This is a genomic window from Pseudoalteromonas sp. MMG010, from assembly GCF_018100905.1.
GTDB lineage: Bacteria > Pseudomonadota > Gammaproteobacteria > Enterobacterales > Alteromonadaceae > Pseudoalteromonas.
This window is the reverse complement of the sequence record NZ_JAGJEG010000002.1, coordinates 403,701-451,475: the sequence shown is the minus strand read 5'-3', so window position 1 is coordinate 451,475 and position 47,775 is coordinate 403,701. Positions and strand designations below refer to the sequence as shown.

At 37.8% G+C, this 47,775-nt stretch carries 40 protein-coding genes and 2 tRNA genes (1 of these 42 cut by a window edge); 17 read left to right on the top strand and 25 right to left on the bottom strand.

All coding sequences use genetic code 11. From position 1 onward, the window contains the following. The first annotated feature begins 54 nt into the window (after nt 1–54). The 4 genes from J8L70_RS04975 (at nt 55) to J8L70_RS04960 (ending at nt 2,122) form a co-directional block, all read left to right on the top strand. A tRNA-Lys gene (locus J8L70_RS04975) sits at nt 55–130 on the top strand. A 142-nt stretch (nt 131–272) separates the two neighbouring features. Continuing rightward, complete coding sequence (gene nadA / locus J8L70_RS04970) at nt 273–1,313, top strand: quinolinate synthase NadA (protein ID WP_211054368.1); 1,041 nt, start codon at nt 273–275, stop codon at nt 1,311–1,313. Between the two features lie 140 nt (nt 1,314–1,453). Further along, nucleotides 1,454–1,543 (top strand) — tRNA-Ser (locus J8L70_RS04965). Between the two features lie 219 nt (nt 1,544–1,762). Beyond that, nucleotides 1,763–2,122 (top strand): hypothetical protein, encoded by a 360-nt coding sequence (locus J8L70_RS04960; protein WP_211054367.1) that lies wholly within the window; start codon nt 1,763–1,765, stop codon nt 2,120–2,122. A gap of 371 nt (nt 2,123–2,493) precedes the next feature. Here the strand turns inward: J8L70_RS04960 and J8L70_RS04955 are convergent, their stop codons facing one another. The 4 genes from J8L70_RS04955 to metG form a co-directional block, all read right to left on the bottom strand. Further along, nucleotides 2,494–4,155, bottom strand: a complete 1,662-nt coding sequence (locus J8L70_RS04955; protein ID WP_211054366.1) for a diguanylate cyclase — start codon at nt 4,153–4,155, stop codon at nt 2,494–2,496. A gap of 225 nt (nt 4,156–4,380) precedes the next feature. Beyond that, on the bottom strand, nt 4,381–5,316 hold the full coding sequence (locus J8L70_RS04950) for an alpha/beta hydrolase (protein WP_211054365.1): 936 nt from the start codon (nt 5,314–5,316) through the stop codon (nt 4,381–4,383). Then, nucleotides 5,313–7,694, bottom strand: coding sequence for an EAL domain-containing protein (locus tag J8L70_RS04945; protein WP_211054364.1), 2,382 nt, complete (start codon nt 7,692–7,694; stop codon nt 5,313–5,315). Before J8L70_RS04945 ends, J8L70_RS04950 begins: the two co-directional genes overlap by 4 nt. A 154-nt stretch (nt 7,695–7,848) precedes the next feature. Beyond that, nucleotides 7,849–9,870: a methionine--tRNA ligase gene (gene metG / locus J8L70_RS04940; RefSeq protein ID WP_211054363.1), complete on the bottom strand. Its 2,022-nt coding sequence runs from the start codon at nt 9,868–9,870 to the stop codon at nt 7,849–7,851. A gap of 190 nt (nt 9,871–10,060) precedes the next feature. Between metG and apbC the strand changes: the two genes are divergently transcribed. Continuing rightward, the gene (gene apbC / locus J8L70_RS04935; protein ID WP_211054362.1) at nt 10,061–11,137 is read left to right on the top strand and encodes an iron-sulfur cluster carrier protein ApbC; all 1,077 of its coding nucleotides are present in this window, start codon (nt 10,061–10,063) and stop codon (nt 11,135–11,137) included. 5 nt (nt 11,138–11,142) lie between these two features. After that, the gene (dcd, locus tag J8L70_RS04930) at nt 11,143–11,727 is read left to right on the top strand and encodes a dCTP deaminase (protein ID WP_211054361.1); all 585 of its coding nucleotides are present in this window, start codon (nt 11,143–11,145) and stop codon (nt 11,725–11,727) included. 10 nt (nt 11,728–11,737) lie between these two features. Here dcd and J8L70_RS04925 read toward each other — a convergent pair whose 3' ends face one another. Together J8L70_RS04925 and J8L70_RS04920 are read right to left on the bottom strand one after the other, a co-directional pair. Then, nucleotides 11,738–12,514 carry a CLCA_X family protein gene (locus J8L70_RS04925; RefSeq protein ID WP_211054360.1) on the bottom strand — a complete coding sequence of 259 codons (777 nt, stop codon included), beginning with the start codon at nt 12,512–12,514 and terminating at the stop codon, nt 11,738–11,740. After that, nucleotides 12,514–13,113, bottom strand: coding sequence for a tRNA-uridine aminocarboxypropyltransferase (locus J8L70_RS04920; protein ID WP_211054359.1), 600 nt, complete (start codon nt 13,111–13,113; stop codon nt 12,514–12,516). Before J8L70_RS04920 ends, J8L70_RS04925 begins: the two co-directional genes overlap by 1 nt. A gap of 130 nt (nt 13,114–13,243) precedes the next feature. Between J8L70_RS04920 and J8L70_RS04915 the strand changes: the two genes are divergently transcribed. Next, on the top strand, nt 13,244–13,588 hold the full coding sequence (locus J8L70_RS04915) for an Hpt domain-containing protein (RefSeq protein WP_211054358.1): 345 nt from the start codon (nt 13,244–13,246) through the stop codon (nt 13,586–13,588). A 106-nt stretch (nt 13,589–13,694) separates the two neighbouring features. Then, nucleotides 13,695–14,912 carry a pyridoxal phosphate-dependent aminotransferase gene (locus tag J8L70_RS04910; RefSeq protein WP_211054357.1) on the top strand — a complete coding sequence of 406 codons (1,218 nt, stop codon included), beginning with the start codon at nt 13,695–13,697 and terminating at the stop codon, nt 14,910–14,912. Nucleotides 14,913–14,969: 57 nt separating this feature from the next. Here J8L70_RS04910 and J8L70_RS04905 read toward each other — a convergent pair whose 3' ends face one another. The 4 genes from J8L70_RS04905 to J8L70_RS04890 are packed head-to-tail and all read right to left on the bottom strand — an operon-like array spanning nt 14,970 to nt 17,917. Continuing rightward, nucleotides 14,970–15,440: a glycine zipper 2TM domain-containing protein gene (locus J8L70_RS04905; RefSeq protein ID WP_211054356.1), complete on the bottom strand. Its 471-nt coding sequence runs from the start codon at nt 15,438–15,440 to the stop codon at nt 14,970–14,972. A 45-nt stretch (nt 15,441–15,485) separates the two neighbouring features. Further along, on the bottom strand, nt 15,486–16,100 hold the full coding sequence (gene lpoB / locus J8L70_RS04900; RefSeq protein WP_282098165.1) for a penicillin-binding protein activator LpoB: 615 nt from the start codon (nt 16,098–16,100) through the stop codon (nt 15,486–15,488). 18 nt (nt 16,101–16,118) lie between these two features. Then, nucleotides 16,119–16,544: a YcfL family protein gene (locus tag J8L70_RS04895; protein WP_211054354.1), complete on the bottom strand. Its 426-nt coding sequence runs from the start codon at nt 16,542–16,544 to the stop codon at nt 16,119–16,121. Nucleotides 16,545–16,552: 8 nt separating this feature from the next. Beyond that, a complete protein-coding gene (locus J8L70_RS04890; protein ID WP_211054353.1) occupies nt 16,553–17,917 on the bottom strand; it encodes an adenine DNA methylase in 1,365 nt (454 codons plus the stop codon). 170 nt (nt 17,918–18,087) lie between these two features. Here J8L70_RS04890 and J8L70_RS04885 point away from each other — a divergent pair, with 170 nt between their 5' ends. After that, a complete protein-coding gene (locus J8L70_RS04885; protein WP_211054352.1) occupies nt 18,088–18,960 on the top strand; it encodes a DMT family transporter in 873 nt (290 codons plus the stop codon). 23 nt (nt 18,961–18,983) lie between these two features. Here J8L70_RS04885 and J8L70_RS04880 read toward each other — a convergent pair whose 3' ends face one another. The 6 genes from J8L70_RS04880 to J8L70_RS04855 form a co-directional block, all read right to left on the bottom strand. Further along, entirely contained in the window at nt 18,984–19,670 is a 687-nt protein-coding gene (locus tag J8L70_RS04880; protein WP_211054351.1) for a M15 family metallopeptidase, read from the bottom strand. Next, a complete protein-coding gene (gene dapE / locus J8L70_RS04875) occupies nt 19,670–20,800 on the bottom strand; it encodes a succinyl-diaminopimelate desuccinylase (RefSeq protein ID WP_211054350.1) in 1,131 nt (376 codons plus the stop codon). Before dapE ends, J8L70_RS04880 begins: the two co-directional genes overlap by 1 nt. Continuing rightward, entirely contained in the window at nt 20,797–21,144 is a 348-nt protein-coding gene (locus J8L70_RS04870; protein ID WP_211054349.1) for an ArsC family reductase, read from the bottom strand. The genes dapE and J8L70_RS04870 overlap by 4 nt, the downstream gene beginning before the upstream one ends. A 3-nt stretch (nt 21,145–21,147) precedes the next feature. Continuing rightward, nucleotides 21,148–21,645 (bottom strand): PTS glucose transporter subunit IIA, encoded by a 498-nt coding sequence (locus tag J8L70_RS04865; protein WP_211054348.1) that lies wholly within the window; start codon nt 21,643–21,645, stop codon nt 21,148–21,150. 315 nt (nt 21,646–21,960) lie between these two features. Then, nucleotides 21,961–24,114: a phosphate acetyltransferase gene (gene pta, locus J8L70_RS04860; protein WP_211054347.1), complete on the bottom strand. Its 2,154-nt coding sequence runs from the start codon at nt 24,112–24,114 to the stop codon at nt 21,961–21,963. Next, nucleotides 24,115–25,329 carry an acetate kinase gene (locus J8L70_RS04855; RefSeq protein ID WP_211054346.1) on the bottom strand — a complete coding sequence of 405 codons (1,215 nt, stop codon included), beginning with the start codon at nt 25,327–25,329 and terminating at the stop codon, nt 24,115–24,117. It lies immediately after the preceding gene. A 223-nt stretch (nt 25,330–25,552) separates the two neighbouring features. On the opposite strand from J8L70_RS04855, the gene yfbV reads away from it, so the two are divergent. Then, on the top strand, nt 25,553–25,999 hold the full coding sequence (gene yfbV / locus J8L70_RS04850) for a terminus macrodomain insulation protein YfbV (RefSeq protein ID WP_211054345.1): 447 nt from the start codon (nt 25,553–25,555) through the stop codon (nt 25,997–25,999). Between the two features lie 42 nt (nt 26,000–26,041). On the opposite strand, the gene rlmA is transcribed toward yfbV, so the two are convergent. From rlmA to xthA, 3 genes are read right to left on the bottom strand one after another with little or no spacing between them, the layout of a single operon-like run. After that, complete coding sequence (gene rlmA, locus J8L70_RS04845; RefSeq protein ID WP_211054344.1) at nt 26,042–26,845, bottom strand: 23S rRNA (guanine(745)-N(1))-methyltransferase; 804 nt, start codon at nt 26,843–26,845, stop codon at nt 26,042–26,044. Beyond that, complete coding sequence (locus tag J8L70_RS04840; protein WP_211054343.1) at nt 26,842–27,489, bottom strand: energy-coupling factor ABC transporter permease; 648 nt, start codon at nt 27,487–27,489, stop codon at nt 26,842–26,844. The genes rlmA and J8L70_RS04840 overlap by 4 nt, the downstream gene beginning before the upstream one ends. A 2-nt stretch (nt 27,490–27,491) precedes the next feature. Next, entirely contained in the window at nt 27,492–28,298 is an 807-nt protein-coding gene (gene xthA / locus J8L70_RS04835; protein WP_211054342.1) for an exodeoxyribonuclease III, read from the bottom strand. A 313-nt stretch (nt 28,299–28,611) separates the two neighbouring features. Here xthA and J8L70_RS04830 point away from each other — a divergent pair, with 313 nt between their 5' ends. The 3 genes from J8L70_RS04830 to rluB all read left to right on the top strand — a co-directional run bounded on the left by J8L70_RS04830 (nt 28,612) and on the right by rluB (nt 30,714). Further along, nucleotides 28,612–29,130 carry an EF-hand domain-containing protein gene (locus tag J8L70_RS04830; protein WP_211054341.1) on the top strand — a complete coding sequence of 173 codons (519 nt, stop codon included), beginning with the start codon at nt 28,612–28,614 and terminating at the stop codon, nt 29,128–29,130. Nucleotides 29,131–29,257: 127 nt separating this feature from the next. After that, nucleotides 29,258–29,848: an SMC-Scp complex subunit ScpB gene (scpB, locus tag J8L70_RS04825; RefSeq protein ID WP_211054340.1), complete on the top strand. Its 591-nt coding sequence runs from the start codon at nt 29,258–29,260 to the stop codon at nt 29,846–29,848. Beyond that, nucleotides 29,845–30,714, top strand: coding sequence for a 23S rRNA pseudouridine(2605) synthase RluB (gene rluB / locus J8L70_RS04820; RefSeq protein WP_211054339.1), 870 nt, complete (start codon nt 29,845–29,847; stop codon nt 30,712–30,714). The genes scpB and rluB overlap by 4 nt, the downstream gene beginning before the upstream one ends. Nucleotides 30,715–30,755: 41 nt before the next feature. On the opposite strand, the gene J8L70_RS04815 is transcribed toward rluB, so the two are convergent. Then, nucleotides 30,756–31,502, bottom strand: a complete 747-nt coding sequence (locus J8L70_RS04815) for a YciK family oxidoreductase (RefSeq protein WP_211054338.1) — start codon at nt 31,500–31,502, stop codon at nt 30,756–30,758. A gap of 203 nt (nt 31,503–31,705) precedes the next feature. Here J8L70_RS04815 and J8L70_RS04810 point away from each other — a divergent pair, with 203 nt between their 5' ends. Together J8L70_RS04810 and sohB are read left to right on the top strand one after the other, a co-directional pair. Continuing rightward, nucleotides 31,706–34,126: a VolA/Pla-1 family phospholipase gene (locus J8L70_RS04810; RefSeq protein ID WP_211054337.1), complete on the top strand. Its 2,421-nt coding sequence runs from the start codon at nt 31,706–31,708 to the stop codon at nt 34,124–34,126. Nucleotides 34,127–34,225: 99 nt separating this feature from the next. Beyond that, nucleotides 34,226–35,242 carry a protease SohB gene (gene sohB, locus J8L70_RS04805; RefSeq protein ID WP_211054384.1) on the top strand — a complete coding sequence of 339 codons (1,017 nt, stop codon included), beginning with the start codon at nt 34,226–34,228 and terminating at the stop codon, nt 35,240–35,242. Between the two features lie 50 nt (nt 35,243–35,292). Here the strand turns inward: sohB and J8L70_RS04800 are convergent, their stop codons facing one another. Next, the gene (locus J8L70_RS04800; RefSeq protein ID WP_211054336.1) at nt 35,293–36,615 is read right to left on the bottom strand and encodes a dicarboxylate/amino acid:cation symporter; all 1,323 of its coding nucleotides are present in this window, start codon (nt 36,613–36,615) and stop codon (nt 35,293–35,295) included. A gap of 188 nt (nt 36,616–36,803) precedes the next feature. On the opposite strand from J8L70_RS04800, the gene J8L70_RS04795 reads away from it, so the two are divergent. Together J8L70_RS04795 and topA are read left to right on the top strand one after the other, a co-directional pair. Further along, entirely contained in the window at nt 36,804–40,457 is a 3,654-nt protein-coding gene (locus tag J8L70_RS04795; protein ID WP_211054335.1) for a hypothetical protein, read from the top strand. A 249-nt stretch (nt 40,458–40,706) separates the two neighbouring features. Further along, a complete protein-coding gene (topA, locus tag J8L70_RS04790) occupies nt 40,707–43,412 on the top strand; it encodes a type I DNA topoisomerase (protein WP_211054334.1) in 2,706 nt (901 codons plus the stop codon). 99 nt (nt 43,413–43,511) lie between these two features. On the opposite strand, the gene J8L70_RS04785 is transcribed toward topA, so the two are convergent. The 4 genes from J8L70_RS04785 to nirB form a co-directional block, all read right to left on the bottom strand. Then, entirely contained in the window at nt 43,512–44,771 is a 1,260-nt protein-coding gene (locus J8L70_RS04785; protein ID WP_211054333.1) for a nitrate- and nitrite sensing domain-containing protein, read from the bottom strand. Between the two features lie 256 nt (nt 44,772–45,027). Beyond that, the gene (gene cobA / locus J8L70_RS04780) at nt 45,028–45,894 is read right to left on the bottom strand and encodes a uroporphyrinogen-III C-methyltransferase (protein WP_211054332.1); all 867 of its coding nucleotides are present in this window, start codon (nt 45,892–45,894) and stop codon (nt 45,028–45,030) included. Between the two features lie 24 nt (nt 45,895–45,918). Then, complete coding sequence (nirD, locus tag J8L70_RS04775) at nt 45,919–46,272, bottom strand: nitrite reductase small subunit NirD (RefSeq protein ID WP_211054331.1); 354 nt, start codon at nt 46,270–46,272, stop codon at nt 45,919–45,921. Next, nucleotides 46,259–47,775, bottom strand: partial view of a nitrite reductase large subunit NirB gene (nirB, locus tag J8L70_RS04770; RefSeq protein WP_211054330.1) — the 3' portion only. Its footprint extends 1,060 nt past the window's final position; the window shows 1,517 of its 2,577 coding nt (coding positions 1,061–2,577); the start codon falls outside the window, past its right edge — the gene reads right to left on this strand; its stop codon occupies nt 46,259–46,261. Before nirB ends, nirD begins: the two co-directional genes overlap by 14 nt.

The window sequence follows — 47,775 nt, the reverse complement described above, 5'->3', positions numbered from 1 at the left end:
CTATAATCGGCGGATTTACGCAGTATTACTTATACTTAAAATCAATATCAGAGCGGGTCATTAGCTCAGTTGGTAGAGCAGTGGACTTTTAATCCATTGGTCGATGGTTCAAGTCCATCATGACCCACCATTCTTGGTATCTCCCCCTTATTATATTTTATTCAATTCTTAATTTTTATTTATATCCAGCTACTTTCAACCGCTATTATTTAACGCCATATTCTCGTATAATTCGCCATAATTAATGCACATCAATAAAATGGTCGAGAACAATGAGTTTAGCTCAAACTATTATGCCTGAAGGTTATATTTTCCCTCCTAAACCAGCCCCTTTAACGGCTGTTGAAAAAGATGAATATAAAGCGCGTATAAAACAATTGCTACAACAAAAAAATGCAGTACTTGTTGCCCATTATTACACTGATCCTGAGATTCAAGCCTTAGCTGAAGAAACGGGAGGGTGTGTTGCCGACTCGCTTGAAATGGCGCGCTTTGGAGCACGTCATGATGCCGATATGATTATTGTTGCGGGCGTTCGCTTTATGGGTGAAACAGCAAAAATTTTAACACCAAACAAAACCGTCGTAATGCCAACACTAGAAGCAACGTGTTCATTAGACATTGGTTGCCCGATTGACGATTTTTCTGCTTTTTGTGATCTACACCCCGATCGTAAAGTTGTCGTTTATGCAAATACTTCAACAGCGGTAAAAGCACGTGCAGATTGGATTGTAACCTCTTCATGTGCGCTTGAAATTGTTGAGCATTTAGACGAGCAAGACGAAAAAATCATATGGGGTCCGGATAAGCATTTAGGTAGTTATATTCAAAAAAATACCGGTGCAGATATGATCATGTGGAATGGTGCATGTATTGTACATGATGAGTTTAAAACCAAAGCGCTTAAAGATATGAAGGCTTTGCACCCTGATGCTGGTGTATTAGTACACCCTGAGTCACCAGAGGAAATAGTCGCGCTTGCAGATGCTGTCGGTTCAACCAGCCAATTAATAAAAGCGGCGCAGACAATGACTAATAAAAAGTTTATTGTGGCTACCGATCGCGGTATTTTTTATAAAATGCAGCAGTTGTGTCCAGATAAAGAGTTTTTTGCAGCGCCAACAGCCGGTGAAGGGGCGAGCTGTAAAAGTTGCGCTAATTGTCCTTGGATGGCTATGAATGGCTTACAAGCGATAGAAGAAGCCTTAATAACGCCACAGGGCAAAGAAGTGTTTGTTGATATGGATTTACGCGAAGGTGCACTTAAATCGCTTAATCGCATGTTAGATTTTACTGAAAATATGGTTAAATAACCGTTAAGTATTACTTTACTGTTTGATTTTTATAATCTTTGTATGAATTCTCAGCAGTTAATACACCTGGGCTAAAAAGGGCTTGCACCTAGTTAGCCTATTTCATACTATTAGCGCCGTTAATTGTATAATTAATTTGTGGAGGGATGGCTGAGTGGCTGAAGGCGCACGCCTGGAAAGTGTGTTTAGGTTAATCCCTAACGAGGGTTCGAATCCCTCTCCCTCCACCATCATTTGATATTAGGACGTCTCAAGACGTCCTTTTTTGTGCCTGTAATAAAATACCAATCAATCATTAAACATCTTATCGCTTAATAAAACGAATTTTTGAGCCAAGCGCCGGTTTTAACTTTAGTAAAACCTTTAGCAATCATTACTCTTATTAGTCTTTAATAGCGCACATAACGATGTTATGTTTTAAACATAATGTTTACTGTTAAGGGATCGCAATGGCTTTATCACAAATGCAAATTATTCAATCACTTGGTGAAGCTATGAGCTGGTTAGAAAGGGAGTTGAGCTGGGGTGTACCTGCAACCGAACTGAGGCATTTAACAGGTACAATAGGTGAGCTTTACACCGCATTAATAACAAACGGGCGTATGGCTACTGAGGTCAATCAGGCGGGGTATGATGTAGTATCGGGTACTGGTGAAAGAATATCAGTTAAAACAACAGGTAGAATGCATACAAGCGGCCATATAAGCTTTAATACCAATACACTTGAATTAGTTGACCGTATTATTATTTTAAGAGTCAATACGGATGAAATGCAGTTTGAAACTTTATTAGATGCGCCTGTTAGTTAATTAACCCACCTACTAAGCCGCGTATATTACTCAATGTAAAAGAAGCAACATGGAATGAATACAGATTAGTAGAGCTTGAAAACGGCACCATTGAAGTATTTTTAAATGATGAGCTTGTAACACCCAGTAAGCCTTACTTACGTGATATTGCCAAAGAGCTAGGAATATCAATTTTAAATGGCAACGGAAATCCATTAAATACACGGCAGTTGGGGGCATTCGTTATCAATGAGATTATTACTTAGCCTAAGCTGGTTGGCTAAAAAGAGCGCTAGAAAGTAAACCTTAATACATTTATTAAAGTAAAGATTAAAAAGTGCGATCAAATGCTAAACGCTAGCTCTACTTTTCTTTATTAATATGCAATGCATTTAATTATTTGGCTTAAGGGTAGTAAACGTTGCGCTGTTATTTTTTTTACGTTGGTATTTAAGTGAATACATTCTTTCATCTGCAAGTGTTAAACACTCTGAATATGTGTTGCATTCGGTACTACTTGCTAAGCCATAACTCACCCCCGAAAGTGGCCATTTTTCTTTTACTTGTTGGTGTATATAGTGAAGTGATTTAAGCATTGAAGCACTTAGTTCGGTTAGCTCATCGGCGGTGGAGGCGCTATAGAGGCATACAAACTCATCACCTCCGGTTCTAAATACGTTATCTTGTTGCGTATTGATTTGTGAAATTAAAGAGCTGACAAATACTAATAATTGATCACCCGTTGCATGACCTAATTGATCGTTAATCGCTTTAATTCCATCGCAATCTATAAAAACAATAAAGTAATACTTGGGAACTAACCTTAGCTTTTCCTGAAGTAATAATCGATTGCCTACTTTTGTTAAAGGGTCAATACGAGATTGTTCTAACACTTTTATGTAATTATTTTGTTTTAATTTGAGCCATTCTGAAAGCGACAATAAAATACAAACACAATCTATAGCCAAGGCAATTAATACCCAAAGTTCAATAGAATCTAATTCGATTAAATCTAAGTGCGATAAAATAAATATAACTAATGAAAAACTGTAGACGAGGTTGCCAGTAAAAAAATACTTTGCTCTAAAATCATTATAGTTGAGCATAATATAACCCAGTAATAAGCTAAGAATGACCCAAATGCCAGCAAGTAAGTGAGCTAAATAAAATGCCACATAAAATGGTAATACCACATTAATAACACCACAAATAAATGCGCTATAAGCAAAGTATGTTAAAAAATGGCTGATACGTGTTTTAGTATCTTGATTGAAGTTAAATAAATAAAATGCAAATAGACTGGCAAAGCCAATCGCAAATGGGAAAGTGTAAATACCACCATAATGACTATTAAAGCTATTTTGTGGGGAAAATGATGCAACAACGCCTGCCGCGAATGCCCAACCAATACCATGCAAACCAACATATCCTGCACAAAATAAAGCTACTTTTTGTTGGGTTTTAAAATATAAAATCAGTGCCATACAGCCCAGTGTTAACATCACAGAAATTGTGATTAAGGTGATAGCGTTAATTTTAAACTGTTCAGTGGTGAATTGGTTTTGTGCAGCGATTTTAATGCTTACAGGCTTCGCAAAATGTTTTGCTTTAATATATATCCATAAAGTCCCGGAGCTTGGCTGGTTAAATTGTAATTGAAACGCCTGGCCATGCATTAAAATAGCAGTTTGAGTGGTGTCAGTTTGTGAGAATTGAGCAATTTTTCTTATCCCTTGTTTATCTTGCCAGTAGGCTTTTGCTTCATCAACATAATTTGCTGTTGGTAATACAAACCAGGTACCAGCAGAGGGGGTACTTATTTCAATTTTTGCTATCGCGGCTCCACGCATCTCAGATAAGGTCACTAAATCGGATGAGTCTTTTGTATACGATGAAATTAATTGCTCTGGGTTAAAAGCAGGTTGTAAATTGACTTGATACCAAAGAGGTTTATTCAAAGTGGTTGATTTATCAAGGCTTAATTCATAAGCATGACTTACATTACTTAATATGATTATAAAGAAATAACACAAAAATAAAATATAGCGTTGCATAACAAACCTAAAATCAATGAATTGGGATAATTATAGTGGTTATTTTAAATAACGCGCTGAAAGTGTATAAATTTCTAATAGTGAACTAATTAATATCAGTTTAGCTTGTCGCACATAAAATATATTAATCTGGATCATGTAATCATTTTATAACCAAACTAATTGTTAACGCTGATGATGATAATGCACCGCGCTTAAAATTTATAAGCTTTATAAATTGCTGTTTTAATCGTTTATAATTTCATGTTTTAAAAAAGACTTTAGGTATTTTGCCATTGTCTGCGGATTTTCTTCTTGCGGGATATGACCTAAACCTTTCATTTTTTTTATATGATGACATTCGCTGTGAATTGCAAACTCATTGCAGAATTCAAAAGGGATGATGTTGTCTTTATCGCCCCATAGAATATAGGTCGGAGTAATCAGTTTTTCTTTGCTAAAGGTGCTTGCGTGAAATTGATATTGTTTTAATAATAATACTAAGGCTTCTCTATTTCCTTTACGGCGTGTCATGTGGTCATAGTTATTTATCATCGCTGAAGTTACTTTATTTTTTTGGGCAAGCCCTTTTTGTAAACTTAACTTGATTATAAATTTAGGTAAAATATTTCTTAATATAACAGTGGGTATTGGTATTGCAGCTATTTGCCACGCTAATAGCCTTTTACTATATGGAGCAGGGCGACAGGTCGCATTTATTAAGATGAGTTTATTAACGTGTAGGGGATTGTGCTTAGCGATCCGCCAAGCTATTTCACCACCAAACGAGTTACCAACTAAGCTATAGCGTTTTAAGCCTAACTTTTTAATAAATAACTCAACAAACTGTTGGTAATGCAGCGTCCTGTAATCTTGGCTATTAGGCCATGGCCCAGTTAGTCCAAAGCCTGGTAAATCAAGACTAATAATTCGATAATCGTTTGCTAAATATTGATTTAAATTTTCCCAGGTATAACTACTCGCACTTAACCCATGCAGCATAATGAGTACGTCTGAATCATCATTACCTTGATCGTGGTAATGCACTTTTAACCCATTTATATCTATAAACTTTGAATCTGAAGTTTGCCATTTTTGTATGAGTTGTTTGCTGTCTATCTCGGGAGCGTAGCTATATAAAAAAAGCACAAATACAATAATGAAAACGATTAGGTAAATCACAAAGGAGGAGTCCAAGAGCTTATAAATGCAAGCGTGTCATTTGCATCAGCGGGCTTGGCATAGTAATACCCTTGTCCATAGGTGCTATCCATTGCTTTAAATACTTCAATATGAGTGGCGTACTCAATCCCTTCAACGGTTGTTTCAAAGTTGAGCGCGTGCGCCAAGGATATAATTGATTTTATGATAGCAATGGCTTGGGTATTGTCAGGTTCATCGAGTTTCATAACAAATGAACGATCTATTTTTAATTTATCTAGTGGGATTTCTTGCAAATACGATAACGAAGAATACCCAGTGCCAAAGTCATCGAGGGCTATTCGTACCCCTAATGCTCTAAGTTGAGATAAAGTGTCGGTGATCTTTTCGTAATTATCGATCATTACAGATTCGGTTAACTCAAGCTCTAAACGTTTTGCTGCAAGTTTATGTCGTAAAAGGGTGTTTTTAACACATTCAATAATATTACTTTGACTAAACTGGAGTGAAGAAATATTAACCGAAACGGTTAAATGTTCGGGCCAGTTAGCTGCATCTTTACAAGATTGATCAAGAATAAACTCTCCTAACTGCGCGATTAACCCACTTTCTTCGGCTAAGGGGATAAAGTCTTGTGGTGAAATAGTACCCTTTGTTGGATGTTCCCAACGAACAAGCGCTTCAAAACCTTCAAGCTTTTCAGTTTTAAAATTAATTTGGGGCTGATAATGCATTGTAAATTCGTTATTAAATAATGCATTTTTCATATCGTTTAACAGTGCAAGTTTCGTTCTATTGCTTTCTTGCATATGTTGTTCAAAAAAGCGTATGTAGCCTTTCCCTGATTCTTTTGCATAATAAAGCGCCATATCAGCAAATTTAAATAAATCTTTCGCAGTGCTAGCATGATCAGGTGCAATGGCAACCCCCATAGAGGCAAGCATTTCAATACGGTGCTCTTCTATATATATAGGCTCTTTTAGTAAAGTTAAAATAAGCTCACACATATGCTTAATTTCACTTTCACTAAAGTTATCTATCAATAATATGGCAAACTCGTCACCGCCAAGCCTTGCTAGGAGTAACGATTTATTATTAAGTGATTGTAGGCGTCTGGCTAATGTTTGTAACAGCTTATCACCTGATACATGGCCTAATGAGTCATTCACCATTTTGAAGTTATCTAAATCTAATAACAGTAATCCGCATGCTTTAGTTCCATCTAAAAAAACAGCGTTTAAACGTTCATTAAATTGATGTCGATTGGCAAGTCCTGTTAGGGTGTCAAAGTTAGCCAGTTGCTCCATATTTTGTTCGCGTAATTTAGCCTGAGTAATATCAGATACAACGCCACGCCATCCTAGAAATTGATTTTCACTGTTTAAAAGTGGCTTTGCACTTAATGCCCACCATTTAGTTTCATGACCTAACTGCACCGGTATTTGTAAATGTTTAAATGGCTCTAGCGCATTTAGTTTTTTATTGAGTTGTTGAAAATGGTTTTTACTTTCTTTGCTAATACATAATGTAGACAGTAAAACTGAAAAATCTTGTCCTTCTAGTTGCTCTTTTGTGGTTTTTAATACATCGGCAATATGTAATGAAGTATGTTGCAACTGACCATTTTTATTGGTTTCCCATAACCAATCTCTTGAGCTTTTTTCAAAATCGTTCAACAGCATACCAACAACTTGGTGTTGGCTATCTACCTCAGCTTCTGATTCTAAACTTTTGAGAAACATTCGCGATGAGACTAATACGGTTGAGGCTAAGGTGGTAACAAATATTAACCCTAAAATAATGAGGTATTCGCCACCTCCCCAAAAGTAATTGGGCAAACCAAGTGTGATACCTCCGGTAAAAATGAACACCCAAAGTAAACCGGCAATTGGTAAAAATGAAAACATCCAACTACCTATGCTGGTAAAGGCAATTAAAATAGACATAAGCAATAAGCGACCTTGCTCATTTGTTTCACCAAACAAATGAGTTGCCATTGCAACATGCAATATTGCTGCACACGATAGATTTAAAATCAGTAAAGCAGGGGCATATTTATGAGGGGGCTTTTGATTATATCGATTATTATGACGCCACCACGTAAATATATTATAAAAACCAATTCCCCATAGGCACACGGCCCAAAGAATAAAAGTGTGGTGACTGATATCTTGCCAAAAAACGCCTATGATAAAAGATGAAGTTAGGATGTTCCCACTACTACTAAAAGGAAGTTGTTGAACGATGGCGTTATATTGTCGAGTTTTGAATGTTTTTTGTTGTTCTTTATTTGAAGAAGGGCCATTAATACAGGTGATGATTATAGCAAAAAGCGAGGAAATTTTTAAAATGACACTTCGAAAAAGTGAAATTGTATAGGAATGATCCTGGTTACTCATAATTATTTATACATCCATGAAATGACTATCCACTGCTTTAAGTGGCAATATTAGCATAAAAGGATGAAAGATATATAAGCAAACTGATATTTTAATGTTATGAGCAAACAACATTAAAAAAGCCGTTGCAGGCAACGGCTTTTTATTATTCTTATTACATTACACGCATACCCGGCTCTGAGCCATCGTCTGGGTTTAAAATGTAAATTTCTTTACCGCCAGGGCCTGCAGCAAGCACCATGCCTTCAGACATACCAAAGCGCATTTTGCGTGGTTTTAAATTAGCAACCATCACAGTTAATTTACCTTCAATATCTTCAGGCGCATAAGCTGATTTAATACCGGCAAACACTTGACGCGTTTCGCCACCTAAATCTAAGGTCAGTTTTAATAGCTTGTCTGCACCTTTTACATGCTCTGCTTTTGCTATTTTAGCAACGCGTAAATCCACTTTTGCAAAATCATCAAATTCAATTTCATCTGCAATAGGTTCTTTCGCAAGAGGGCTATTTGGGTCTATTGTTGTTTGCGGTGCTAGGCTTTCGGTTGATTGTTCTACCATTTTATTTACTTTATCCATTTCTACACGTTGCATTAACGGTTTAAATTTATTAATTGGGTGACTAACTAATGCTGTTTGTACGCCTGTCCAGCTAAGCTCATCATTTAAGAAAGCTTCAACGTTTGCAGCCATACCTGGTAGCACCGGTTTTAAATAGGTAATTAACACGCGGAATAAGTTAAGTCCTAACGAGCAAACTTCGTGCGCTTGTTGTTGTTTGGTTTCGTCTTTAATTAAAACCCATGGCGCAGCTGCATCGATAAATTGGTTTGCTTTATCGGCTAACGCCATTATTTCGCGTATCGCACGACTGTACTCTCGGTTTTCGTAGTGAGTAATAATACTAGGCGCTGCCTGTTGAAACTCTTCAAGTAGTTGTGGTTGCATCACGGTGTCGCTTAATTTTCCATCAAACTTTTTGGTGATAAAACCGGCACAACGACTGGCGATATTTACAACTTTACCAACAAGATCTGAATTTACACGTTGCGCGAAATCTTCAAGGTTTAAGTCTAAATCGATAATGCCGCTATTTAATTTAGCAGCGTAGTAATAGCGTAAGTATTCAGGGTCTAAATTATCTAAATAAGTACGGGCTTTTATAAATGTCCCTTTTGATTTAGACATTTTTTCGCCATTGACGGTAACAAAACCATGGGCAAATACATTCGTAGGTTTTCTAAAGTTTGCTCCTTCGAGCATGGCTGGCCAAAATAAGCTATGGAAATAAATAATGTCTTTACCGATAAAGTGATAAAGCTCTGCCTCAGAACCTTCGGCCCAAAATGCATCAAAATCAATGCCAGTGTTATCACATAGATTTTTAAAACTCGCCATATAACCAATCGGCGCGTCTAACCAAACATAAAAGTATTTGCCCGGAGCATTAGGTATTTCAAAGCCAAAATAAGGTGCATCACGGCTAATATCCCATTGCTGCAATCCATCGGTAAACCACTCATCTAATTTATTAGCCAGCTCTTGTTGAATGGTGCCCGAGTGAAGCCATTTTTTTAGCATGTCTTCAAACGCAGGAAGGTCAAAAAAGTAATGTTCAGAATCTTTTAATACCGGTTCAGCGCCTGACATAACAGAACGCGGGTTAATTAATTCTGTAGGGCTGTATGTTGCACCACATGCATCACAGCTATCGCCATTTTGGTTTTCTGATTTACACGTTGGGCAAGTACCTGTAACAAAACGATCGGGTAAAAATATGCCTTTTTCTGGATCGAATAATTGCGAAATAGTGTGTTTTTTAATGTGCCCGGCATCATTTAAGCGGTTATAAATAAGTTCACTAAACTCTTTGTTTTCTTGGCTGTGAGTGCTGTGGTAGTTATCAAATTTAATATTGAAATCAGCAAAGTCGCGTTGGCGTTCTATGCTCACATTTTTAACCATCTCTTCTGGCGTGATCCCTTGTTTTTGCGCATTAAGCATGATGGGTGTGCCATGAGCATCATCAGCACACACATAATAGGCTTCGTGACCCTGAGACTTTTGAAAACGAGCCCAAATATCAGTTTGAATATATTCCAATAAATGACCTAAATGAGTTGGGCCATTTGCATAAGGTAATGCGCTGGTGATGAGGATCTTTCGCTGTGCCATAATTATTCCGAATTGAGGATAATCACCATTAAAAAAGTAAGTAATAATGATGGTTATCAAAATTTTATCTATAGCAAATACAACCAAACGGGCAAGTTACTACGGATATTTATTAATTGACTGGTTTTAATGCTGTGAATGTTACATAATTCTTAGGCATTTTTCATCAAAGAAACGCTATTTTATTACTATGTTTGGACTGTCTAAACTTTTCTCTGCTAAATCGGTGGAAAAACAACCTGTTATTTCTGCGCTATCGGAATATAGAAGTGCTGCTTTTGCTATAGGCATTGAGCAACACTTTATTGACGCTATCGTGCAAAACGACGATAAATCATTAACAATTTCTCTAAATTTGCCTTTTGCAGCGCAAAGTGAAATGCAACAAGTGAGTGAGTTTTTAATTGAAAAACTCAATGTGCCAGTCAGTATAATTGCGGCTGTTAAGATCACTGAACCTGCAAAATACAAAACCATTAAACATATTATTTTAATTGCTTCGGGCAAAGGTGGGGTGGGTAAGTCTACCACAGCAGTTAATATTGCTGGTGCGTTAAAAAATGAAGGTGCAAAGGTGGGTATTTTAGATGCCGATATCTATGGACCTTCGATACCTATGTTACTTGGCCTTGTAGGCAGCAAACCCACTACAAAAGATAATAAGCTATTACAACCTTTTATGAGTGATGGCTTAAAAGCGCAATCGATTGGATTTTTAGTCCCCAGTGACGACGCCACGGTTTGGCGTGGCCCAATGGCATCGGGGGCATTAACGCAATTGTTAAACGAAACACAGTGGGGTGAGCTTGATTACCTTATTGTTGATATGCCACCGGGTACGGGAGATATTCAATTAACAATGAGTCAAAAAGTGCCCGCTAGCGGGACTGTCATTGTAACCACACCACAAGATTTAGCGCTAGCTGATGCGCAAAAAGGCATTGCTATGTTTAATAAAGTCAATGTGCCTGTTTTAGGGTTAATTGAAAACATGAGCCATTTTTTATGTACTCATTGTGGTGAACCTAATCACGTATTTGGCAAAGATGGCGCAGAAAAACTAGCGCATAAACACGGTGTTCCCGTGTTATCACACATTCCACTTGCTATTGATATTCGTGAATATTCGGAGCAGGGCAAGCTCATTGCAAACGATATTAATGCCCAAGTAAGCCAAACATACAGTGCCGCGGCAAGGTTAATTGCCAGCACTATTTACTACCAACAACATCATAATGCCGTTGAAATTGTGATCACAGAAGATTAGTAATAATGAGACTTTCAGATACCCATATTAAAGAATACTTAAACGATAACCGCATTGTCATTGAGCCGACACCCAGCGAAGATATGATTTCGGGTGTGACTGCGGATTTACGCTTAGGCAATAAATTTAGAACGTTTAACGCACAAAATGCGGCTTTTGTTGATTTAAGTGGTCCTAAAGATCAATTAAACAAAGCCATGGAATCAATAATGAGCGATGAAATTGTTCTTGATGACGGTGAAGCTTTTTATTTACACCCCGGTGAACTTGCTTTGGCTATTACTTACGAAAAAGTAACACTACCAGCCGATATTGTAGGCTGGCTAGATGGTCGCTCTTCGTTAGCACGTTTGGGTTTAATGGTGCATGTGACTGCTCACCGAATTGATCCCGGTTGGAGTGGCAACATTGTATTAGAGTTTTATAACTCGGGTAAATTACCGTTAGCACTAAGGCCGATGATGAAAATTGGCGCAATGAGCTTTGAAATGCTGTCGAGTGTTTGTGAAAAACCATATAACAAACGCGAAGATGCAAAATATAAAGATCAAAGTAGTGCAGTTGCAAGCAGAATAAGTGACGACAAATAACTTATTTTTATTATTTATGTAGCGCAAGGCCTAATAATTCAAAATATTGGTTAAGTGCTACATTTGCTTTATGTAAATGTGAATGAGCTGGATAAATTAGATTACTTGTATTTAATCCACTGACTAAAAAGCTATTTTTAATTTCGGGGTGTTGATCAATACACGCTTCAAAACAACGGGCTGCTAATTCTTCGGGCATGCTCATATAATTTAATTTTTGTGCCTTGTCGTAGTGTATACATTTTACAACATAATCATTGGCATCATTACCCGATTCAGTTAAAAACACCTGTTTAAAATAATGGTTTAATGCACTATTTAATGGGTGTGATAAGTTTGGGTTATGCGATAACCATAACTTAGAAGCAAAATCGTAGGTCTTTGTATTATCGAATAAATGATGACAAATATGATGATCAAAAGCATGAAACCACTCATGGGCAAGTGCGCCTCCACCTGCATTTTTAGCTAACGCTAAAGTGTGGCTTGTCGCGTTATAATGCGCCTGCACACCTTTTTGTCCACCGTGGCCAAAAGCAAAATTTAGTTTCCCACGCAATCCAATTGCATGTGGTGGTAGATGTAAAATTTGCGCTAAATCTGCCAAGGCATCATAAATTAAATTCGCACTAATAAAGCGTTCTTCTTTTGTTACCCATTTACCAACAACCATGGTTTTAAAACCAAATGTCTGTTTTATATCGGTAAAGTCAACTTGATCATCAAATCTGTAATCAGGCCCCTGACGAGTAAATCCTCGCTTTAGTCTGTTTGCATACTGAACCATTAATCTAAATACCGTGCTTTGACATGCTCAGGCATGTGTTTAGTTTGTTGATGATTTAATGCTTGCAGCAATTTATATAATGGCGCTGGGTCTTGATTAGATATTAAAAACAAGCTGTGCGCGACTGCCTCTAAGGTCGATAAACTGTCTATACGAGGGGCTTTTCTTATTCGGTATTGATTTTTAGGAATGGTATTAAAGCTTATACACGTAAACCGTTGGAGCTGAGTGGTTAACTGAAAAATCTTATACGCTTTTTTCCATGTTCCATCAATTACAATTAAATGTGTAATTGTAGGAAGTTTCTCTAATGTAACTGAATTATCTATATTTTTTGAATTTTCATTTGGGTACAATAGTACGGTATTGGCCGTTGGAAGATTATTTAAAACGGCATTAAAGTCGTTGCTATTTTCGCCAATGACTATTTCACAATGAGAGAGACTTAAATTTAATAATTTGGCTGTGTTTTTTGTCACTTTAGTTTCGCTAGGGTGTTGTAAAACAATAACGTGAACTGGGTTTTTTATTGCTGTAATAGCGTGACAAATACAGGTGTTTATTGCAAATTCACAATGCTGACAAAGTGCCCGAGCCATGATTAATATACTTTTATGTTTCTTAACTTAATGAACAAATTATACATTTATAGTGCGTTTAAAGTTGGTTTTTTTTTCTTAGCAATATAAAGTAGTAAAAACAGCACAGATTGTTGCAAAAGGATAAATGATGACAGAAATTACAATTGAACATTCCGCTTTAGAAAGTATGGAAGGGTTATTAGGCGAGCAATTTGGCGATACGCTTGATTTTTGCTGTGCTGAATTTGAGCGCTTAAGTTCTGAAGTGCTTGTTGCGCTTGGGAATGATAAAGAAGCAGCAACCCGCCATGCTCATAGTTTAAAGTCTAATGCGGCTCAGTTTGGTGCTCAAAGCTTAGCTGAAGTTGCTCGTGATATTGAACAAAGTTTAGTGGTAGATAACTTAGCACAAGCGCAAAACGCGGCTAGCTCGCTCGATGAACAAGTAAAAGGCTCCAAAGAACAGCTTTTACAATGGTTGGCTCAACGTTAATAAAGTAAATTGCAAAGTGAATTAATTTCAGTTTTAACATGTTAATTAGGCTGGCATTTTACACAACGACTAGGTTAATCTAAACGCTGGATTAGTTGAGGTGAAAATGTCACAAATAAATAAGAGTCACAAATTAGAAGGTGTATGTTATGACATTCGTGGGCCTGTATTAGCGCAAGCTAAAAAAATGGAAGACGAAGGTCAAAAAGTACTTAAATTAAATATCGGTAATCCCGCAGCGTTTGGTTTTGATATGCCCGAGGATATGCACCGCGATATTATTCGAAATTTATATTCAGCCCAAGGCTACTGTGACTCAAAAGGCCTCTATTCAGCCCGTGTGGCTATCTATCAGCATTACCAGCAACGAGGTTTAAATAACCTCGATGTAGATAATATTTACATTGGTAATGGTGTAAGTGAACTTATTCAAATGATTACCCAAGCATTATTAAATAATAATGACGAGGTACTTATTCCTGCTCCTGATTACCCATTATGGACTGCCTCTGTTAAGTTAGCGGGTGGTAATCCGGTGCATTATTTATGCGATGAAGAACAAGACTGGTTTCCTGATATTGCTGATATAAAAAGCAAAATAACATCTAAAACCAAAGCCTTAGTGTTAATTAATCCCAATAACCCAACCGGTGCTGTGTACAGCGATGATTTATTGCAGCAGTTGATTGAGGTGGCAAGAGAACATCAACTATTGCTGCTCAGTGATGAGATTTACGAAAAGATTTTATACGATGGGACTAAACACACTTCAATCGGTGCGCTGTGTGATGATGTGCCGATTATCACCTTTAATGGATTAGCAAAAACTTATCGTGCTGCTGGTTTAAGAATGGGGTGGATGGTGTTAAGTGGCCGCACGTCTGTGATGGATGATTTACGCCGTGGACTAGATATTCTCGCGTCAATGCGTTTGTGTGCCAATGTACCCGCTCAATATGCGATTCAGCAGGCGCTTGGTGGTGTACAGTCAATTGACAGCTTAATCGATCCCGGTGGGCGCTTGTATGTTCAACGTGATATTGCGTGGCGAGGGCTTAATGCGATTGAAGGGATTAGTTGTAAAAAGCCTAAAGGCGCGCTCTATGCTTTTGCTAAAATAGATACCCATCATTTTAATATTAAAAGTGATGAGCAGGTGATGTATGATTTGCTCAAAGCCGAAAAAATACTATTAGTGCATGGTCGTGCATTTAATTGGCCTGAGCCTGATCATTTTAGGCTCGTATTTTTACCAAATAAAGATGATTTATCAGACGCTATGATGAAAATGCAACGGTTTTTTAAAGATTATAAGCAAACTTAATGTCGTGCATAAATAAAAAACGAGCACAAAAGGCTCGTTTTTTATTTGTATTAATTTTTAATAAGCTTGATCTACTCGTACGGTATTATCTGATAAGTACACTAAACGAACACTATCGCCGTGTTTAAATTGCATATTGTTGTCCTTTTCTTGAATCACCATATATTGTTCATCGTGACCAACATTAATAAATAGTTCAACTAATTGTGTCTGCATATATTGCCTGTCTGTCGGTGAATTATGAGCAATATTGCCGCCAACGATTGCACCTAAAATAGTGGCGACTTTTCTACCTGAGCCACTGCCAAATTGATGACCAATTGCGCCTCCCAATAATGCACCACCAAAAGTTTGCCAATTATTTTTCTTATCTTCTAAAAGTGTACGTTGAGAAATATTTCGAACACTGAGCACTTCTCCAAACAAGACCTTTTGCACCGGGACTGCTTTATTCCTGTTGTAATTTGCATACGTTAATTGGCTAAACATTAACAACAAGGTTACTAAAGTTAGGTTTAATTTTTTCATATTAACCCCCTTAAACTATCACTATTGAAGTAAGAAAATGATGCGCTACCAACCAAATGTAGATTTCTCTTTGGTTTTACGAATTTGGGTTTCGTCACGCCATTCAACAGTCCCAGTTTGTAAATCAAGTAAGCTTATGGTGAATTTATAATATACATCTGACTTATCGGCATTACTTTTAACGATACTTGATAAGTTTCCGTACAACATATATTGGGCGCCAAGTTGTTGTCCAAATTGTACCGCGGTGGCAGGGTTAACTAATGGGTCGTTATTTTGATAATTAAGTTGTTCACGCACGGCCTCAACACGCGTCATGTCAACAAATCTAAACTGGCCACTGCGTAACAATTGTGTAGAAATAGAGTCGGTAATGGATTCGGTGTCTATGTGTTCACTGGTTTTGTTTTTAATACGCTCAACAAACACCAAAGGGCGTGTATTCACCGTTGCGGTTTTAATAAACGCAGAGCTTAGAAGAGAGTCGGTCATTTGACTGGCAACCGTTTGTAAATCAGTGGAGCCGAAGTTAATGTCTGTCGTTTCTACTGCTTGTGCATCGCCATAGCTCACAACGGCTTTATTAGCGCAGCCAGCTAAAATTAAAGTACTGCAACTAAGCAGTGATAATGCAACAAGTGAATGGCGTTTATGTGTCATATTCATCATAAGGCTCCTTTAATTTGTAAATGTTTGTGGCTTAGTCGATACTTTTCGTACCGATAAAGAAAAAGTGGTTGCCTGTGGATTTGGCGCTAATCCGGGTATTTGAGTATTCGAAAAGCCAAAAAGAGTGATTGCTTGCCATGGAGAATGCTCGCCTTTAATTATAAAGCCATCACTATCGTACCAGTTAAACTGATATTGTAATTTTTGCGATTTTTTGTACTGACTACTTAATGTAACAACGACATCGGTTAGTTGATTGGTTTGGCGTGTTTTAACATCTGTAATAACTATTTTTTTAGCTAAATCGGGGTTGTTTACTTTTAGCTGCTGATTAAATTGAGTATTTTGATTGGTTACACTGATTGCTGAAGTATCAGGTTGTGAACTGCATGCACTGAGTAATAACATGCCCACAATAGGGATTAAATATTTCATAACTGCTCCTAAAGCTTAACTACGTGGTAGTTAAAATAGTGATTAATAGAGGTTAAGTAAATTAACGTTAACCCTTGCTTACTAACGCTGAAATTTATTTTGCTCTGGTTGATTATATTAAGGCTATGTATTCCTGGTGTTAATGGGTATCGGGCTACACTAATTTTATTCGGTAATGTGTTCCAACTTCGGGTATCTGCCTGTTCAGATGCTAAATTATAAATATTGGCTATGATATTGCCTACATTTCCAGCACTGCGTGCTATTTCTTCTCTTAATTTTTCTTTGCTATAAAGCCTTAATAATTGACGAGATAGTTTACTAGGCATTTCATCTTTAAGTGTTTTTGCAGCCAGTGATTCAATATTAACTAAAGGGCTAAATTGCAGAGGTTGTTGATCTATCATTAAATTATTTAACGTAGTGCTATATGGCATATCGTTATACGCTGGCAGCGCTAAACTATAAAAACGAGCATCGCCAGAGGAGGTATTAATTGGAAGGCGTATTTTAAATTCAACCTGAGAGGGGACAAGCCCTTGTTCTAGAATAATAATCACTTCACCCTGCTCTGGGGGGAGTTCACTAATTTGTTTAGCGCTTTGTTGATCGACAGGAAAATCAATATCAAAATTTTGTCGTTTTGCCAATCTCTGTAAATCCTGCTGTATAAACTGATTGTTTGGCATAATTTCGAGTGCTTTTTTATAATCAATATAAGCATCATCGTATTGTTTATTTGCTTGATATAACAGTGCAGATAAGTAATAAGTAAATGCATTTTGAAACCCATTTTTAATATTACCAATTAACTCATCCATTGCTGGATAATGCGATTGCGCTAACGTTTGAGTTTCATTTATTTGTGTTTGATTGTCTTGCAGGGCTTTTTTTTGTACTTGATTGGCACGGCGGATTTCGACTAAAGCCGCTTCTAAGTTATTGTCGTAAATATAGTTTAATGCTTTATAACTATGTAACATACTCATCTCATAACGGGGAGGAGTATAGGCAATGCTTGAATCATTCGTTAGTAATGCATTACTTTGTTCAACGGCGGTGCTTAATTGTAGTTTAGCGCTTTGGTTATCTAATTGGACTTGTTGGTAAATACGTTCGTAGAGGGCTTTTGCTTGCTGTGAGTCGTTATTTAAATCAGCTAAACGAGCTTGTTCGAGTAAATTTAATAAGTAATTAGCGTGACCATGGGCGCGCTTTGAGATAAGTTGCTGAGCTTTATTAAGGTTATTGTTTTTAATCGCACTGCGGATGGGCGCAACTTCACTTGCGTAATCGTTAAATAAATTATTAAAACTGATTGTGCTGCAACCAGCTAGCATGAGGCAAACACAAAAAACAAGACTGCGTAGCACATTTAACCCCTATAAAATTATTACAATGAGATTAACATAGGTCATGTAATTATCACTGTGAAACATTGTAAAAAAGCGTAGAGTAGGTGCTCTGAACTTAAAATGAATTTTTATTTTTGTCTATTTTAAATTACTTTATTTTGCTGACTATTATTAATTAAGGAATACTTTTGAAAGCAACTATTTATACCCTTATTGCTTTAATTGCATTTGCTGCAAATTCACTGTTGTGCAGAATGGCCTTAGCACAGGGTTATATTGATGCTTGGAACTTTACTATTGTACGTTTATTAAGTGGTGCACTGTGTTTGTCATTCATTATGGCTATCTATAGTTATAAGTTAAAACAAAAACCGCACTATGATAAAAAAATATTAACAGATACAGGAAGTTGGCGAAGTAGCTTGAGTCTTTTAGTGTATGCATTGTGTTTCTCGGTTGCGTATATTGAGTTAGATACAGGCACTGGCGCACTCATTTTGTTCTCAGCGGTGCAGCTAACTATGATGGGCTGGGGAATTTATAACAAAGAGCAACTTAGTTCGGTGCAGTGGGGAGCATTTTTACTCGCTCTTGCAGGGTTTATTTATTTAATGCTGCCTTCTGCGGCGATACCCTCTATTTTACCTGCAAGTTTAATGGCGCTCAGTGGGGTTGCATGGGGTATTTATAGTATTAGAGGTAAGCGCTGTGTGTCGCCGTTAAGGGCTACCGGGTTTAATTTTATTCGTAGTGTTGTGCTGTTGCCAATTTTAGCTATCGTTGGTTTTAGTTATTTAAATGATTTGAGTATGATTGGTATTTTATTAGCATGTGCCTCAGGGGCGTTAGCCTCAGGGATTGGTTATAGCGTATGGTATGTGGCAATACCACTGTTAAAAAGTACCCATGCTGCGGTGGTTCAATTATGTGTGCCAGTGCTTGCCGCTTTAGCGGGGGTTGTATTTTTATCTGAGCCATTAACCACTCAATTTATTATTGCAAGCAGCGTTATTTTAGCATCAGTATGGGTGTTTATAAGCTATAAAAAAGTAACCCCTTAAAGTGCCTATTATTAATGTCAGCCCTAAGGTGGGCTGACATTGGTTACATAGCGAGAATATATTTGCGTTAAATTAGCTATAATTTCGTGTTTCCCTAACACATGACTTTGCTCTATACAGCGAAGCAGATCTGTTTGCGTTAAGCTTTTTAACATCAATTGAGATTGCTTTATATGACTTATATGCCAAAGCTCTGGAGCTACCCCCCCTAAGTCGAGTTTATAAGGGCGATAAAAACCATATTTAGTTAGATTTTTATCTAACCAATCGCTCAAAGGAGCAAATGGGCCGCCGTGTTGATATTCATCAGGTGTTAGTTGTAACTGGTAATCGTTACTCACTGCTGAGCTATCAAATACATCTAAATCGGTCCCTAAATGATGCCTACTGGCTCCAGGTAATGCAGAGTAGCGCATTATTGCGTTACACTTTTCAAAATCCGATAAGCGGGTTATATCAATAACGCGTTGGTTTATATCAAGTACAGGGCGCAGGCCACTAAACTTATTATCCCAAATAATTTGTTGGCGATTAAAATCACGAAAGCTAGAGGCTATGGTTAATCTAAAACCGGCTTGTTTAGCGGCTGTTTGCAGTGATAAAAAATCATCGATAATAGCGTAATGTAGCCGATGTTGTTGAACATCGACTAAATGTGTATCCGTTTGCCCGGTGATACACTGCAAATTGGCTGATAATAAATCACTCATTATGTTAAAAGTTGCTCTAGTATTTTCTCGTATATGTCACTCAACGCGATTAAATCATCGGTGCTAACACATTCGTCAATTTTATGAATCGTTTCGTTACGTGGTCCAAGCTCTATAACCTTAGCACCTGTTTGTGCAATAAAACGGCCATCAGAGGTCCCACCGGTTGTTTCTAAGTTGCTGGTAAGGCCTGTCACTGTTTTTATTGCAGCAATAGTTGCATCTACTAATGGGCCATGTTCTGTAATAAACGGTAAACCATTAACTATCCAACTTAGCTCATAGTTTAAATCGTGGTGTTGTAAAATAGAATTAACACGTTGTTGTAACTGCTCATGGGTTACTTCGGTGCTAAAACGAAAATTAAACTGTATTGCTAATTCTCCAGGGATCACATTACCAGCCCCGGTGCCGCCATTTATGTTTGATATTTGAAAACTCGTTGCCGGAAAAAACTCGTTCCCTTCATCCCACACTGTATTACTAAGCTCGGTCAAAGCCGGTGAGGCTAAATGAATGGGGTTTTGTGCCAAGTGAGGATAAGCAACGTGACCCTGAATACCTTTAACCGTTAAAAAGCCTGTCAGTGAGCCTCTACGGCCATTTTTAACAACATCACCTAAGGTATCGCGTGAAGACGGTTCGCCAACTAAACACATGTCAATTTTTTCACCGCGTGCTTCAAGGGTGTCTACTACTTTTGTGGTGCCATTTATAAATGGCCCTTCTTCATCTGAGGTGATTAAAAAAGAAATAGACCCTTTGTGATCAGGGTGTTTACCAACAAAACGCTCTGTAGCAACTAACATTGCAGCAAGCGAGCCTTTCATATCTGCAGCGCCTCGGCCATGTAATAAACCGTCTTTCACTAATCCTGAAAAAGGGGGGTGTTGCCAATTTTTTTCAGGGCCAGTAGGGACTACATCAGTATGTCCTGCAAAACAAAAATGCGGAGAAGTATCACCTTTTCGAGCCCAGGTATTTAGCGTATCGGTAAAAAACATCGATTCGATATTAAACCCAATTGAACTTAGGCGTTCGTTCATTAATTCTTGGCATCCAGCATCTTCAGGTGTGACTGATTGTCGCTGAATAAGCTGTTGTGCGAGTGTGATTACATCATGCATCATTTGCTAAAAACCTCATTATATTGTGCGGGTTTAAAACCTAAATGATACTGCTCATTAGTCACTAATACAGGGCGTTTTATCATAGCGGGTTGTTCACATAGTAAAGTAATGGCGCTCTCTTTAGTTAAGCTTTGCTTTTGTTCATCACTGAGTGCGCGATAAGTGGTGCCGCGTTTATTAACCAACAGCTGCCAATCTAGATGTGTCGAAAATTCAGTGATCATCGCCTCATCAACTCCATCTTTACGATAATCATGAAAGGTGAAAGGGATATTGTTTTCGGTTAAATACTTTTTTGCTTTTTTAATTGTGTCGCAATTACTAATACCATATAAGGTTGTCATAATTTATATCTTCTTAATGATTGATAATATAGGGTCTATACCCGCATTAACATGGGTGTGAGAAAAATGAAAACGACCTAAATTGTGCCCGTTTAATAAAACGACACTCGCGAGTATCGGTGATTCAAGTTCTAACAAGTCGAAATATGCGAGCTGTTGGGAATGGGTGATATTTTTGCCATTTAATTGAGTTATTCGAGTATGCGAAAGTGGCTTTTTAGCAATAATATGTAAATTTAATAATAACTTTATTCCGTTATCTGCTTGTAACACAAATTCTGTACCGGCATTTTTAACTTGTAATAATTTTCCGTTAAAAGGAGCTAAAATTTTATGGCTAGAAAGCTCAACTAATACACTTGGACCTAAGGTACTGTAACGAAAAAAAGCAACAGGATGTGTATCGATAGACAACACTTTACCCGTAAAGGGGCTCGCTATGTTTAAACTATTTAAAGGCAGTGTGTTTTGCGCTTTATATGTAACTTGCAAAGCATTCATTTGATTACCTAATAAAAGGAAAGTGGGGGTGCTTTGAAAATAGCAAAGCGATATAAAAATAATAACGTGTGATCAAACTACCCTTTGTGCTTTTTTATTATTGGTTGAAGTGACATTGTTATTTTAAATAACCAGCCATAAAAACATTCTGACAATTATATTATAGAAAAATAACAAGTAATAAAAGGGAAAAGCCTATTTGAAGTTGTCCACATTTCCTGTGGGTAACTCTGCGTATTTTTCGGTATAACTAGCCTAACTATTTAATATAAAATAAAAAAATAGTTAGGCTATAAAAAACACTAAATAAGCTAGTTATTTTAAATCAGCCACTTGTTTTGCCTGAATGGCCGTAAGTGCAATGGTATAAACAATATCGTCAACTAAAGCGCCTCGGCTTAAATCATTGACGGGTTTACGCATCCCTTGCAACATCGGTCCAATACTAATGAGTTCGGCACTTCGTTGTACTGCTTTGTAAGTTGTATTACCGGTGTTTAAATCGGGGAAAATAAAGACGGTGGCTTTACCTGCAACAGGGCTGTTAGGCGCTTTTTTAATTGCTACATTTTCCATGATAGCTGCATCATATTGCAACGGGCCATCAATAATTAAATCAGGACGTTTTTGTTTTGCAATCTGTGTTGCTTCACGTACTTTTTCAACATCGGCGCCAGTCCCTGAGGTACCTGTGCTATAGCTTATCATTGCAACTCTCGGTTCAATGCCAAATGCCGCAGCTGAATCGGCCGATTGAATCGCAATATCAGCTAATTGTTCTGCGTTAGGGTCTGGGTTTATCGCACAATCACCATACACTAAGACTTGATCTGGCAATAACATAAAGAATATTGACGAAACAAGCGATGAACCAGGCGCTGTTTTTATCAGTTGCAGCGGTGGGCGAATTGTATTGGCGGTGGTATTAACGGCACCCGAAACGAGACCATCGACTTGGTTTTGCTCTAACATCATGGTTCCAAGTACAACGTTATCTTGTAATTGTTCTTGTGCAACAACTTCAGTTAAACCTTTGCCTTTTCGTATTTCAACCATGGGCTCAACATAATCATTAATTATATCTTTTGGTTGGACAATACTCACATGCTCGTTAAGTTCAATACCTTGTTGCTCAGCGATACGCATTATTTCTTCACGTTCGCCTAATAAGATTGTTTTGGCAATTCCTCTTTGTCCACAAATAGCCGCCGCTTTTATAGTACGAGGCTCATTGCCCTCAGGTAATACGATTGTTTTACCTGCTTTTCTTGCTTTATCGGTTAATAAATATCTAAACGCTGGTGGTGATAATTTGCGCGTTTTCCCAACGCTTTGGGCAAGGGTATCTAACCAATCAGAGTCAATATGATCTGCATTGTGATCTTTGACTTTTTCTATGCGCTGTTCATCATCACTAGGCACTTCCATATTGAAGTTATGTAATAGTAAAGATGTACGCCAAGTATCAGACGTTGTGGCTAATATTGGTAAGCCGGTTTTCATTGCTTGTTCGCACAGTGCCATAATTCTTGGTTCTGGTTCAAAGCCACCAGTGAGTAAAATAGCGCCAATTTTTGTACCATTCATGGCAGATAAACACGCAGCAACTAAAATATCTGAGCGATCACCTGGGGTGACTAACAATGCACCCGGCGTGAAGTGATTTAAGATATTTGATACGGTACGGGCACAAAAAGTAATGCGGCGGAGTCGGCGGTGCATCATGTCGCCTTCATTAATAATGGTGGCTTTTAAATACGCACTTAAATCTTTTACTCGTGGTGCAACTAAATCAAAATCCCAAGGTATGCTGCCTAACAGCATAAAAGGGTTTTTTCTAAAAATGGGTAGTGACGCTAGTCGATTTAACGCGTTATCGAGTGCATCAGCATTATACGAATCAACTAAATCAGCTCGCGCTCTTCCTTCTTCATCAAGCGGAGCATTCACTTTATTAAAAATACAGCCTAATACGCGAGGATGTTCAACTCCGCCATAGTAACCGGCGGCTATTTCTAAACGATCTTCTAGTTGATTGTTATTATCATTACCTGGAGTGAGTACAAATACAATGTCGGCTCCAAGTGTTTGTGCTATTTCGCGATTAACTCGACCAGCATATGGTTGACGTCGCGTTGGGACCATACCTTCGATAATAGCGACTTCATCGGGATTAATTTTACTTTCGAAACGCTCTACAATTTCTTCTAATAAATCGTCACCTTTACCATCGCCAATCATTTGTTCTGCATAATCAAGTGCAAATGGCGTTGGGGGAGTAATTGGTGAGCCTTGCATAACAATTTGGGTCGATTTTTCTGGCCCAATTTCGCCGGAGCGCGGTTGTGCGATAGGTTTAAAAAAGTTTACTTTAACCGTTTTTTGTTCTAGTGCGCGCACTATGCCAACCGATACAGATGTCAGGCCGACACCAGTAGAAATTGGGATTAACATGATTCTACGTGCCATTTATAGCTCCTTAGCAATACGTGCTGCGTCGTTGGCGATAACCCATTCTTCATTCGTTGGCATAACAACCGCTTTACTGTGAGCCGAGGTTGAACTGATAATACCTTGTGAGCCAAAGCGGGCGGCTAAATTAGCCTCTTTATCGCAATTAACGCCTAAATACAGTAATTGAGAGATAACTTTTTCACGAATAATATCTGAATTTTCGCCAATACCACCAGTAAAAATAATGGCATCTAAACGTTGTAAAGGCACCATAAAAGCGGCGATTTGTTTAGCTAAACGATAGCAGAACATATCTAAAGCAAGGGTTGCTTTTTTATCACCAGCGATGGCCGCTTCTTCAATTGTTCGACAATCATTAGATAACTCACTGATCCCCAACAAGCCACTTTTTTGATTTAATAAATCGTCAATTTGTTGTGCGCTGTAATCGAGTTGGGTGGTTAAAAAATTAAATAAGCCAGGGTCTATATCGCCACTGCGCGTGCCCATCATTAAACCTTCAAGTGGGGTTAGCCCCATACTTGTATCAACACTTTGGCCATTTTTAATGGCACAAACTGAACAGCCGTTACCTAAGTGGGCACTAATAAAGTTGCTTTTATTAATATCAAGATTTAATAATGCTGCTGTTTGTCCAGCAACATAAAAATGGCTTGTACCATGAAAACCGTAACGCCTTACTCCGTAGTCAGTGTAAAGTTTATAAGGAAGTGCATATAAATACGCAACTTCATTCATACTTTGATGAAACGCTGTATCAAAAACCGCAATTTGTGGTAACCCAGCAAACGCGGCTTGCGCTGATGTAATACCTAACAAATTAGCATGGCCATGCAAAGGGGCTAAAGACGAAGCTTGTTTTATTGCTGATATTACATCGTCGTTTATTAATGCTGATTCGGTAAAGTGTTCGCCACCATGCACAACACGATGTCCAACGGCAATTAAATGTTCATCTAAATGATGCTCTTTAATTAAAGAAACTAACGTATTAATAGCTTCTGCATGAGCTTCGTTTTCAGCTAACTCAATAAGTGTTTTTTTATTATTAAATTTGTACTTAATTGAAGGTGTTTTTGCCCCTAAACGCTCAGCTAAACCCGAAATGATTTCATCACCATTTAAGGCATTGATTATGGCAAATTTTAAACTAGAACTACCACAATTTAACACCAAAACATGTTGTGGTTGAGAAGCGGATATCGGCATAGGTATTTTTCCAACTAAGTAAGCGACTGTTAATCATGATTATATATAATTTACTTGCGTTAATACGAAGTATATAAAGTAACGTTTAGTTTACCTTATGTGCGCCTGTATGTTTAGTTTTTTGGTATGATTTAGTCACTAAATTGGTTTTATTTAACACTAAAATGATTGATAAAATATGTGTTACACTCAATCTAAGATTAAATATGTTTGAGGAGTCATAATGAAAAAAAATGTGATGTCACAAATAAGAATAGGGCGGCAATACGCTAAAAAATGGCCAATGCGTAAAGAGCTGGCTCCATTATTTAATGAATTTAGGGTAATTAAAGCCACCGAATTGGCAATAACAGTGATGCCCATTTTAGCTATGATGACGTTATTTTTTCAATTGCAGTATTTAGGCCCTGATTTTTTACCACAAGCTATTGCCAGTGCATTGTTTTTCATTTCGTTACCAGTACAAGGGGTATTATGGCTTGGTAAACGTGCGCAAACCCCGCTAGAACCTGCAATGTATTCTTGGTACAAACAACTTCATGAAAAAATGGTTGCTAATGGTTATCAGACACAGTTAAGTGAAGTTAAGCCAAACTATATGCAACTTGCCGATTTACTCAATGATATGTTTGAAAAAATGGATAAAGCATTTACTAAAGAACAGTTTTAGTCATGCTTTACTTCACTTATTGCTGTGTTTACTAAGGTAACGCTAACTGTTTTTCACTTTAAATTGAGAAATATAAAAAGATAACGTAACACTTTTACTTGCTGTTTGCTCTAACGCATGCCATTGCTCAGGTCTGAATTTCCATGCAAAAGGGGTCATCATAATTAAGTTTTTAAGTTCATTAAACTCTAACTGAACTTGTTGGCTAATTAGTGTGGTTTTTAAATGCTCAAATCCACTCGGTGGCTGAATCTCAGTATGTTCATTAACGTGTTTATAAATTAATTCTTTTAACTCTTTTAAATGCCACGGCCCCGGACTTGCTATAATTAGTTGTGCATTAGGTTTGGCTAATCTGGCTAGTTCATGTTCAAATAATGGCGCAAAAACACTAATTAAAATATCTGCAAATTGTGATTTAAAAGGTGCTTCGCTGATTGAAGCAACACTAAAATGACAATTAGGGTATCGTTTTGCTGCAAACTTAATGGCCGATTTAGAAATATCAACGCCATACACTTGAGCTTGCGTATGTTGTGCTAATGCGTGTGTATAAAAACCTTCACCACAACCAAGATCCAGCAAAGTGTCTGCGTTAATATCGCTTACAATTTCAATGAGCGCCTGTTGCAAAAAACGATAGTAACCCTGTTCTAAAAAAGCTCTGCGAGCTTGTACCATCTCTAGCGAATCACCAGGGTGTTTTGAGTTTTTATTTTGCACAGGCAGTAAATTAACATACCCTTCTTTTGCAAAATCAAAACTGTGCCTGTTTTCGCAGCTAAGTGTATTATCTATTTTTTGTAACGCAAATGTGCAAAGAGGGCACAAGTAATCAAGACTCATGAGTCTAGGTAATCCTTATCGTAAAAGGTTTTTACCCAATATGGGCGGTAAGTAATTAACAATGTGATAGCCATCGCATTAAGCATTGCTTCGGGGAACCAAATAATTGCGCTTATATATACATAATTGTCAGCGAGTTGATTCCAATCATATTGTCCAATACTAAAATAAAATACAGCGGTTAAGGTAATTTTTATACAGGCTATGATCCCTGCTGAAAAAAATGCACAAACAAATATATAAACAAAAAAATGCCGTGCTAAAAATTGATAACTCAGTAAAAATAAAGTGTAGCTTAGCAAAGTAGGTACAATTACTGTTAATACTAAATGCAGCGCTAATTGTGAAACAGACAGTAGATTAAATGCTAATAGGATTAAAGAGCTTAACATAGCGCTTAATAAACATAAGCGCCAACCTAAAATAAGTGTTGCAGCGGTTAACCCTAAAATATGCAGATCTAAACCGGGTAAAATACCGGCTTTAATTTGCCATAAAACAATAAAAACCAGTGAGCACGCAAGTACGCCTACTTGCCTATATGGCGTTATAAATAACGCCATATAGGTTTGTTTATTCATGCTAAAGGCGTAGCTAAAAGCCACGATCAACCAAAGTAATAATTGGCTCGTCAGTGGTATCATTATTAACTAAACGTCGACCATATTGGTGCGTGGTCTGATGGTTTTTCAATGGCACGTAACTCATAGTCAATACCGGCATCAACACAACGTTTTGCTAACTCAGGTGTCGCTAATACAACATCTATACGTAAGCCGCGGTTATCAACAAAACCTTTTGAGCGGTAATCAAACCATGAGTATTTTTCACCGGTGGTCGGGTGTAACTCTCTAAAAGTATCTTTAAATCCCCAATTTAAAAGCTTTGATAGCCATTCTCGTTCGATGGGTTGAAATGAACACTTTCCAGTTTTTAACCAGCGTTTAGCATTAACTTCACCAATACCAATATCTAAATCGGTCGGCGAAATATTAATATCACCCATAACAATCACGTCTTGATCTGGCGTGTGATTTTCATTTAAGTGGGTCATTAGATCTTTATAAAATTGCTCTTTGTATGGAAATTTAATTTCGTGACTAATGTTATCACCTTGAGGGAAGTAACCATTCATAACGGTTAAATCTTTACCATTAGGTTGTTCTACGGTGACACTAATCATTCTCTTTTGTGATTCGTCGGTGTCGGTAGCAAAACCTTTAAATACAGATTTAGGTTTTTGCTTACACAACATGGCTACGCCGTAATGCGCTTTTTGGCCATGAAAATAAACGTGGTAACCCATTTTTTCTACATCGTCTAAAGGGAATGCTTCATTATGAACTTTGATTTCTTGTAAACCAATAATATCTGGTTGATGTTTATCAATAATAGCCTGAAGTTGATGAAGTCGAGCGCGCAGACCATTAATATTGAAAGAAATCACTTTCATTTGAGTACCTTAATTAAGCAAAATAATGATAATTGTATCAGCAATTTTAAAAATAAAACACGTTAGCTTAGCGCCGTATTACGGTATCTATGTGTGAGTGAGTAATGCATTAATGTCGTTGTATTTTTAATTACGGGTTATAACAAAAGTGATAGATATTGAAAATATTACACATTAGGTTGAAAAGCTTGCTGAGGTGGTAAGTCTTAATAAATTAATATGTTAAGTAACTGGTTGTTTTAAATGTATTTATTTTGTTGGCATTGCATTTGTATATATTAGATTAAATTCATTCACGTTAAGGATATTTATTATGAAAACATTAACACTTGCATCTGCTATTTTAGCCTCTTTAAGTTTAGCTGCGTGCGCTTCACATCCTAAACCAGAACAAATAGATAGTACTTTTGGTAGCCTTGATAACGATCACGATGGTTTTATTTCAAAAGTGGAAGCGGATGATGACAACATTTGGCAGCATTTCTCAAAAATTGATACTAACTATGATGAACAGATTAGTAGAACAGAATTTAACCAGTATATGCAAGCATTTACAGGTCAAGTTGCAGAAGATAGCGAAGTAAGTGAATCTGCTTTTAAAGCTGAAATTACCCGCTTTGACAAAATTGAAAGCAGCTTCTCATCACTCGATAACGATAGCGACGGATATGTGTCGGTTGAAGAAGCCGATGACGATGATATTGCAAATCACTTTGGTTATATGGATAAAAACCAAGATAAACGAATTAGTAAAAAAGAATTTGTACGTTACATAAAGAAAAACGGCAGTGCCGTTGCGGAAGACGAAGCATTAAGTAGTGTTAACTCGTAATTTTATTTAATGTTATCAAGCCAGTGTTTAAACACTGGCTTTTTTATGCGCCAAACTAATAATATATTTTCACACTGGGCTTGTGTTCTGTCATAATATGCGGCTGAGTAAGTGAAGTGGGTAGTTTATGGCTAGTCGGCGAATTAGTGATGAGCAATTGATTGAGATTATCGAAGCAGCCATATTTGTTGCTGATAAACCGGTCTCTAAGCGGTTACTTAAAGATACAGTGCTGAGTGAATTGGCGGTATCTATGAGTCAAATTAATCGTGCAATTGAACAAATTGAAAATCATTTTCAAACCCGAGGGATTCGTCTTGTTGAGGTCGCAAGTGGTTATCGCTTCCAAGCATGTAGTAGCTTAAGTCCTTGGCTAAATACTTTATTTAAAGAACGTGCCCCTAAATACTCCCGTGCTTTGTTAGAAACACTTTCGCTAATAGCTTATCGTCAACCGATAACCCGCGGCGAAATAGAGCAAGTACGTGGCGTAACAACTGGCTCAGCAATCATTAAAACACTACTTGAAAGAGAGTGGATTAAATCTGTAGGGCATAAAGAGGTACCGGGCAAACCGGCTTTATATGCAACTACCAAACAATTTTTAGATTATTTTTCGTTAACTGGTTTAGATAAGTTACCCGCGCTGGAGCAATTACAGCAAAGTAAAATAAATCAGTTATTGAGCGATCCTTCTGTGAGAGAACCATCCGAATGAGTTTACAAGGTGAAAAGTTACAAAAAGTCCTAGCCCGTGCTGGCGTAGGTTCACGACGTGAAATGGAAAAATACATCGACGCGAACCGCGTAAGTGTCAATGGTAAAGTGGCTAAGTTAGGTGATCGCGTCGAAGAAACCGATCAAATAAGAGTTGATGGCCATACGGTTAAAATTGAAGAAAAAGCCGACCGTATTTGTCGCGTAATCATGTATAACAAACCTGAAGGTGAGTTAAGTACACGTAAAGACCCTGAAGGTAGAAGAACCGTTTTCGATCGCCTCCCACGTATTGATGGTGAGCGCTGGATTGCTGTTGGGCGTTTAGATATTAATACCGCAGGCTTGATGTTATTTACCAATGATGGCGAATTAGCAAATAGATTAATGCACCCAAGTTACGAAGTAGAGCGTGAATATTCTGCCCGTGTATTTGGTGAAGTAACAAACGAAACAGTTAAAAACTTAACACGTGGTGTTGAGTTAGAAGATGGTCCAGCGAAATTCTTAACCGTTAAACCTATGGGCGGTGAAGGTATTAACCGATGGTTTAATGTCACGTTAAACGAAGGGCGAAACCGTGAGGTACGTCGTTTGTGGCAATCACAAGAGGTTGAAGTATCACGATTAATACGTATTCGTTATGGAAAGTTAGAGTTAGATAAACGTTTACCACAAGGTGGCTGGAGTGAGCTTGACTTAGAAACAGTTAATTATCTACGTAAAACGGTAAAGTTAGGCCGTGAAACTCAAACTAAGTTATCGGTTATGCCTGAAAAGCGAAAAGATAAACGTGCTAAAATTAACCAAATACGTAAAGCGGTTAAAAAGCACAATCAACGTGCTAAGCAAACAAAACGTAAGTAATATTAAATAAGCCGCTAAATTAGCGGCTTTTTATTATTGGGTTATTTTTTTACTTGTGCATCAAGCGACTGGCCATTGATAGTGCTAGAGTCGTCACACATCAAATATAAGTATGTTGGCATTAAATCCTCTGGTGTCGCTAATTTATCTTTATCTTCACCTGGGTACGCGCTGGCGCGCATTGAGGTGCGAGTAGCCCCTGGATTAATACAGTTTACTCTAATATTGGTTTTTCCCACTTCGCATGCCCATGTTTGCATCATGCCTTCTACAGCAAATTTAGAAATAGCATAAGGGCCCCAAAATTCTCTGCCTTTTCTACCTACACCCGATGAAGTAAACACAATTGATGCGTTGTTAGATTTACGCAAAACGGGGAAAAGCGCTTTAGTGATCATGGCCTGAGCAGTGACATTGACCTTCATAATATTTTCAAAGGTTGAAGAACAAAAGTGCTCAAGCGGGCCTAAAGACCCTAAAATACCCGCATTATTTAATAAGCCATCTAAGCGACCAAATTGGTATTCAATTGTGGCAGCTAAATCACGATAGTTTTGCTTCGTGGCTCCTTTTAAATCCATTGGAACAATGGCAGGTTGTGGGTAGCCTGCATTAACGATTTCATCGTAAACACATTCAAGCTTTTGCGTTGTTTTTCCTAATAGAATAACCGTTGCACCATATTTAGCATACGTGATTGCTGCTACGCGACCAATCCCATCACCGGCGCCGGTTATTAAAATAATTTTATCTTGTAATGCGTTATCGCTCGCTTGAAAAGTGTTCATAAAAATACCCATTGAATTTTTGTTTGAGTTTACCATAGCAAAACATCAAGTAATGGTAATTATTATAAATTTAAGTGGCGAAACTAGAAACTTTACGTTAAGTTTATCTGGTCTAATGACCCGTTAATAAGTTGATTACACTTCATTAACCAAACATACTGAAACAACACACGATAAAAAAAGATTTTCGCGGAGCAATTAATATGAAAAAAATGCTACTTTCACTGTCAGTTACAGCCCTGTTAGCAGGGTGTGGTTCTGGAGAAACACTGCAAGATGTAAAAAATGACAGCGGTGAAGTTATTCCCTTTGCTACGGTTGAGTTCGATCCTGCTAACAGCGTGATATCAGTACCGAACGATTTATTATTTAGTGGAACCCAAGATGGTACGCTTAATATTCCTGGTGAACTTGACGATGAAAATGTCTCTATTTCACGTGAATTATATGCCGATCCATCATTAGCACTCGGTGCGCTTGATGGCTGGTCAACACAAGTTCCATATAAAGTTGATATTTCATTTCCTGATGATGTTAGTTTAGATGCGACTTCGGCAGCATCTGCTGGAAGTGTACGTATTTTTGAAGTGATTATGGGAGCCAGTCTGACTGATGCAGAATGCGCTGTTGTATCCGCGGGTACTGCTTGTAAGTTAGTGGGAGAGCTAACGTTTGGAGTTGATTTTATAACTCAAGCATCGGGAGATGCAATTGCAGTTATACCTTTAAAACCTTTCAATGCGGGTAGTTCATACATCAATGTATTTACATCAGGATTAAAAGATTCTTTAGGGCGCTCGATAGAGCCTTCTGCAACTTATGCATTAGTTAAAGAAGAAGCGCCTCTAGTTACAGAAGAGCAATTAACATTACAAGGCGTTGTAAATAGTTATGAGAATGTCGTTGTATCTTCAGGAAGTATTACGAAAGACGATATAATTTTTACATCTGCGATGACCATGCAGTCAGCAGGTGGCGTGCTTAGTAACGTTAAGAGTTTATTAGTAGGTAGTTTATCACAGCCAAGCTTGCCTAAACCTGTTTTAACTATTCCAGAACAAAGTGTGATTACAGTTAAAGATGTGTTCGCTTTACAAAATATAGATGTTTCTGACGCTTTTTCTGGCGTTCAGTATGAAAAAGGCACTATAAACTTACCGATGTATTTAGGTACTCCTACGGGTACAACCACCGATGATCTAGCTGATACTTATTGGCAAGGGCTATGTGATAATGCCGTGGCTGTGATTGGTTACAAAGCGGCAGTCGGTGATAGCTTTCCAGCAGAGCCTATTAGTGTTTCTGATGCGACTTGCTTTGCGCTAAGCGGTGGTCAATTACGTGATTTAGGTATTGATAGCACCCGTCATCTGACTAAATATAATTCAGTGCCTAAATTGCAAAGCATTGAAACAGCAGATGTACAGATCACTAAACCAATATTGCCGGTGATTAATGCGATTAGACTTAGTTTAGGCTATGAAGCACTTTCGATGCCGGAATCAGGTTGGCCGGTTGTGATTATGCAACATGGTATTACAACACAAAAAGAGAGTATGTTAGCGTTAACCGCACAACTATCTATTCAAGGCTTTGCTACCGTTGCTATTGATCATCCTCGCCATGGTGAGCGTGGTTTAGATATAGATAATGATGGGACAGATGATTTTAATGCGACAACAGGCTCAGTATTAAGTTACATGAACCTAAGTTCGTTATTAGTCGCACGCGATAGTTTACGTCAATCATCAGCCGATTTATTGGCACTTCGCTTTGGCATTAATTTTTCAGGTGACGATGAGCTTAATACTCAAGATGTAACTTATATAGGTCATTCATTGGGTTCTATTGTAGCACCGGCTTTTATTGCGCAGGCAAATACACCATTAGCAGAAGCTGTAGATCCATTATTTAATGTAAATACAGTGGCATTAGCCAGTGGTGGTGGTGGTATTGCAAGCTTCTTGCTTGAATCACCTGCCTTTGGACCATTTATTCAAGCATCGGTATTATATTCGGCTGGCACTGATGAATCGACAGAGTTTCTTGCTTATTTACAAAATGAAGCCGTAGCAAACTGTGTTCAATACTTTGAGGATCAAGAAGTGTATTTAACCTGTGGTTATGGTGAATATTTGGCTTCAGTGACTGATACACAAAAACTTTTAAATATCCAAGCGCTATTTACTGAGTTTGCCTTTGCAGCACAAACAGTACTTGATAGCGGTGATCCAACCAACTACGCATCAACGGTTGCAGAGCTTGGTACACCAGTATATTTAAATGTTGTGGTAGGTGATGGTGGTGAAAACAAATCAGATCAAGTGATCCCTCCAAGTGTAACCAGTAACCCGATTGCAGGTACTCTTCCATTAGCCCAATTATTAGGGCTGACAACGGTAAGTTCATCGCAAGCATTAAGTGATACAGCGTCAAGTTACTTAGTTAAATTTACAAAAGGACATCATGGTTCGGTATTAACACCAGAGCAAGATGATGCCAAAGCGGCCACTGAGCAAGGTAGTATAGATGCAAATGCAGAAATGCAAATGCAAATAGCGACTTATTTAGCAACACGTGGACATATGTTGTTAGTCACCAATGAAGATGTAGTGACAGACTAAATATATTTTAAAATTAAGTTTTATACTAAAAAGCCACATTACGTGGCTTTTTTTATTGTAAAGCATGATAAAGTTTATTTTTTTTAATGGAGATCAATGTTGGAATTTTTATATGAATATGGATTGTTTTTTGCTAAAACAATCACATTTGTTGTTGCTATCGCTATTGTATTAATGCTTTTAGTTGGGGCTGCTGTTAAACCTAAAGCCAAGAAAGGTGAAATAGAAATAGAAGATATTTCAGAACATTTAAGAACAATTAAAAATGATTTTTTATTGAATACGCTTAATAAAAAGCAATTAAAAGAACATAACAAAAAAGTGAAAACTGATATTAAGCAAGCCGATAATGCGGAATCAAAACCACGTTTATATGTGGTTGATTTTGTAGGTAGTATGGATGCACATGAGGTTGAATCATTACGTGAAGAAATTACCGCTATCATTAGTATTGCTGATCCTAAACAAGACACTGTATTGGTAAGGTTAGAAAGTGGAGGTGGTGTCGTTCATGGTTATGGGTTAGCAGCGTCACAATTACAACGATTAAAAAATGCCGGAATATACTTTAGTGTCTCGATAGACAAAGTCGCAGCAAGCGGTGGATATATGATGGCGTGTGTGGCTAATCATATTATTGCTGCTCCATTTGCTATTGTTGGTTCTATTGGCGTTATTGCGCAAATACCTAACTTTAATAAGATATTAAAGAAAAATGATATAGACTTTGAGCAAGTAACGGCTGGAGAGTTTAAGCGTACATTGACCATGTTTGGTGAAAATACCGATGTAGCCCGTGAAAAATTTAAGCAAGAAATAGCTCAAACTCATGATTTATTTAAAACGTTTGTATCTCAACAACGCCCAAGTTTAGATATTAGCTCTGTAGCGACCGGTGAGCATTGGTTTGCAACTCAAGCAATAGAGAAAGGGTTAGTGGATGAAATTAAAACCAGTGATGATGCGCTTTTGTCACAGCAAAACGAACGCCAAATATATAAGGTGAAGTATAAAGTTAAAAAGGGTATCAGCGATAAACTAGCATTGGGTATTAGTCACTCAGTAAATAAAATTACCATGACACTCATATCAAAATTTAAAAGTGTAAATCCTTAACAAAATAAAAAAAACCTTGCTCATGCAAGGTTTTTTATTAGTAAAATCAATTAGCCTTTAAGGTTTTCTAAATCTTTAGCAGCATTAGGGTCATTAAATATTGTTTCGTCTAATTGACCTTCGGTTTTAGCAACAACACAGGTAACCATACAGTCACCGGTTACATTGACCGCGGTACGCGTCATATCTAACAAGCGATCTACACCGATAATAATAGCGATGCCCTCAACAGGTAGGCCGACTTGATTAAGAACCATTGCCAGCATTATTAATCCAACACCTGGCACCCCAGCGGTCCCTACAGAAGCCAGTGTCGCAGTAAGAATAACCATAAGGTAATCTGAAAGCGCTAGGTCAACACTAAATACTTGTGCAATAAATACAGTGGCAACACCTTGCATAATCGCTGTGCCATCCATATTTATGGTGGCCCCTAATGGTACGGTAAATGATGCCACCGAGTTGTGTACCCCCAGTTTTTTATTTGCGGTTTCAAGGGTTACTGGCATTGTTGCACTTGAGCTTGAAGTACTAAAAGCAAATAAGCAGGTGTTTTTCATTTTTTTCAAAAAAGTAACCGGGCTTAATCCGGTTAATAGTTTTAAAATAATACTGTAATTGATTAAACCATGGATAAGTAATGCCATCACGACAATACCAAAATAAAGTGCCAAGCTTTTTATTAGTTTTAAATCGATCGTAGTAAAAAGTTTAGCCATTAAGAAAAATACACCATACGGGGCAATATTCATTAATAAGGTGACTAATTTTAAAATAACAGTGTTTAAGTCTTCAAATAAAGCCGCTACACGTTTTCCTGGTTCGCCACTGAGTGCCATCGCAACACCAAATAACAATGCGAATACGATAACCTGTAACATATTTCCTTTTGACATTGCATCGATTGGATTAGTCGGAAACATGCCAATTATTACTTGTGCTAGTGTAGGGGCTTGAGTGGCACTGAATGTCGTTTCTGAAGGAAGGTTTATACCTTCTCCGGGATTAAATATTAACGCTAAAAATATAGCAACAGTGATTGCAAGGGCAGTTGTTAGTAAATATAAACTAATAGATTTACCACCTAAGCGTCCTAATTTTTTAGGATCACTTAAACTACATGTACCACATACCAATGAAACAAAAACTAATGGCACTACTAACATTTTTAAACTGGCAATAAAAATTTGCCCACCAACATTAAAGATTCCATTTACGAATATATCGTTGATTGATAGCGAAAAAATACCCAGTGGGATTAAAAAGTCGTCTTTTCCAGCTAATAATGCCTGGAAAATTAAACCGACAAGAATACCCAAACTCATGCCTATCATTATCCGAGAGGTTAAACTTAATGAACGAAATTTTGACATATTTATGATCTATTTTTATAAATTTGACCATAGACTACCAGCCTGTATATTTTTATACAGAAAAAATCGTATTTTTTATAAAAAAAATTATGAAAAAAAGTAATAAAAAACTGTGATTTTTAGCAGGTTTATAGGTTAATATAAGGTAAATAAATGTCATTTAAATTAAAAATGCTAGGGAGAGGTCAATGCCTTTATTACGATTGTTAAGCATAATAATGCTTAGCTTTTTACTCACTGCTTGTGGTAGTGGTGATGAAACGTTAAGTCGAGACTCGGTAGATGACAGTGCAGATGCTGAATATGAATTAACTTTATCAGCTTATAATAATGCAGATGTTGCAAGTAATTCTGTTTCTGCAGATAGTCCACTCGAAGTGTGGGCACTACTTGAGTTAGATGGGGCTGCTGTCTCTGGCGAATTTGTTACATTTACACTCGATGGTGATGTAGGTGAGTTAGACCCATCTTCTGGGAGCTCATTAACACAAAGTGATGGGGTTGCTGTTATACAATTGAACGCAGGGTCAGTTGAAGGTGCGGGTATTGTGACCGCGTCATATACGATAGATGATGTAACTTATACTGGAAATTTTGCATTTCAATCCAGTGGTGACGAAGAAGATGATACCGATGACTCCGGCTATGAATTAACGCTTGAAGGTTATAATTCTGATGGCGTTGAAAGTAATTCAGTTACTGCATCAAGCCCAATTGATTTACGAGCCACTTTAGCGTTAGATGGTGATACATTAGCGGGTCGACGCATTACATTTACGCTTGATGACGATATTGGTCTTTTATCTCCTACTTCAGGAACTTCACTGACACAAGCTGATGGTATAGCGAGCTTACAGTTAACAGCTGGTACAGTTGAAGGTGCAGGTGTTGTTACTGCTTCTTATACACTAAACGATGTGACTTATAGTGATACTTTTGAATTTCAATCAAGTGGTGACGAAGAAGATGATATCAGTGTATCGGGTACTACGTTATTAGAGGTGAGTATACTTGATGCCGCTGGGAATAAGTTTACCAGTGATAACCCAGTGACCAGTGACAATCAAGGAATTGTTACTGCGACATTAACAAGTGACGGTGTGCCTTTAAGTGATCAGTTAATTTCTTTTTCTACCAATTTCACCGGAGAAATTACTCCTGTGTTAGGGACTGCCTCGACTAATGACAGTGGAGAAGCGAGCGTTACTCTCAATAGTGGTGATTTAAAAGGTGCGGGACAAGTTGTTGCATCATATACATCGAGCACTGATACCATAAGCAGTACGATGGTATTTTATTCATCTGGAGATGGGGCCTCTGACGATGAATCAGAATTTACAGTCACAGTATTACTTTTAACAGGTTGTAATGCTGATTGGGATGATAATCGCTCTGCAGTGAGATTAGACCCTACAGATGCATCGACAGGATGTAGTGTTGTGCATAATATTTCTTCTACTGATTTAGGGGAAATATATGTAGAAGTTGTCGACCAACAAAGTGGAGATGGTAGTGCTTATTCTTTAGTTAATGTTGAAACTAATTTAGGAAGCATTTTACCTTCTTCAGGTGCTGCATTAACTGACGCTCAGGGTGTCGCATTACTAAAACTACAACCCGGTGATACCGGGGGAGCGGGGACGATCAATGCCACGGCACAAAATGAATCAGATTCTATCAACTTTGCCGTAGGGACAGCCGATTTAACGTTAGAAGTTGATAATGGTTTAGAACAAGATGATGCTGGTAATGATATCCCTCTAAACGCAGGGGGTAGCACAGTTATTGTTGTTACTTTACTTGATGAAGAAGGCGAGCTTTTTACCACAGCAACCGATGTTGAATTTTCATCTACTTGTTATATTAATGAGCAAGCCGAAATTGATGACAGTGTTAAGTCTTCTGGCGGTATAGCAAGTGCCACATACCAAGCAAAAGGCTGTAGTGGTGATGATACCGTGACTATCAGTGTTGAAACTGGCGGTGAGAACTTTACAGCATCGACCGTTATATCTATCGAAGAATCACCCATTCAATCAATTCAGTTTGTTCAAGTGAGCGAGTCCTTTATTGCATTACCGCCAGGTGAAGGTGGCTTACCTACTCAGTCTGAAGTGGAGTTTCAATTATTTGACCAAGATGGATTACCGGCGACACAGCAACGAATTGATTTTAAACTAACCGACTCAATTGGTGCGGCATCATTAACTCAATTATCAGCTGATACTGATGATGATGGCTTTGTTTCTACATCAGTTACTTCTGGGGTTGTGCCGGGTCCCATTGTGGTTAAAGCCTGTTATGTATCGACAGATGATCTGGCGTCGCTTGATGAAGGAGACGATTTAACGTGTTGGACAGACGATTATGACTTATGTATGGAAGAGCCAGATAATGAAATCTGTCCAGATGGTACATTACATTTAATCCCGTTATCGGAGCAAATCAGTTCAGTTTCGTCTCAAATCACCTTAAATTCGGGGGTTACTGATCAAAATAGTTTTGATGCAAGTCCTGTTACATTCAATACAAATTCATTGAATTATAATGGCGTAACTACTGATATAACGGTTTATTTTGGCGACCAATTTAATCACTTTAATGCCGATGGTGTTGAAGCAACTGTGATTGCAGAAGCTGGTGTAATCGGTTCAGAGAGTGACGATACATTTTGTCAAACAAGTGATGCAACTTGTACTGTAACTTGGCGCTCACAAGGAGATATTCCATTTTATGACTATAAATGGGGTAACCGAATTGGTGAAATCGATGGTGATGCTTCTACCACTGAAGGCATAAACCCTAAAACCGAAACTGTAAACTGTGACCCGTACTTTTCTGCTGCTGCGCCATGTATTGGTGGAATAACTCGCGCCAAAAACGATGCAGATGGTGTTGTAATGGGCGGGCGAGTATCTGTTTTAGCCATTACAAAAGGACAAGAAAACTTTGTTGACGAAGAATCGAGTGATGGGGTAAAGCGCACCAATGGCTTATTTGATATTGGTGAGTATTATGCAAGCTATGATTTATCAGAAGCGTTTAACGATCATAATGAAAACTTAACATTTGATAAAGCAAACTGTAGCGAAGCGATCGGTGATGCTTATAGTGCAGAAGATGATTTATGTTCGCCTTTAAATTCTCGTGGTGGACACAATGAAACATGGCGAGATCTTGATAATAATGGAATATTTGATGAAGCGGATGGTATGTATAATGGTTTATTATGCTCAGAAGCAGCACAAGAAGCCGAGCAGTGTACTCGAGAGCTCATTGAGGTACGTAAACAGCTTGAGTTAGTGATGTCAGGTGATGACCCTTATGTACGTTTTGCCGTGGTAAAAACATCGACTATTTTAGATGCACCTTATGAAGTGTACGTTCCAGCAGATTGTTCAAGTTCAATCGTTGCAACGCTTGAAACATCAGATACAGAAGATTTTTGTGATGTAGGTAGTATTGATTTATCAAATATTGTTGTTGCAAATCCAGACTATGATGCAACAGATCCTGATGAAACAGACCCAGAAACGGTTGAAATTGGGCTTGCTTCTATTTCGATTTATATTTTCTATTCTGATGAGTTTGGTAACCCTTTACCAGCAGGCACAAGTGTTTCAATTTCATCAACGAATGGTGATTTTGATCTCCTCACTCATGAGGCGACAGTACCGAATACAAACTCTGATCAAACCAGTTACTCAGTTGTCTCAATCTCAAGAGAATCAGATGGTAACGACTTAACAAGTGGCGTACTCAGTATTACTTTTGAATTTGACAATGTACTAGGTGAATCGAAAACAATTACTCAAGGCATTGCCATTATAGATGATAAATAATTGGTAAAATTATAAAAAATGCCAACCAATAGGTTGGCATTTTTGTATGTGTTCTATATATTCTCTGCAATATAGGTTAAAAGCAGTTGTTTGATTAAATAAAGCACAGAAATTGTTTATTTATTCATTAATTGGTTAAAAGTTTGTATTAAAAGCTTGTAACAATTAGTTTTTGTAGATATACCTATAAATATTCGCGTCGTATTTACGGCAAATCTCATTTAAATACTTGGTTAGAAATAGGCAACTATGGGCAAATCGCTAGTAATTGTAGAGTCTCCTGCAAAGGCCAAAACAATTAATAAATATTTAGGTAATAATTTTATCGTAAAATCCAGTATTGGACATGTACGAGATTTACCTACGTCGGGTTCTGCAAAAGCAAAAGTTCCAGCAACGAAAACACCTGCTGAAGTACGAAAAATGCCACCTGATGAAAAAGCTGCTTATAAAAAACAGCGAGATTACACAAATTTAGTCGCTCGTATGGGAATAGATCCAGCTAAAAATTGGTCTCCACATTACGAAATTCTGCCAGGTAAAGAAAAAGTAGTACAAGAATTACAAAAGCTGGCTGAAAATGCAGACCAAATATATCTCGCAACGGATTTGGATAGAGAAGGAGAGGCTATAGCGTGGCATCTTCAAGAAATCATTGGCGGCGAACCTGAAAAATATAAACGTGTTGTATTTAATGAAATAACAAAAAATGCCATTCAACAAGCATTCGAAACACCCGGTGAATTAAATACCGACATGGTGTATGCACAACAAACACGTCGCTTTTTAGACCGTGTTGTTGGCTTTATGGTTTCGCCTTTGTTATGGGCTAAAGTTGCACGTGGGTTATCTGCTGGGCGTGTGCAATCAGTTGCGGTACGTTTATTAGTTGAACGCGAACGTGAAATTAAAGCATTTATTCCTGAAGAGTTTTGGGATATTCACGCGGATGTTAAAAATAGTGAGTCACAATTACGTTTAGAAGTCACTAAACACGCAGACAAAGCATTTAAACCTGTTAATGAAGCACAGGCTAGTGCTGCGGTTAAAAGCCTTGAAAATGCAGAATATAAAGTAATTAGTGTTGATGAGAAACCAAGTAAAAGCCGTCCAAGTGCGCCATTTATTACTTCTACCATGCAACAAGCTGCGAGTACGCGTTTAGGTTATGGTGTTAAAAAGACCATGATGCTTGCTCAGCGTTTGTACGAAGGCGGTTACATAACGTATATGCGTACCGATTCAACAAATCTTTCAAAAGATGCGGTTGAAATGTGTCGTGATTATGTTACACAAGAGTTTGGTGCTAATTATTTACCAAAAGATCCTATTAATTACAGCTCTAAAGGCAATGCACAAGAAGCCCATGAAGCAATTCGTCCATCAAGTGTTGACGTCCTATCTGGTCATGTTGAAGGGGTCGATGCTGATGCTAAAAAGCTTTATGAGTTAATATGGCGCCAGTTTGTTGCGTGTCAAATGGTCCCTGCTGAATATGACTTAACGACCTTAACAGTCGCTGCAAATGACTACCATTTAAAAGCAAAAGGGCGTGTACTACGCTTTGATGGTTGGACTAAAGTGCAACCTGCTGTACGTAAAAAGAATGAAGAAGATCAATCACTCCCTGCAATGGCTGTTGGTGAAACGCTAACACTTATTGAACTTGATCCAAAGCAACATTTTACTAAGCCACCAGCACGTTTTAGTGAGGCAAGCTTAGTTAAAGAGCTAGAAAAAAGAGGGATTGGTCGACCATCTACGTATGCCTCTATTATCTCGACGATACAAGATCGTGGTTATGTGAGAGTTGAAAATCGACGCTTTTTTGCTGAAAAAATGGGTGAGATTGTTACAGACAGATTAGTCGAAAACTTCACTGATTTAATGAACTTTGATTTTACTGCAAAAATGGAAGGTCGTTTAGATGACATCGCTGAAGGTGAGCGTGTTTGGACCCAAGTTCTTGATAAGTTCTATGCTGATTTTTCTACGCAATTAACCATTGCTAATGGTGAGCCTGACCAAGGTGGCATGCGCTTAAACCAAATGGTCGAAACAGATATTGATTGCCCAACCTGTGCTCGAAAAATGGGTATTCGAACTGCATCTACTGGGGTGTTTTTAGGGTGTACGGGTTACAGTTTACCGCCTAAAGAACGCTGTACAACCACGATGAATTTAGTGTCGGGTGATGAAGCTATTTCTGCAGATGTTGAAGATGTTGAAACTGAAACGTTAATGCAAATGAAGCGCTGTCCTATTTGTGAAACAGCGATGGATTCTTACTTAATCGACGAAACTCGTAAATTACATGTGTGTGGTAATAACCCTGCTTGTGATGGACATATCGTTGAACAAGGTACTTTTAAGATTAAAGGCTACGATGGACCCATTATCGAATGTGATAAATGTGGTTCAGACATGGAATTAAAATCAGGTCGTTTTGGTAAGTATTTTGGTTGTAATAATGAAGAGTGTAAAAATACACGTAAGTTATTAAAAAATGGCGAAGCTGCTCCACCAAAAGAAGATCCGGTCCATTTACCTGAGTTGGAATGTGAAAAATCCGATGCGTATTTTGTATTACGTGATGGAGCCGCTGGGATTTTCTTAGCTGCCAATACATTTCCTAAATCGCGTGAAACACGTGCTCCTAAAATAGAAGAGTTAAAACGTTTTAGAGAACGTATTTCACCGAAGTTTTATTACTTAGCCGATGCACCAGTAAAAGATCCTGATGGCAATTTGGCAATTGTTCGTTACAGCCGCAAGAATAAAGTGCAATATGTAATGAGTGAAGTTGAAGGTAAAGCGACAGGGTGGACTGCTCATTTTGAAAATGGAAAATGGGTAGAAGAAGCCAAGAAAAAAGCGGCACCTAAAAAGAAAGCCGCGGCAAAAAAAGCGACCACTAAAAAAGCAGTGACGAAAAAGAAAAAAACAGATGACTAGATATTTATAAAAGTTATTTGTATAAAAGCCGGACTAACAGCATGTTAGCCCGGCTTTTTTATTTACACCGATAATTAAATCTCTATTGGCTTTGTAAGCTTATGTGTCACTCAGCTCAATAATCTTTTCTGCTACTGTAAACAATGAATTATGCGTATCCATGGCTTGTTTTTGTAATTGTTTATGGGCTTGCTGTTCGGTTAGTTTTAATTGTTCGATTAAAATATATTTAGCTTGATGAATAATTTTTTGTTCAGATAACACTTTTTTTGTTTCAAGCAGTGCATTATTTATTTGTTTAATGTGTTGTTTTTGTTCAAGTATTAAATCGAACATATTTTTGTTGCTTGAAAGTTTTTGCGCCGCGATATTCTCATTATTATTAATGATACCCTCATCAATAATCGTATTTTGTGTTGAGGTTTGAGGCTCAGAAATCGAATTAAGAATTTGTTTATTACTATTGAGCATTCTTTCGGCGCATGCAATTTGCATCGCTGCGGTATCGATAAGATGGTCTGCAATGTTTTGCTCAATTTTATGCATTATATCTATACGTGTTGTACAGACTTCGTACCACACTTCACTTAATTGTGATAACGGTTGCGAGGTATCATCATCGAGTTTTTGTAATAAGCTTCGTAACTGATTGACTTGATTATTTACTTGGTGGCTGCACAGTGCTTTATTACATTTTAATAAATGATCATCTGCGTATTCATTAAAAAACTCAAAACTTTGCGTTTGTTCCGTTTGTAAATGCAGCAGTTGTTCTTTTTGTTGTTGAGTAAATTGGCTGGTCGCAAATGCTTGTGCCCCACAGGCTCTTTCTTGCCCTGCATACTCTTTACCTTGCATGTAATTAAAAAACACAACTAATAAACGGGTTATCTTTGGATCACTGGCTCCGTCTGCAGCTTCTAATATTATACTTAATAGGCTGGCAATCAGCTGAGTAAATGAGCGTGTTGCTTTAACGGCTGTTATTTCCTGGCGTGTTATTTTATGACGTAAATTAGGTAAAATATCGAGTGATTGAAGGCTATACGCAAGTAGGTTAAATAACCGGGTGTGGCCTGTGTCGTTTTCTTGATTTAAATAAGTAGATTTTAATGAATGGTAAAATGAATCTTGAGCTTGATCCGTTAGCGGTTTTTGTTCAGCTAACTTAATTTTAAAGCGTTCTGTGTTCGATGATAAATATATATTACTCATCGCACGTTCTCTTTGTAATTGATGAACAAAATCACCCAATTTTATTAAAGATGCACAGCTATTTTGTAACTTTTTTAAAGCATGGATTTCTTGATACTTTGCAGCTAATAAAAATTGCTTAGTGAGAGGGTTGCTTGTTGTCATAGTAATCTTATCTTTTTTACTTTGTCTTCAATTTGCAACCCTTGTTCCAATCATTTGAAAATAAAACTATTATATACATTACAATAACTTAGATGTTTGGTGTGATTTTTAATATTAGTTTTTTATCGCTGATTATACCAATTTGGTGCAGTTGTTATATGGTTTGCACGTAGTTAGCGCATAAAAAATGCGTATATTCTCAACAGGGCAGAATATACGCAAAAAAGCTCGAAAGGGAGTTTCGTAACTTAAATCTTTACACCAATGCACCTTGCAATAACTCAGGATTGATCGCCATTTGGTGATTAATGACTTGTCCTATCATTATTATAGTGGGTCCTTTTAGAGAGGCTCTTTCTGGGTTTTCGCTAATTTCAGCTAAATTAGAACGGATTATACGTTGCTGGGTTGTCGTGGCATTTTCAATTAAGGCAATAGGGGTGCTTTTTGGCCATCCTACCGACATAAGTCCACAGGTTAACGCGTCTAATCTTGATAACCCCATATACACAACCAGTGTTGGGTTAGTGTTACCTTGTTGGTATGAATAGCTATCCCACTTAGGCTGTTTGTTAGGATCAGCAAATTGAGCGGTTAAAAATGTTACACTCGGTGCGACATCCCGAGAAGTCAAAGGGATGCCTGTATAGGCTGAGGTTGCACACGCGGTGGTAACACCAGGTATAATAGCAAATGATATATTATGCGTTGTTAATGCGTCTGCTTCTTCATTTATACGTGCGAATATACTCGGATCACCTCCTTTCAACCGCACTACATTTAAGCCCAATTGTGCGTAATGAACTAATAAATCACAGATTTCATTTTGCTTCATTGAATGCTTACCAGCACGTTTACCAACAAATACCCGTTTACATTTCCTTGGCAACGTTTTAATGAGTTCATCACTTACCAGCCAGTCATATAATACGATATCGGCTGCTTGCATTAAACGGTTGGCTTTAACGGTAATTAATTCGGGATCACCAGGACCGGCTCCAATTAAATATACTTTCCCAGGCTTTCCCTTATATGTATTGTCGTGTGTTGTTTGATTAGGTTTATTGATCAATCGATTAAACCATAAACTTTCTATGCCGGAAAAATAAGATAGTACGCTCATAATCTTTGCCCTTTTATTAAACGCTTAAGCGACCGATGTTACTAAGTTAGGTTGAGAATGAATAAACACACACCCTTGCTCTATCTTGGTCGAATATGAAGGTACCGACATGGCTGTATCTTGTAGGCATTCGCCTGTATCTAAGCAAAAATGTTGTTTATAAAGTGGCGAAGCCACCACTAACTTTTCACCTTGAGAGCCGACTATTCCACGAGATAATACATTTGCCTTGCCAATCGGATCATAGTTTCCAATTGCATAAACTTCATTAGGTGTATCTGGTATAAAGAAAACGGCGATTTGTTGTTCGTTAACTAAAGCACATACACCACTATTTTTTACAAGGTCATTTAACGACCCAATATTATGCCAAGACATTTGACTTCTCCTGATTAATTTCAACAACGGGGATACGGTTTTCATCACCATGTTTATGTGCTTTTTTCTCTGACTCGGTGGCAGGACGAATTTGATTTCTTTCTTGCACAAATAAAATATTTGTATCTTCTTCAGGGCTATTAACAAATTGTCTAAAGCGTTTTACTGCTTCGGGGCTTTCTATCGTTTTTTTCCACTCACATTCGTAAGTGTCTACAATAAGGTTCATTTGAGCGTCGAGTTCGGCACAAATTCCTAAGGAGTCATCAATAACTACGCTTTTGAGATAATCTAAGCCACCTTCTAAGTTCTCCATCCACACCGATGTACGTTGCAGTTTGTCGGCGGTTTTAGCATAAAACATTAATACTCTATCTATGTAGGTTATAAGCGTTTGTGTATCGATATCTGTTGCAAATAAATCGGCATGGCGAGGGCGCATACCGCCGTTACCACACACATATAAATTCCAACCATTTTCGGTTGCAATAATACCAATGTCTTTACTTTGTGCTTCGGCGCACTCTCGCGTACATCCCGATACCGCAAGCTTAAATTTATGCGGGGTTCTTAGGCCTTTGTAGCGATTTTCGATTGCAATAGCTTGGCCGACACTATCTTGTACACCATAGCGGCACCAGGTGCTGCCTACACACGATTTTACGGTTCTGAGTGACTTGCCATAAGCGTGGCCCGTTTCAAAGCCGGCATCAATGAGCCGCTTCCAAATAACCGGTAATTGCTCTAAACGAGCACCAAATAAATCAATACGTTGTCCACCGGTAATTTTACAATACAGGTTAAAATCTTTTGCAATTTGGCCAATCACAATTAACCCTTCAGGTGTTATTTCGCCTGCAGGTACTCGGGGAACAACGGAATAAGACCCATCTTTTTGCATGTTTGCTAAAAAGGTGTCGTTAGTATCTTGAAGGCCTACATGAGGTGTATCTAAAACAAATTCGTTCCAGGTTGAAGCTAAAATAGAGGCAATAGCAGGTTTACATAACTCACAGCCTTTTCCTTGGCCGTGTTTACTCAATAATTCGTCAAATGTTTTAATTGAATCTACTTTTACTAAGTGCATTAACTCTTGACGTGAAAAGGCAAAGTGTTCACACACATGGTTGTTAACTTCTACACCCCGGCTTTCTAATTCACTATCTACTACCGATTTTAGTAATGCAGCACAACCACCACAACCCGATGCGGCTTTGGTGCATGTTTTAACATCACCTAAATCACAGGCACCTGCATCAATAGCGCTAACAATATCGCCTTTACTCACGTTATGACATGAACAAATTGTGGCGGTGTCTGGCAATGCATTACCAGCAAGGGCAGGGGCTTCACCTGTGCTGGGTAATATTAAGCACTCCGGGTTTTCTGGCAAGTCCATATCATTAAGCATATATTGCAATAAAGTGTCGTAGTCGCTGGTGTCACCAACTAAAACGGCACCGAGTAATTTACTGCCACTTTCGTTTAAAACTATTTTTTTAT

What these genes read in the sequence shown, in the direction of transcription:
- cobA (WP_211054332.1), bottom strand. Translation starts at nt 45,894, where the DNA reads ATGAGCGTACTATCTTATTTTTCCGGCATAGAAAGTTTATGGTTTAAT.
- nadA (WP_211054368.1), top strand. Translation starts at nt 273, where the DNA reads ATGAGTTTAGCTCAAACTATTATGCCTGAAGGTTATATTTTCCCTCCT.
- J8L70_RS04960 (WP_211054367.1), top strand. Translation starts at nt 1,763, where the DNA reads ATGGCTTTATCACAAATGCAAATTATTCAATCACTTGGTGAAGCTATG.
- J8L70_RS04910 (WP_211054357.1), top strand. Translation starts at nt 13,695, where the DNA reads ATGTCACAAATAAATAAGAGTCACAAATTAGAAGGTGTATGTTATGAC.
- yfbV (WP_211054345.1), top strand. Translation starts at nt 25,553, where the DNA reads ATGAAAAAAAATGTGATGTCACAAATAAGAATAGGGCGGCAATACGCT.
- lpoB (WP_282098165.1), bottom strand. Translation starts at nt 16,100, where the DNA reads ATGACACATAAACGCCATTCACTTGTTGCATTATCACTGCTTAGTTGC.
- dapE (WP_211054350.1), bottom strand. Translation starts at nt 20,800, where the DNA reads ATGATGCATGATGTAATCACACTCGCACAACAGCTTATTCAGCGACAA.
- J8L70_RS04800 (WP_211054336.1), bottom strand. Translation starts at nt 36,615, where the DNA reads ATGTCAAAATTTCGTTCATTAAGTTTAACCTCTCGGATAATGATAGGC.
- J8L70_RS04815 (WP_211054338.1), bottom strand. Translation starts at nt 31,502, where the DNA reads ATGAACACTTTTCAAGCGAGCGATAACGCATTACAAGATAAAATTATT.
- topA (WP_211054334.1), top strand. Translation starts at nt 40,707, where the DNA reads ATGGGCAAATCGCTAGTAATTGTAGAGTCTCCTGCAAAGGCCAAAACA.
- xthA (WP_211054342.1), bottom strand. Translation starts at nt 28,298, where the DNA reads ATGAAAGTGATTTCTTTCAATATTAATGGTCTGCGCGCTCGACTTCAT.
- J8L70_RS04840 (WP_211054343.1), bottom strand. Translation starts at nt 27,489, where the DNA reads ATGATACCACTGACGAGCCAATTATTACTTTGGTTGATCGTGGCTTTT.
- metG (WP_211054363.1), bottom strand. Translation starts at nt 9,870, where the DNA reads ATGGCACAGCGAAAGATCCTCATCACCAGCGCATTACCTTATGCAAAT.
- J8L70_RS04810 (WP_211054337.1), top strand. Translation starts at nt 31,706, where the DNA reads ATGAAAAAAATGCTACTTTCACTGTCAGTTACAGCCCTGTTAGCAGGG.
- J8L70_RS04915 (WP_211054358.1), top strand. Translation starts at nt 13,244, where the DNA reads ATGACAGAAATTACAATTGAACATTCCGCTTTAGAAAGTATGGAAGGG.
- J8L70_RS04795 (WP_211054335.1), top strand. Translation starts at nt 36,804, where the DNA reads ATGCCTTTATTACGATTGTTAAGCATAATAATGCTTAGCTTTTTACTC.
- J8L70_RS04855 (WP_211054346.1), bottom strand. Translation starts at nt 25,329, where the DNA reads ATGCCGATATCCGCTTCTCAACCACAACATGTTTTGGTGTTAAATTGT.
- J8L70_RS04925 (WP_211054360.1), bottom strand. Translation starts at nt 12,514, where the DNA reads ATGGTTCAGTATGCAAACAGACTAAAGCGAGGATTTACTCGTCAGGGG.
- scpB (WP_211054340.1), top strand. Translation starts at nt 29,258, where the DNA reads ATGGCTAGTCGGCGAATTAGTGATGAGCAATTGATTGAGATTATCGAA.
- J8L70_RS04870 (WP_211054349.1), bottom strand. Translation starts at nt 21,144, where the DNA reads ATGACAACCTTATATGGTATTAGTAATTGCGACACAATTAAAAAAGCA.
- J8L70_RS04895 (WP_211054354.1), bottom strand. Translation starts at nt 16,544, where the DNA reads ATGAAATATTTAATCCCTATTGTGGGCATGTTATTACTCAGTGCATGC.
- J8L70_RS04920 (WP_211054359.1), bottom strand. Translation starts at nt 13,113, where the DNA reads ATGGCTCGGGCACTTTGTCAGCATTGTGAATTTGCAATAAACACCTGT.
- J8L70_RS04830 (WP_211054341.1), top strand. Translation starts at nt 28,612, where the DNA reads ATGAAAACATTAACACTTGCATCTGCTATTTTAGCCTCTTTAAGTTTA.
- J8L70_RS04945 (WP_211054364.1), bottom strand. Translation starts at nt 7,694, where the DNA reads ATGAGTAACCAGGATCATTCCTATACAATTTCACTTTTTCGAAGTGTC.
- J8L70_RS04865 (WP_211054348.1), bottom strand. Translation starts at nt 21,645, where the DNA reads ATGAATGCTTTGCAAGTTACATATAAAGCGCAAAACACACTGCCTTTA.
- nirD (WP_211054331.1), bottom strand. Translation starts at nt 46,272, where the DNA reads ATGTCTTGGCATAATATTGGGTCGTTAAATGACCTTGTAAAAAATAGT.
- J8L70_RS04785 (WP_211054333.1), bottom strand. Translation starts at nt 44,771, where the DNA reads ATGACAACAAGCAACCCTCTCACTAAGCAATTTTTATTAGCTGCAAAG.
- apbC (WP_211054362.1), top strand. Translation starts at nt 10,061, where the DNA reads ATGTTTGGACTGTCTAAACTTTTCTCTGCTAAATCGGTGGAAAAACAA.
- J8L70_RS04905 (WP_211054356.1), bottom strand. Translation starts at nt 15,440, where the DNA reads ATGAAAAAATTAAACCTAACTTTAGTAACCTTGTTGTTAATGTTTAGC.
- pta (WP_211054347.1), bottom strand. Translation starts at nt 24,114, where the DNA reads ATGGCACGTAGAATCATGTTAATCCCAATTTCTACTGGTGTCGGCCTG.
- J8L70_RS04880 (WP_211054351.1), bottom strand. Translation starts at nt 19,670, where the DNA reads ATGAGTGATTTATTATCAGCCAATTTGCAGTGTATCACCGGGCAAACG.
- J8L70_RS04955 (WP_211054366.1), bottom strand. Translation starts at nt 4,155, where the DNA reads ATGCAACGCTATATTTTATTTTTGTGTTATTTCTTTATAATCATATTA.
- rluB (WP_211054339.1), top strand. Translation starts at nt 29,845, where the DNA reads ATGAGTTTACAAGGTGAAAAGTTACAAAAAGTCCTAGCCCGTGCTGGC.
- dcd (WP_211054361.1), top strand. Translation starts at nt 11,143, where the DNA reads ATGAGACTTTCAGATACCCATATTAAAGAATACTTAAACGATAACCGC.
- rlmA (WP_211054344.1), bottom strand. Translation starts at nt 26,845, where the DNA reads ATGAGTCTTGATTACTTGTGCCCTCTTTGCACATTTGCGTTACAAAAA.